General features: G+C 46.4%; 59 protein-coding genes and 2 pseudogenes (1 of these 61 running past the window's edge). 48 read left to right on the top strand and 13 right to left on the bottom strand.

The window, feature by feature from the left end:
* The 9 genes from G358_RS0116570 to G358_RS0116540 form a co-directional block, all read left to right on the top strand.
* Positions 1-109: the final stretch of an undecaprenyl-diphosphate phosphatase gene (locus G358_RS0116570; RefSeq protein ID WP_019638361.1), read on the top strand. It extends 722 nt beyond the left edge of the window; the window shows 109 of its 831 coding nt (coding positions 723-831); the start codon falls outside the window, past its left edge; the stop codon is at positions 107-109.
* An 87-nt stretch (positions 110-196) separates the two neighbouring features.
* Positions 197-1,291, top strand: a complete 1,095-nt coding sequence (locus tag G358_RS0116565) for an HD-GYP domain-containing protein (RefSeq protein ID WP_019638360.1) — start codon at positions 197-199, stop codon at positions 1,289-1,291.
* A 107-nt stretch (positions 1,292-1,398) separates the two neighbouring features.
* The gene (gene yfkAB / locus G358_RS0116560) at positions 1,399-2,535 is read left to right on the top strand and encodes a radical SAM/CxCxxxxC motif protein YfkAB (RefSeq protein ID WP_019638359.1); all 1,137 of its coding nucleotides are present in this window, start codon (positions 1,399-1,401) and stop codon (positions 2,533-2,535) included.
* 18 nt (positions 2,536-2,553) lie between these two features.
* Positions 2,554-3,969 carry a hemolysin family protein gene (locus G358_RS0116555; RefSeq protein ID WP_019638358.1) on the top strand — a complete coding sequence of 472 codons (1,416 nt, stop codon included), beginning with the start codon at positions 2,554-2,556 and terminating at the stop codon, positions 3,967-3,969.
* A gap of 202 nt (positions 3,970-4,171) precedes the next feature.
* Positions 4,172-4,390 carry a spore coat associated protein CotJA gene (locus tag G358_RS32405; RefSeq protein ID WP_084662813.1) on the top strand — a complete coding sequence of 73 codons (219 nt, stop codon included), beginning with the start codon at positions 4,172-4,174 and terminating at the stop codon, positions 4,388-4,390.
* 4 nt (positions 4,391-4,394) lie between these two features.
* On the top strand, positions 4,395-4,664 hold the full coding sequence (locus G358_RS0116550) for a spore coat protein CotJB (protein WP_019638357.1): 270 nt from the start codon (positions 4,395-4,397) through the stop codon (positions 4,662-4,664).
* A gap of 55 nt (positions 4,665-4,719) precedes the next feature.
* Complete coding sequence (locus tag G358_RS0116545; RefSeq protein ID WP_019638356.1) at positions 4,720-5,289, top strand: manganese catalase family protein; 570 nt, start codon at positions 4,720-4,722, stop codon at positions 5,287-5,289.
* Between the two features lie 38 nt (positions 5,290-5,327).
* Positions 5,328-5,525 carry a hypothetical protein gene (locus G358_RS34020; protein ID WP_084662811.1) on the top strand — a complete coding sequence of 66 codons (198 nt, stop codon included), beginning with the start codon at positions 5,328-5,330 and terminating at the stop codon, positions 5,523-5,525.
* Between the two features lie 375 nt (positions 5,526-5,900).
* Positions 5,901-6,521: a hypothetical protein gene (locus G358_RS0116540; RefSeq protein ID WP_019638355.1), complete on the top strand. Its 621-nt coding sequence runs from the start codon at positions 5,901-5,903 to the stop codon at positions 6,519-6,521.
* 205 nt (positions 6,522-6,726) lie between these two features.
* Here G358_RS0116540 and G358_RS0116535 read toward each other — a convergent pair whose 3' ends face one another.
* Positions 6,727-7,323: a hypothetical protein gene (locus tag G358_RS0116535; protein WP_019638354.1), complete on the bottom strand. Its 597-nt coding sequence runs from the start codon at positions 7,321-7,323 to the stop codon at positions 6,727-6,729.
* Positions 7,320-8,111, bottom strand: a complete 792-nt coding sequence (locus tag G358_RS0116530; protein WP_026342311.1) for a HipA family kinase — start codon at positions 8,109-8,111, stop codon at positions 7,320-7,322. The genes G358_RS0116535 and G358_RS0116530 overlap by 4 nt, the downstream gene beginning before the upstream one ends.
* A gap of 177 nt (positions 8,112-8,288) precedes the next feature.
* Here G358_RS0116530 and G358_RS0116525 point away from each other — a divergent pair, with 177 nt between their 5' ends.
* The 6 genes from G358_RS0116525 (at position 8,289) to yfcE (ending at position 12,575) form a co-directional block, all read left to right on the top strand.
* Positions 8,289-8,675, top strand: a complete 387-nt coding sequence (locus tag G358_RS0116525; RefSeq protein WP_019638352.1) for a MerR family transcriptional regulator — start codon at positions 8,289-8,291, stop codon at positions 8,673-8,675.
* A gap of 24 nt (positions 8,676-8,699) precedes the next feature.
* Positions 8,700-9,881 (top strand): MFS transporter, encoded by a 1,182-nt coding sequence (locus tag G358_RS0116520; protein WP_019638351.1) that lies wholly within the window; start codon positions 8,700-8,702, stop codon positions 9,879-9,881.
* Positions 9,882-10,136: 255 nt separating this feature from the next.
* Positions 10,137-10,787 carry a PadR family transcriptional regulator gene (locus G358_RS0116515; RefSeq protein WP_019638350.1) on the top strand — a complete coding sequence of 217 codons (651 nt, stop codon included), beginning with the start codon at positions 10,137-10,139 and terminating at the stop codon, positions 10,785-10,787.
* A gap of 242 nt (positions 10,788-11,029) precedes the next feature.
* Positions 11,030-11,656 carry an ATP-binding cassette domain-containing protein gene (locus G358_RS0116510; protein WP_019638349.1) on the top strand — a complete coding sequence of 209 codons (627 nt, stop codon included), beginning with the start codon at positions 11,030-11,032 and terminating at the stop codon, positions 11,654-11,656.
* A gap of 18 nt (positions 11,657-11,674) precedes the next feature.
* The gene (locus G358_RS0116505) at positions 11,675-12,001 is read left to right on the top strand and encodes an antibiotic biosynthesis monooxygenase (RefSeq protein WP_019638348.1); all 327 of its coding nucleotides are present in this window, start codon (positions 11,675-11,677) and stop codon (positions 11,999-12,001) included.
* A 28-nt stretch (positions 12,002-12,029) separates the two neighbouring features.
* Positions 12,030-12,575 (top strand): phosphodiesterase, encoded by a 546-nt coding sequence (gene yfcE / locus G358_RS0116500; RefSeq protein ID WP_019638347.1) that lies wholly within the window; start codon positions 12,030-12,032, stop codon positions 12,573-12,575.
* Positions 12,576-12,655: 80 nt separating this feature from the next.
* Here the strand turns inward: yfcE and G358_RS0116495 are convergent, their stop codons facing one another.
* Both G358_RS0116495 and G358_RS0116490 read right to left on the bottom strand, forming a co-directional pair.
* Positions 12,656-13,753: a nitric oxide synthase oxygenase gene (locus G358_RS0116495; protein WP_019638346.1), complete on the bottom strand. Its 1,098-nt coding sequence runs from the start codon at positions 13,751-13,753 to the stop codon at positions 12,656-12,658.
* Between the two features lie 182 nt (positions 13,754-13,935).
* The gene (locus G358_RS0116490; protein WP_019638345.1) at positions 13,936-14,766 is read right to left on the bottom strand and encodes a CAP domain-containing protein; all 831 of its coding nucleotides are present in this window, start codon (positions 14,764-14,766) and stop codon (positions 13,936-13,938) included.
* 466 nt (positions 14,767-15,232) lie between these two features.
* Here G358_RS0116490 and G358_RS0116485 point away from each other — a divergent pair, with 466 nt between their 5' ends.
* From G358_RS0116485 to G358_RS0116355, 28 genes and pseudogenes are all read left to right on the top strand, one after another.
* Positions 15,233-16,330, top strand: coding sequence for an amidohydrolase/deacetylase family metallohydrolase (locus tag G358_RS0116485; protein ID WP_026342310.1), 1,098 nt, complete (start codon positions 15,233-15,235; stop codon positions 16,328-16,330).
* Entirely contained in the window at positions 16,296-17,399 is a 1,104-nt protein-coding gene (locus G358_RS0116480) for a DgaE family pyridoxal phosphate-dependent ammonia lyase (RefSeq protein WP_026342309.1), read from the top strand. Before G358_RS0116485 ends, G358_RS0116480 begins: the two co-directional genes overlap by 35 nt.
* A 1-nt stretch (position 17,400) precedes the next feature.
* Positions 17,401-18,156, top strand: a complete 756-nt coding sequence (gene dagF, locus G358_RS0116475; RefSeq protein WP_019638342.1) for a 2-dehydro-3-deoxy-phosphogluconate aldolase — start codon at positions 17,401-17,403, stop codon at positions 18,154-18,156.
* A complete protein-coding gene (locus G358_RS0116470; RefSeq protein ID WP_019638341.1) occupies positions 18,149-19,165 on the top strand; it encodes a sugar kinase in 1,017 nt (338 codons plus the stop codon). The genes dagF and G358_RS0116470 overlap by 8 nt, the downstream gene beginning before the upstream one ends.
* Positions 19,166-19,174: 9 nt before the next feature.
* The gene (locus G358_RS0116465) at positions 19,175-19,891 is read left to right on the top strand and encodes a GntR family transcriptional regulator (protein ID WP_019638340.1); all 717 of its coding nucleotides are present in this window, start codon (positions 19,175-19,177) and stop codon (positions 19,889-19,891) included.
* A 144-nt stretch (positions 19,892-20,035) separates the two neighbouring features.
* Positions 20,036-20,221 (top strand): hypothetical protein, encoded by a 186-nt coding sequence (locus G358_RS0116460; protein WP_019638339.1) that lies wholly within the window; start codon positions 20,036-20,038, stop codon positions 20,219-20,221.
* A gap of 53 nt (positions 20,222-20,274) precedes the next feature.
* The gene (locus G358_RS0116455) at positions 20,275-20,511 is read left to right on the top strand and encodes a hypothetical protein (RefSeq protein ID WP_051107697.1); all 237 of its coding nucleotides are present in this window, start codon (positions 20,275-20,277) and stop codon (positions 20,509-20,511) included.
* Positions 20,512-20,875: 364 nt separating this feature from the next.
* Positions 20,876-22,615 carry a DUF5605 domain-containing protein gene (locus G358_RS0116450; RefSeq protein ID WP_019638337.1) on the top strand — a complete coding sequence of 580 codons (1,740 nt, stop codon included), beginning with the start codon at positions 20,876-20,878 and terminating at the stop codon, positions 22,613-22,615.
* A gap of 293 nt (positions 22,616-22,908) precedes the next feature.
* Positions 22,909-24,651 carry a sensor histidine kinase gene (locus tag G358_RS0116445; RefSeq protein WP_019638336.1) on the top strand — a complete coding sequence of 581 codons (1,743 nt, stop codon included), beginning with the start codon at positions 22,909-22,911 and terminating at the stop codon, positions 24,649-24,651.
* Positions 24,652-24,712: 61 nt separating this feature from the next.
* Entirely contained in the window at positions 24,713-26,293 is a 1,581-nt protein-coding gene (locus tag G358_RS0116440) for a response regulator (RefSeq protein ID WP_019638335.1), read from the top strand.
* A 115-nt stretch (positions 26,294-26,408) separates the two neighbouring features.
* Positions 26,409-27,923, top strand: a complete 1,515-nt coding sequence (locus tag G358_RS0116435) for an ABC transporter substrate-binding protein (protein WP_019638334.1) — start codon at positions 26,409-26,411, stop codon at positions 27,921-27,923.
* A 259-nt stretch (positions 27,924-28,182) separates the two neighbouring features.
* Positions 28,183-29,052 carry an ABC transporter permease gene (locus tag G358_RS0116430; protein ID WP_019638333.1) on the top strand — a complete coding sequence of 290 codons (870 nt, stop codon included), beginning with the start codon at positions 28,183-28,185 and terminating at the stop codon, positions 29,050-29,052.
* Positions 29,053-29,076: 24 nt separating this feature from the next.
* A complete protein-coding gene (locus tag G358_RS0116425) occupies positions 29,077-29,970 on the top strand; it encodes a carbohydrate ABC transporter permease (protein WP_019638332.1) in 894 nt (297 codons plus the stop codon).
* 50 nt (positions 29,971-30,020) lie between these two features.
* Positions 30,021-32,660, top strand: coding sequence for a glycosylhydrolase-like jelly roll fold domain-containing protein (locus tag G358_RS0116420; RefSeq protein ID WP_019638331.1), 2,640 nt, complete (start codon positions 30,021-30,023; stop codon positions 32,658-32,660).
* Between the two features lie 23 nt (positions 32,661-32,683).
* Entirely contained in the window at positions 32,684-34,381 is a 1,698-nt protein-coding gene (locus G358_RS0116415) for a glycoside hydrolase family 3 protein (protein ID WP_019638330.1), read from the top strand.
* Positions 34,382-34,404: 23 nt separating this feature from the next.
* Positions 34,405-35,040 (top strand): beta-phosphoglucomutase, encoded by a 636-nt coding sequence (pgmB, locus tag G358_RS0116410; protein WP_019638329.1) that lies wholly within the window; start codon positions 34,405-34,407, stop codon positions 35,038-35,040.
* A 648-nt stretch (positions 35,041-35,688) separates the two neighbouring features.
* Positions 35,689-35,928: pseudogene (locus G358_RS34580) on the top strand (transposase); the annotation flags it as partial.
* 304 nt (positions 35,929-36,232) lie between these two features.
* A complete protein-coding gene (locus G358_RS0116405) occupies positions 36,233-37,639 on the top strand; it encodes a right-handed parallel beta-helix repeat-containing protein (protein ID WP_019638328.1) in 1,407 nt (468 codons plus the stop codon).
* The gene (locus G358_RS0116400; protein WP_019638327.1) at positions 37,636-38,286 is read left to right on the top strand and encodes a nitrous oxide reductase accessory protein NosL; all 651 of its coding nucleotides are present in this window, start codon (positions 37,636-37,638) and stop codon (positions 38,284-38,286) included. Before G358_RS0116405 ends, G358_RS0116400 begins: the two co-directional genes overlap by 4 nt.
* Before the next feature lie 15 nt (positions 38,287-38,301).
* Positions 38,302-39,123, top strand: a complete 822-nt coding sequence (locus tag G358_RS0116395; RefSeq protein ID WP_019638326.1) for an ABC transporter permease — start codon at positions 38,302-38,304, stop codon at positions 39,121-39,123.
* On the top strand, positions 39,116-39,856 hold the full coding sequence (locus G358_RS0116390; RefSeq protein ID WP_019638325.1) for an ABC transporter ATP-binding protein: 741 nt from the start codon (positions 39,116-39,118) through the stop codon (positions 39,854-39,856). The genes G358_RS0116395 and G358_RS0116390 overlap by 8 nt, the downstream gene beginning before the upstream one ends.
* Positions 39,853-40,398 (top strand): TlpA family protein disulfide reductase, encoded by a 546-nt coding sequence (locus G358_RS0116385; protein ID WP_019638324.1) that lies wholly within the window; start codon positions 39,853-39,855, stop codon positions 40,396-40,398. Before G358_RS0116390 ends, G358_RS0116385 begins: the two co-directional genes overlap by 4 nt.
* A gap of 94 nt (positions 40,399-40,492) precedes the next feature.
* Positions 40,493-41,350: a sensor histidine kinase gene (locus G358_RS30310; protein WP_051107696.1), complete on the top strand. Its 858-nt coding sequence runs from the start codon at positions 40,493-40,495 to the stop codon at positions 41,348-41,350.
* 79 nt (positions 41,351-41,429) lie between these two features.
* Entirely contained in the window at positions 41,430-41,753 is a 324-nt protein-coding gene (locus G358_RS0116375; protein ID WP_026342306.1) for a hypothetical protein, read from the top strand.
* A gap of 315 nt (positions 41,754-42,068) precedes the next feature.
* A complete protein-coding gene (locus G358_RS0116370; protein ID WP_019638321.1) occupies positions 42,069-42,368 on the top strand; it encodes a hypothetical protein in 300 nt (99 codons plus the stop codon).
* 64 nt (positions 42,369-42,432) lie between these two features.
* Positions 42,433-42,894, top strand: coding sequence for a FixH family protein (locus G358_RS0116365; RefSeq protein ID WP_019638320.1), 462 nt, complete (start codon positions 42,433-42,435; stop codon positions 42,892-42,894).
* 27 nt (positions 42,895-42,921) lie between these two features.
* A complete protein-coding gene (locus tag G358_RS0116360) occupies positions 42,922-43,296 on the top strand; it encodes a c-type cytochrome (protein ID WP_019638319.1) in 375 nt (124 codons plus the stop codon).
* A gap of 12 nt (positions 43,297-43,308) precedes the next feature.
* A complete protein-coding gene (locus G358_RS0116355; RefSeq protein WP_019638318.1) occupies positions 43,309-43,905 on the top strand; it encodes an SCO family protein in 597 nt (198 codons plus the stop codon).
* Here the strand turns inward: G358_RS0116355 and G358_RS0116350 are convergent.
* The 4 genes from G358_RS0116350 to G358_RS0116335 form a co-directional block, all read right to left on the bottom strand.
* On the bottom strand, positions 43,894-45,384 hold the full coding sequence (locus G358_RS0116350; RefSeq protein ID WP_019638317.1) for an oligosaccharide flippase family protein: 1,491 nt from the start codon (positions 45,382-45,384) through the stop codon (positions 43,894-43,896). The two genes, G358_RS0116355 and G358_RS0116350, sit on opposite strands and share 12 nt — an antisense overlap.
* A 94-nt stretch (positions 45,385-45,478) precedes the next feature.
* Positions 45,479-46,600, bottom strand: a complete 1,122-nt coding sequence (locus tag G358_RS0116345; protein WP_019638316.1) for an amidase domain-containing protein — start codon at positions 46,598-46,600, stop codon at positions 45,479-45,481.
* A complete protein-coding gene (locus tag G358_RS0116340) occupies positions 46,597-47,160 on the bottom strand; it encodes a class F sortase (protein ID WP_169447442.1) in 564 nt (187 codons plus the stop codon). Before G358_RS0116340 ends, G358_RS0116345 begins: the two co-directional genes overlap by 4 nt.
* Before the next feature lie 120 nt (positions 47,161-47,280).
* On the bottom strand, positions 47,281-47,541 hold the full coding sequence (locus tag G358_RS0116335; protein WP_240480048.1) for a hypothetical protein: 261 nt from the start codon (positions 47,539-47,541) through the stop codon (positions 47,281-47,283).
* A gap of 178 nt (positions 47,542-47,719) precedes the next feature.
* Between G358_RS0116335 and G358_RS0116330 the strand changes: the two genes are divergently transcribed.
* Positions 47,720-48,433, top strand: a complete 714-nt coding sequence (locus tag G358_RS0116330; protein ID WP_019638313.1) for an HAD family hydrolase — start codon at positions 47,720-47,722, stop codon at positions 48,431-48,433.
* Between the two features lie 34 nt (positions 48,434-48,467).
* Here G358_RS0116330 and G358_RS0116325 read toward each other — a convergent pair whose 3' ends face one another.
* From G358_RS0116325 to G358_RS0116305, 5 genes are all read right to left on the bottom strand, one after another.
* Positions 48,468-49,571: a YheC/YheD family endospore coat-associated protein gene (locus G358_RS0116325; RefSeq protein WP_019638312.1), complete on the bottom strand. Its 1,104-nt coding sequence runs from the start codon at positions 49,569-49,571 to the stop codon at positions 48,468-48,470.
* A gap of 59 nt (positions 49,572-49,630) precedes the next feature.
* Entirely contained in the window at positions 49,631-50,746 is a 1,116-nt protein-coding gene (locus G358_RS0116320; RefSeq protein WP_019638311.1) for a YheC/YheD family endospore coat-associated protein, read from the bottom strand.
* Positions 50,746-52,119: a YheC/YheD family endospore coat-associated protein gene (locus G358_RS0116315; protein WP_019638310.1), complete on the bottom strand. Its 1,374-nt coding sequence runs from the start codon at positions 52,117-52,119 to the stop codon at positions 50,746-50,748. The genes G358_RS0116320 and G358_RS0116315 overlap by 1 nt, the downstream gene beginning before the upstream one ends.
* 167 nt (positions 52,120-52,286) lie before the next feature.
* The gene (locus G358_RS0116310; RefSeq protein WP_019638309.1) at positions 52,287-53,402 is read right to left on the bottom strand and encodes a YheC/YheD family endospore coat-associated protein; all 1,116 of its coding nucleotides are present in this window, start codon (positions 53,400-53,402) and stop codon (positions 52,287-52,289) included.
* Positions 53,403-53,419: 17 nt separating this feature from the next.
* Positions 53,420-54,787, bottom strand: a complete 1,368-nt coding sequence (locus G358_RS0116305) for a YheC/YheD family endospore coat-associated protein (protein WP_019638308.1) — start codon at positions 54,785-54,787, stop codon at positions 53,420-53,422.
* Positions 54,788-55,053: 266 nt separating this feature from the next.
* Between G358_RS0116305 and G358_RS0116300 the strand changes: the two genes are divergently transcribed.
* The 4 genes and pseudogenes from G358_RS0116300 to G358_RS32390 form a co-directional block, all read left to right on the top strand.
* Positions 55,054-56,220, top strand: a complete 1,167-nt coding sequence (locus G358_RS0116300) for a DUF445 family protein (RefSeq protein ID WP_019638307.1) — start codon at positions 55,054-55,056, stop codon at positions 56,218-56,220.
* A 26-nt stretch (positions 56,221-56,246) separates the two neighbouring features.
* Entirely contained in the window at positions 56,247-56,588 is a 342-nt protein-coding gene (locus G358_RS0116295; RefSeq protein WP_019638306.1) for a YlbF/YmcA family competence regulator, read from the top strand.
* Between the two features lie 143 nt (positions 56,589-56,731).
* Positions 56,732-57,088 (top strand): hypothetical protein, encoded by a 357-nt coding sequence (locus tag G358_RS0116290; protein WP_019638305.1) that lies wholly within the window; start codon positions 56,732-56,734, stop codon positions 57,086-57,088.
* Positions 57,089-57,265: 177 nt separating this feature from the next.
* A pseudogene (locus G358_RS32390) lies at positions 57,266-57,382 on the top strand (transposase); the annotation flags it as partial.
* Between the last annotated feature and the right edge of the window lie 289 nt (positions 57,383-57,671).

Genomic DNA, 57,671 nt, shown 5'->3' with positions numbered 1-57,671 from the left:
TTTGGTCGTGATCGCCTTTTTAAAATCCATTCAGAAAATTCAATTGAGACATTTTGCTTATTATCGTTTCATTCTTGCTGCTTTATTTTGGATTTTCATCATGCGCTAATCTAAAACATACACCAGCATAGTACATTATAAGGCCGCTTTTCGCATTGACACATCATAACTTACTATAAGAGACGGAAGTGGATTTATGCGGTTAATATCGATTAACTCCTTACAGCCCGGGATGAGATTGGGGAAAAAAATATATAATGAAGATGGCGTTATACTTTTATCGGAGAATGCAGAGCTTACGGAAGTCATTATTCAAAGGCTGCGCAGTCACGGTTTAAACTTCGTTTATGTAGCTGATTCGCGCACGGATGACGTTGTTCTAACCGAAATGATCGAGGATGAGACGCGCCGCAGGGCGCTGAATGAGATCCGCACCCAATTTCGAAAAATGACGGGGCCAGCGGTTAAAGGCCTAGTCTATCCTTATTTGGGAAAGACCTTTTCTGGACTTGTAGAGAGCATTATGGATGATCTAAGCTCACGTGAAGACGCGATGATTATGATGATGAATATTAACAGCATAGATCATTATTTATATCGGCATTCTCTGAATGTATGCATATATACGATATTGTTAGGACAAGTTCACGGATATTCTAAAAATGAGCTGACTCTGCTTGGACTCGGCGCCCTGCTGCACGATATTGGAAAAACGAAGCTGCCGCTTGAACTGTTAACTAAGCCAGACAGGTTAACGGATGCGGAGTATGAACAAGTCAAGAAGCATGCGGAAATCGGCTTTAAAATGTTAAAAGACGAGCCAGGCATTCCTCTCATTTCAGCGCATTGCGCTTATCAGCATCATGAACGGTTAAACGGGAGCGGATATCCTCGCGGAATAAAAGGAGATGAAATTAGTGAATTTGCCCGGTGGATCGCGATCACGGATTCCTACGATGCCATGACGACCCACCGGGTATACCGTCAAGCGATGCTGCCCCATCAGGCGCTTGAGGTGTTGTATACTGGATGCGGCAGCTTGTACGAGAAGTCTAAGCTTGAGGTGTTTCGCGACCGCGTGGCGATCTATCCGCTGGGAGTGACCGTCAAGCTGAGTACGGGGGAGAAAGGCGTCGTTGTCAAAATCGATGGAATTTTTCCACAGCGTCCGGTTGTCCGGATTTTAACCGATCCGCTCGGGGCAGACTTGAAGGCTCCGTATGACTTGGATTTGTCCCGGCATTTATCGATCGTCATTACCGAAGTAGACGGAATGAATGGAATTGGTTAACATGATGAAGTGAACCGGCGAATGTAATAGATTAAAAAAAGGAAAGGTGTGCGGTTGTGTGCACTCTTTTCTTTTTAGGTTAATAAAAGAATTAAGGTGGGCCAATAATGAAGATAATTAGTAATGAAGCTGCTGCTATATTCCCTGTCAGTCCTCAGGATGATCCGTGGGATCCGATTGTATCCCTGCGCGAATTCGGGCAACATATGCTGACGAGCGTTGAAATGACCGTAACGAATTTGTGCAACATGCGCTGTGAGCACTGTGCTGTCGGGGAGAGTCTCGTATTGAAAGAGCCGGAACAAATTCCACTGGAATTAATGCTTCGGCGCCTCGATGAGGTCGAGCATTTGCGTACGATCAGTATTACTGGCGGTGAGCCGACTTTCCGCAAGCAGATGGTGGATGAGAAAATTGTACCTTTGCTTAAGTATGCAAGGAAGCGCGGGATTCGTTCGCAAATCAACTCAAACCTTACCCTCGATTATGAGCGGTATGAGAAACTGCTGCCTTATTTGGACGTTATGCATATTTCGTTCAATTATACGAATGAAGAGGATTTCTATGAAGTAGGCTTCGCGCATAGCGGACATCCTGTAAAAAAAGAGGTTGCCAATAAGCTCTATCATACAATGATTGAAAATTCACGCAAATTGAGCGAAGCGGGCATGTACATTTCAGCAGAGTCCATGATAAATTACCGGACTCATACGAAGCTGCCGGCGATACATCAGCTGATTACAGAAATGGGCTGCCGCCGGCATGAGGTTCACCCGATGTATGCCTCCAATTTTGCCAAAGGGCTGCCTGTGTTGTCACTGGACGATATGCGCCGGGCGATTCACTCACTGCTGGATAAGCGTAATAAAGAGATATGGATGCTGTTCGGCACGCTGCCGTTCTTCGCCTGCAACGGCAGTGAAGCCGACGCTGCTTTGCTGAAGAGGCTGCGCAATGAACCGCTGGTCACGGTACGCAATGACCCAGACGGCCGAAATAGAGTCAACGTGAACATGTTTACAGGCGAAGTGTTTGTAACGGATTTTGCTGATATTCCTTCGTTTGGCAACGTGCATGAGGAGCGGCTGGATGATATTTTTGCCAAATGGCAGAACGATCATCCGCTGAATCAGAAAGTCAATTGCTATTGTGAAGCGGCAAGCTGCTGTGGCCCCAATCTGCTTGTTGCAGATATGTACTATAAGGATATCGATTTTAAATCCCGCAAAGCAATCACACTGTAGAAAAGAGGCGCTGCACCTATGCCCCCCGATGGACATGTGGATTTTGAGATCGGCAAGCTGATATTCAATTTGTTTCTAGTTATTATTTTGGTCCTTTTGAATGGATTTTTTGTTGCTGCGGAGTTTTCGCTGGTCAAGGTGCGCCAGTCCAGACTGACTCAATTAGTTAGTGAAGGCAACAAGCGTGCTGCCTATGCGCTCAAAGTAAATAAAAAACTGGATGCTTATTTATCGGCTACCCAATTAGGAATTACGCTGGCTTCGCTTGGACTGGGCTGGGTCGGTGAACCGGCGATTTCAGAGCTGCTGATTGAACCGTTAATGCATAAAATAGGCGTTACTGATACGACGCTGATCTCTACGGTATCGGTCGCAGTTGGCTTTGCGATCATTACTTTTTTGCATATCGTTATTGGAGAACTCGCTCCGAAATCGCTCGCGATTCAGAAATCGGAATCGACGTCCTTATGGCTGTCCGCCCCTCTCCTGTTCTTCTACAGGCTATTCCTGCCGGTCATCTGGCTATTGAATTCCGCGGCCAATGGCTTGCTGCGGCTTATCGGCATCGAGCCGGCGGGGGAGGGCGAGGCTGCTCATTCAGAGGAGGAGATCCGCATCTTGATGGATCAGAGCGCGAAAAGCGGCGTCATCGATCAAGACGAGATGAAGCTGATGGACAATCTGTTCGATTTCTCCGATTTACTGGCCCGCGAGGTGATGCTGCCGAGAACCGATATGGATTGCTTGTACACGAATCTTACTTGGGAAGAAAATATGAAGATCGTGGAGGAAACGAAGCATTCCCGATATCCGGTTGCCGTAGAGGACAAGGATCAGATCATCGGATTTGTGCATCTGGCTGATCTGTTCCTGCCCGACGGAGGCAACTCTAAAAATATTGCTGCCATTGTGCGGCCGATTTTGAATGTGCCTGAATCTATGGAAGTCAGCCATGTCCTGCGCCTCATGCAGAAGAAGCATTCCCAACTGACCGTCGTGGTGGATGAATATGGCGGAACGGCTGGTTTGCTCACGGCAGAGCGAATTATGGAGGAAATCGTCGGCGATCTTTACGATGAGTTCGACATGGATCGCCCGGAGGTCGAGAAGCTCAGCGACGGTACCTTTTCGGTTGACGGCCGGATGCTCATTGAAGACGTAAATGATTTGACAGGAGTCATGATCGAACATGATAAAGTGGATTCCATTGGGGGATGGCTGTTTAAAGAGCTGGATGGAGCGCCTGCTGTGGGGAGAGTTGTTCGGATCGCGAATTTGCTCTTTGAGGTGGCTGAAGCCGAACCGCTTCGTATCATGCGGGTGAATATCAAGCAGGTCGAAGAGCAAGACCAGACGAAAGATTCAGATACAGATACAGATACTACGGACGCGGAATCGAATGAGCAATCCAAAGAATATGAGCCCGGTATTTAAAAATAAGTAACTCCTATCAAGGCGAGGAAACGCTTTGGCAGGAGTTTTTTTGTTTTTTTGCTGTATTTCTGCGATTGGTAGTTCATATTCTGGGCGAACGTCATATGTTAATGGTGAGGATTGGGAGTGGTGTCTCCCTAGAACGCCGAGCAACTTAATACAGAAGGAGGAACGAACGTTGAGTCATTCGTTGAGTCATCCGATGAGTCACCCCCAAGAGGTAGCCTGGGCCCCCTTTATCGGCCCTTTTGACCCCTGCCCGCCGATATTGTGCAAGACGTACAGTACACCACCGCACCTGTTTATGCACTTTCAACCGTTGAATCTTCCCCAGTTCAGTCCTGAAGATGCGTTAAGGCACGGAACATTGTGGCCCGCACTTTACAGTCCCTATGAGTCCAGATGGGGGAAAGGAAGGTGAGATGATGTCACACAAGGGCAACTTGGATCCACAGTTCTATGAAATGCTTGAAAAGCTGCAAGCACTTGATTTTGTCCTGGTTGAGCTCAATTTATTCCTGGATACGCATCCCGACGACTTAGCTTCTATTCAACAATACAATCAGCTTGTCCAGGAACGCACCCAGCTTGCAAATCATTTTCAGCATCTTTATGGGCCCTTAATGAATTTTGGACATTCCTATTCCAAATTTCCATGGGAATGGTCGAAAGTGCCGTGGCCGTGGCAAGTGTAACGACTGCCTCCAAGCTATGCTAATTGCTGAATGTTAAAGGAGGGAACGCGAAGTAATGTGGGTTTATGAGAAAAAGCTGCAATACCCAGTACGTGTAGGCAAATGTGATATTCGAATGGCCAGATTGCTGCTTGAGCAGTACGGCGGTGCCGATGGAGAACTGGCCGCTGCACTGCGTTATTTGAATCAGAGGTACACGATCCCAGACAAAGTCATCGGGCTGTTGAACGATATTGGCACCGAAGAACTTGCTCACCTGGAAATGATTGCCACCATGGTGTATAAGCTGACCAAGGATGCAACAGTGGAAGAACTGGATGCTGCGGGATTAGCTCCGCATTACGTCGCGCATGACAGTGCACTGTTCTATGAGAACGCTTCAGGCGTGCCCTGGACGGCAGCCTATATTCAGGCAAAGGGCGACCCGATCGCCGATCTGTACGAGGACATTGCGGCAGAGGAGAAGGCACGGGCTACATACCAGTGGCTCATCGACATGACCGATGATGTTGATCTTCAGGACGGCCTTAAGTTCCTGCGGGAAAGGGAAATTATACACTCCCTGCGTTTCCGTGAAGCAGTGGAAATTTTGAAGGATGAGCGGGGCAAGAAAAAGGTATTTTAGCGGCACCCTAATTTGATTTGAGATGAAGGTGGTATCCGATGTCCAAATCCAAACGCGGAAAAGCGTTGTGGAATCTACCGTCCAGGGGGCGCGGGACTTGTCCGGTATGCAAAAGTATGCGGATTAAACTTCTTTATACGAAGACAAACAGCTCCGGACAGCCTCTGAAAGTCTGCAAAAAATGCTTCAATGCATCCCAGGAAAGAATAGATGCCGCCAGTCTGGTCACTAAGTAGAATGGATCGAAAAAAGGCGGAAGAGCGAATGAGCGAAAGAGCATGGCGAATATTCCAATTCCCATGCTTTTTTGTTATTGGCATCAGCTAGTATGCCAGCGGTTGATCAACATGATAGACAACGTGAGAACCAGGAGGGCCTGAAATTCATGAGTGCGTTGGAGAATATCCCTTCGTCACGCCTTCGCGAGACATGGAGAATTTTGAATTCAGAAGTAAATTTATCATTATTTCATATTTAAGCCATGGAATGACACCATTCGACATTTTGTGTCTATTATACTAGTACTAAATTAGTATTCATTTCTTGGACTTTCGATCAAATGAGGAGAGAGACTATAAGATAGTACATAAAAAGTAATAAGGTGAGTGAACATGCTAAAAAAAACTTTTTTGCTACTAGGAACCTTCTTAATAGCTTTTGCTAATTTTTCGACATTTGTTGGATTGTATTTTTGGAATACCAATAGGAAGACTGCTGTAATTTGCTTAATGATAACATTGGTTATTTTTATTTTTTATATCATTCTGTTATTCACTTTGAGAAAAAAATTTTCCAGTACCTTTTTAGTTTTAAATCTATTGCTATACGTCATCGTTTTTGTCAATGGCCCTCAGATGCAACTTTACGCTATTGAAATCAAGTACTACTTTGAAATTCCTTCGAACAAAATGCAAAAGCAATTGAATCAAGAAGTTGCTGCTGCAATTGAAAATACAAATATTCCATATCGAGTAAACGCTGAAAAAAGTAAAAAAATGACGAAGGAAAGAAGGGAAGTAGTTGTAGTTTTGATAAAAACAACAGGAAATGAGTTGCAAAAAACAGAAATTGATAAAATCACTGCTCAAGCTTTTAGTAAGGATGTGACCTTGTCTTTTTATGATTATGGTGAGGAGTGGATCGTTGATTTTTATTTTACTGATCTTAAGGAAATAAAGTTTTGTTACCCATACACCAAATGTGATGAACTTGAAATAAATTACACAAGATAAAGAGAGTCCTATAAGAACAATTTTGGGATAAAAAATAGTAAGCTGTATTCTTTGTATATTTTTACTGCGAAGTTAAACAAGATAGAGGCTGATTGAAGGGCTATCCTAGCCTCTCACTTTCAAAAAGATTTATACGGTTGAATTAAGAGATTTTAGTTCATGTTCGAATGAGCTAAAATCTCTATTTTTATATCCACTAACCATCTTACGGAATGATTTGCGCTTGACTCCATTCGGAATAAAGCTCTGGATGATGGTGACTAACATATGCGAGAAAAGGCTGCAGGCGGCCGATGTTAGACAAACTTTTCAGCATACGCTGAGGATAGGGTTGTATAGTCCGATATGAATTAACATGATCGATGACCTTTAATGTATTTTGAGGAGTTACATAGACATGCCGTAATGCGGTATCGACACGAGTGAACTGTACTCGTCTCATCTCTTTGATTATCAATACTAACTGTTCGGCGATAAAGTCTGGAAAGTCTAATCTATTGGAGAGAAATGCTTTTAACCCAGGTCCGCTGAAGTATTCCATCACGATGTAATTCCTGCCGACCTCATAGACCTGCGGAATAAAGGAAGCGGAAGCAGCCGCAAGAAGAGCCTTGGCTTCGGTTTCAGCATCTGATTCATTCACATAAATTTTGACGCATTGCTGGGCAGAAATTTGAAATACTGCTCCTTGAGCACCTGCACCAATATAAGGAAGTTCTGTTGGGTTATGATGACCGATTTGATACGGGACGCCTGGCATATGAGTACCAGGAAAAACGGTAATCCTCTCAAAGTTATTCATATTGTCCCCCCATAATATTTGTAATGTTTATACCAAACAGGGAAATTATATATTATGGATTGAATCAAGGAATTCATAGCATTTCGCCGATGCTCCATGTAATTTACGAGGGAAACCACATCCCGTTCGGATACCCCCCACTCTACTGGAATATTGCTGGAAGCATTAAATAAGTCATCCCGTGTCAAGGAATGCAGCTTGGATAGCGATTCACGAAAAGGGTGGGAACCATCAATAAAAGGAACGAAGCGTTGATAAAGTGTTCCCCAATAAGCCGTGAAATTGTTCATCTTATTTAGCAGCGTTTTAGCGTTCCAATGGGGACCGTTAAACACATTGGCTTGATCGATCATCCATAACTTCGGTTCAGGCCCTCCTGCAATGATTAAATTTTGCTTATCCTGCGTCCAAATATGCCGATCATTATTATCAAGCCAGTAATCGAATAAAATCATATCAGCGGCCTGACCGATATTCGTGCATCTAGCAAGGTCCAGGTCACTCGGATGGAGTATGCCATGGGGGATGAAGCGGCTGCCAAAATGCGGACCTTCTTGTGAGGAAGGACTGTTATTCACTCCTTTAGGTATGAAAATGACCTTGCCGTCTGGAATAGGGAGATCCATCTTTTTTGCTAATTGGCTGCAAATCAACTCGTTTACTAGAACATTGACTCCCTGAGGATTAGATAACAATTTGATAACATAATGGTTTCCGTCACTGCAAAGTACTAGATGGGGCATGCTCCAACCCGGTAACGGTTGAATATATTGGATAACTTGTAGCACAATATCACCCCTCTCATTTCTTACAATTAATCTATTCCAAAATACGATATAAAGATTGGTCCAAAGAGCTGGGTAGATTCGCTGAATTTTAACGATCTTTTGAGGATCCTTTTTATCTTCGCTTGACTTGGGGTGGGCTCCAGGTGCAATAATATCAGGTATCAGGAGGTGAACCGGATGAAGATTACAGAAGTGAGCGGAAAGTTTGGTGTATCGCCGGATACGCTCCGCTATTACGAGCGCATCGGATTGATTCCCCGCGTAAACCGCAATCCAAGCGGAATCAGGGAGTACACGGAAGAAGACTGCAAATGGGTCGAATTTGTCAAATGCATGCGGGACGTGGGTCTGCCAATTGAAGCATTGACGGAATATGTACGCTTATTCCAGCAGGGCGATGAAACGATTGACGCAAGAAAAAAACTTTTGGCCGAACAGCGCAATCAGCTTCAAACCAGAATGGATGAGATGAAGAAGACGCTGGACCGTCTCGATATAAAAATAACAAGATATGAGGAGACCATATTTGAAAAAGAAAGAATGCTGAGAATACCGGCAGAATAGCTTCTTACTAGGGAGGGATGAAGCGTGGAGCGTCTTTGGACAAAATCGTTTATTTTTATGACGGTAGGAACGCTGCTTCTGTTCACTGGATTTTATTTGCTGCTTCCAACGCTGCCGCTGTTCATCAAAGAACTAGGCGGCGATGAGGCACAGGTTGGTTTGGTGACGGGGGCATTTATGTTGTCTGCCGTCATTTTCCGTCCGATCGTCGGCGTGCTGCTGGACCGGTTCGGCAGGCGTCCTTTTATCGTTTGGGGGCTAATTCTTTTCGCCTTAGCGATGTATATGTACGACTGGATTGGCGGTATTGCCGTTTTAGTATGGATTCGAATCGTGCACGGAATGAGTTGGGCCGTATCTACGACGGCCCTATTTACGGCAGCTACGGATATGATTCCCTCTACCCGCCGAGGGGAAGGCATGGGGTGGTTTGGAACGGCTACGACTTTGGCTATGGCGGTCGGTCCAATTTTCGGAATCTGGGTTATACAACATCTCTCGTACAGTGCTATGTTTCTATCCGCCGCAGGTCTCTCCATCGCAGCGCTGCTCCTTACGTTTGGCGCCAAAATCCCGTTCAAGCCGCAAAAGAGAACCGCAAGGATCGAGCTCTTCGAAAGATCGGTCTTGCCTGTCACGACAGCCGTCTTTTTTCTGACGATTGCTTACGGGGGCATCACGACCTTTGTACCGCTGCTTGCCAGCTCGGTCAATGTTAACTCTGGTACATTCTTTCTGGTATATGCTGCAACACTGTTTTTATTTCGTCCCATCGCGGGAAAACTATCGGACCGTCATGGTGAGGCCTTTGTTATTATCCCGTCTCTCGTCATTACGATACTGGCACTGCTGGTCCTCAGCTTCTCGACCGGACTATTCGGCATGCTTGCCTCCGCTGTTCTGTACGGTATCGGTTTTGGCTCTGCACAGCCGACGCTGCAGGCGGCAACGATTCGTCTGGCCCATCCTGAACGGAGAGGGGTAGCCAATGCGTCATTGTTGACCGCTACCGATCTTGGCATCGGTCTGGGCGCAATCGTGCTGGGCTGGGTCTCCCAGCATACCAGCTACCAGGTATTGTTCATGATCAGTGCCGCTTCGGTTGTGCTTTCCCTGCTGTTGTTCCTTTTCCTCGTAAAACATTTGTTAAAAAATAGAACGCTGCGCCCGCACAACGACGCTGCCCTTCCGTCTGAAACGAGTTAACGCAGCTTCGCAGTACAGTCTAGTCGATCGTACCGTCGTACCATGGTGTCTTTGTACCGCCGTACCGTCGTATCATCTACCAGCCGTACTGCTGCGGCGCTGCATGCGCCGGGACCAGCCAACCGGAGGCTTTGGATTACCAAAGCTTCCGGTTTTTTTATTTACAGAACATGCCATTACTATTTGAGAAACTATTGACCAATACGATATATCGCTATAATATAACGATATATCGTATTGAGGGGTGAACGTAGAATGAGATTTCACAATTACGGTGTTTGGCGGGCGAGTCAGCCCGAGCGTGACCGACATTCGAAAGAAGAGGTTTACCGAGATATATTTGTAAGGCATCGCCACGGAGGCGGAAGAGGGGGCTTTGGCGGGCGTGGAGAAGGCAAGCGTTTTTTTGAGCGGGGGAAGTTTAAATTTGCTCTCCTTGAGTTGCTGGTCGCGGAACCGATGCACGGATATCAACTGATTAAGACGATGGAAGAGAAAACAGGCGGCCTGTATTCACCAAGCCCTGGCTCGGTGTATCCGAATTTGCAGTGGCTTGAAGATATGCGGCTTATAGGCTCGACCGAGAAGGACGGCAAGAAGCTGTACCATATCACGGAGGAGGGAGTGGATTATCTTCGTAAACAAAGAGGAGAAGAGACAGAACGGCAGGGTTATCCGTGGGAGCACCGTGGACGCCACCGTCCCCATGGCGGCGGGCATGGCAAGCATTTATTGCGCGATCTGATGAAGGATTGGTCCGAGGTTGTTCATTTGATGGCTAGAGCGTCAGAGACGGCAAAGGTAAATCCCGGCTCCAGGCAAGCCCAGGAGTTTCAAGAGATCATGTCCACACTGAGGGTCAGTTTGTCGGAAAACTTGGCTTCGATTCCAGACTCAACAAACTAAGGAAGAGCAGCTGGCTCTCAACGCAGAGGACGTGATCGACTTTGAATTCTAACAGCGTATTAAAGCCGTTTTTTAAACAATCATGGCGCATTTATCTCGCAACTTTTACGCTGCATGCGGTTGCCAGTATCGTTTTCGCTTATTTCCCCCAAGGTCATGGGTGACTTTACGGACCGGCTTCAGGCTGGTACGCAGGGGGCGCACGATGTCGGGCGCTACAGACTATTGCTGCTCGCGATCGTGTGGGGCACGCGCTTATCGGCGGTTACGGACAATATCTCATCATGTATATCGGCCGCTGGTTCGATTTTGTCACCCGCCGCAGACTTTTTCTGCATTTCTCCAGGCTGATCAGGGGGATCGATCTGGTCATCGAGCCGGGCATGACGCCGGGTATCGTTCGACGGACGGGCAGCGGCAAGACGACGATCGTCAAGCTGCTGCTGGGTACGTATGACTCGCCTGCGGGGACGATACAGGTTGGCGGAATGGATATCCGTCAGCTGACGCTGGGGAGCCTGCGCAAGCAGATCGCTTACGTTCCGCAGGACGGATTCCTCTTCAGCACGACGATTCGCGAGAATATCGCTTTCCGTCCGCAAATTTTGATTCTGGGCGAAGCGACCGCCAACCTGGATTCCCAGATAGAACTGCTTATCCAGCAGGCGCTGCAAGTCGTATCCGAAGGGAGAACGACGCTGGTCATCGCGCATCGCTTGTCGACCATCGTGCAAGCCGACCGGATTCTCGTCATGCGTCACGGCACGATCGTTGAGGAAGGGACGCATGCGGAACTGCTCTCAGTGCGGAGTTACTATGAAGAGTTGTATCGTCATTCGCAAGGCCAGAAAATTTTTAAAATAGGATAAATAAGAGGAGGAAATCTCATGTTAATTCAAACAAGAACGATTGTCGTGCAAAAAGATAAGGTGGATCTCGTCATTGAACGTTTTACTAAAGATAGTCCGATGGATTCGATGGAGGGGCTTATTGACAAAACCGTCATGGTTAACCGGAAAAAACAGGAACACGAAGAGGTCGTCGTCATGATCCGCTGGAGATCGGTAGAGGATTGGAAAAATTGGGAGAAGAGCGATGTTCATATTCAAGGGCATCGGCAGAATAGAGGCAAACCGGCACCGGACTATATCATTAGTACGACCGTTAATATGTATGAGGTAAAGGCCGTGAAGGAAGGCTTGAAGCAAGAATAGTCCGACTACTGCAAAGGAGAGGTTATTCATGAAACTAATGTTTATTTCCGATATTCACGGCTCCGGATATTGGCTGGAAAAGGCAATGGACAAGGTCCGGGAGGAGAAGGCGGAACAGATCGTCATACTTGGGGATTTTCTTTATCACGGACCTCGCAATCCGTTACCGGAAGGCTATGATCCGCAGGGTGTTGCCCGAATTCTCAATCAGCATAAACATCATATTATTGCTGTGCGCGGCAACTGCGATGCTGAGGTGGACCAAATGCTGCTTGAGTTCCCGATGATGGCGGATTACGCGATGCTATTCCATGAAGGACGGCGTATTTACGTTACACACGGGCATGGCTTCAATATAGAACAGCTGCCTCCTTTAGCGGACAACGATGTTTTTATCCAGGGGCATACCCATATTCCAGTTGCCGATCGCAAGGATGGCATTTATGTACTGAACCCGGGATCCATTTCGCTGCCTAAAGACAACTATCCGAATTCGTACGGGATTTTGGAAAACGGCGAGTTTTGCGTAAAAGATTTTGAAGGCGGAGTGGTTAAGCGGATTTTATTCAAATAATTCGCTGGCCGATTCGCGAGAAAGGCATTCAGACCTCTTGATATACAAGGGATTTGAATGCCTTTCTGCTAAATACATCTTCAGTTCAGCAATTCCGCAAATGGGCTATCCTGATAAAAAAAGTTCGGTTTGACGACCGTATTGTCATATTTTGAATGGAAAATTTCCGTAGTTGCAGGGGAAACTGGAGGGATTAGCCATGTCCAGTCTCCCGTTATAGATCGGTTATGCTTATTCTCCATAGTTTCGTACAATTTGAATTGGTCTGCGGCTGTATGATGATCCACGATGCTGACGCCAGCCAATTTAAAGGAATGAAGCACAGAAACGTTCAATTCAACAAGCGCCTTGTCTTTCCACAACGTGGCATTGGAGCTTTGGTCGAGCTTCATAAGCGATGCGACTTGGGGCAGCAGATTGTATCGTCTCTCGTCAGCCAAATTGCGGGCGCCAATTTCCGTTTCCATATACCAGCCGTTAAAGGGAGCGGCCGTGTACCTTATTCCGCCAATTTCAAGCACCATGTCCGAGACAAATGGAACTCCGTACCATTGGACGCCAAGCTTCTCAAACTCTAGGCTGGGATGGCTAAGCGGAACTTCAAGGACATCCTGCTTTGGAATTTCGAACCATTGTGGAGGACGATCATCGACTTGGATAACCAATGGAAGGATGTCGAATCGCCCTTCATTCCCTTTCCAGCCCAAACGAAGGCAAGCTCTCGTGAAGGCGAGCGAAGCAGGATCGCCGATAACTTGGTTATTTCGTTCGTACCCTGCATAGCGGATTAATTGATGGTTCCAGATCCGAATGTGCGAGCCGTTCCGCTCCTCTTTGAATACGGTAATAGCGGGACGGACTTTACCCTGATTCGTGCCATATTGGATATGCCGGAATATTGCAGCGGCCACTTCCTCTTCCGTTTTGGCTGCTCTGGCATCGAACACTTCAAGCGTTTTCCAGAACAATCGTCCGATGCAGCGGTTGCTGTTGCGCCAAGCTAGTTTCGCACCGAAGCTCAATTCCTCGTAAGTGTGCGTATATGTACCGTATGAATCAATTTCTAGTTGAATATCGGCCAGACGCTGCTCGCATTCCTCATCTGTCCTGCCCAGCTCCTGGCAGCATAATTCAATAAAAGCCTTCGCTTCTTGATATAAATCATTCTTAATTAGCATGAAGATCCTCACTTATACATTATAAAAGTAACCTGATTCTATACTAAAATCGGATTCATCTCTACATAAGCGCCTCGTTGTTCAAAGAAGATTCACAGTGTTGATAACAAGAAAAAACCTTGATGCCTAATGTATCTTTAGTTTGGCATCAAGGTTTAGTTATGATTACAGGTAAATTTCGCTTATTTTCCGATGAATTCTTGAACCCAGTAGCCGTTGTCATAAGCTACGCCGATGTTAGTAAAGTTAGGGCTCATAATATTTTGACGGTGGCCTTCACTGTTCATCCAAGCGTTCATGACTTCGGCAGGCGTGCGTTGGCCTTTGGCGATATTTTCACCGGCATAACTGTAGGAAACTCCAAATTGCTTCATCATATCGAACGGAGAACCATACGTTGGCGACTGGTGATCAAAATATCCGTTTTCGCGCATGTCGGCAGCTTTAGCGGCCGCAACTTTCGTCAAATCGTCTTGCGTCGTCAGCGGTTTTAGGCCTGCTTTGGCGCGTTCCTGGTTGACCAGATCAACGACTTGTGAAGCAAAAGAAGCGGCGTCCGATTGACCGGCGTTAGCATTGTTGTCCTTGCTAGGCGCCGTTGGTGTCGTAGGTTTAGTTGTCGTTCCATTGCCGGTGTTAGCATCAGAACCAGTTGAAGGCTTCTGGCTAGGAGTCGTCGGTTTTGTGCTTGGTGCAGTCGGTTTTTGGCTAGGAGCAGTTGGTGTAGTCGGCTTCTCGCTAGGCACAGTTGGTACAGCAGGTGTGTCCTTCTGTGGCTGCTCTGTTCCTATTGCCGGCAAATTAGGAATAATCCATTTTAGATCATCCAAAGAGCCATTCCAATTCCATTTTGACAAGATTTGTTGAATTTGTTGGAATTGTTGTTGATTGCAATCCACGCTAGGAGTTGAAGCGGCTTCTGCTTTTGCTCCTTGGGGCAGAACTAGTCCTGCTGCGAGTACGGCTGTGGCCATGCTTGTAGTTACCAATGTTTTAAAATGTTTATTTTTCATAACTTTATTCCCTCCGTATCATTCTATTAGTTCTTTGAAAACACGATAGACTGAATCCGACAATGGTTACAATTTTGTAATTTTGCGCAAACTCATTCTAACATGCATCAAAGGAAAAAGGGGAAGGTAAGTTATGGATAGGGGAAGCTGGACTGCTTGTCATTATTTATTGAATATTCTCGTAATTGATTAGGATATTTCTTTAGAGTTTTGGAAGTCGCAAATAAACATTATAACGTTATATTTACAATTCCGTATAAGCATGCTATTTTAAACATTATAATGTTTGTAGTGAAAGCGGGTGATATTATTGAGCGATAAGACATCTTCTAATGGTAAAGCGGGAGCTTCAGGTGATAGAGCGGAAATCTCAATTAGAGCTGAAGTCACAAGTAATAGAGTAGAAACTTCTAACGGTAGAACAGAAGCAACCAGCGATAAAGCAGAAGCTTCTAGTGATAGATTCGTGCTTTGCGAGGTAAGAAGGGTGAGCGGTGAGAAAATCGACATCGTTATCGAGAATGGCATAATCGCCGAAATTACCGATGCTGGAAAAGGAATCGGCCAGCCGCTGGCCAACGTCACAGGCGCCTACGTGTCGAGCGGCTGGATTGATATGCATGTGCACGCTTTTCCCGAGTTTGACCCCTACGGGGATGAAATCGATGAGATCGGTGTAAAGCAGGGAGTGACAACGATAGTCGATGCCGGGAGCTGTGGCGCGGACCGGATTGCCGATCTCATCGCTGACAGCAAGCGGGCTAAGACGAGGGTGTACGCTTTTTTGAACATTTCACGGATCGGGCTGCTAACAATTGACGAGCTGTCCCGGCTGGAGTGGCTCGACAAGGAGCGGGTCAAGCAGTCGATAACGGCATATGAAGATTTCATCGTCGGACTGAAAGCGCGGATCAGCAGGAGCGTGGTCGGTGGCAACGGCTTGGAGCCGCTTCGCATCGCCCGGGAGCTATCCGGGGACACGGGACTGCCGCTTATGGTACATATCGGTTCGGGACCACCGGATATTCGAGAGGTAATTCCTCTTTTGCAGCGAAAAGATATCATTACGCATTATCTCAACGGAAAGAAGAACAATTTATTTGATGAGAAAGGTTATCCGCTGCAAGTGTTAACCGACGCGATAGCGAGGGGCGTTCATTTAGATGTTGGCCATGGAACGGCCAGCTTCTCCTTTAAGGTAGCCGAAGCGGCCAAGCGGCAGGGGGTTGGGCTGAATACGATCAGCACCGACATTTACCGGGGCAATCGGCTGAATGGTCCGGTTTACAGTATGGCCAATGTACTGACCAAGTTTCTCAGTTTGGGTTATACACTAGAAGAGACGATTGATGCGGTAACCCTTCATGCGGCTGACTGGCTGGGCAAACCGGAGCTGGGCAGGATTCAGGTGGGGGATGGCGCCAACTTGACGTTGTTTACATTGGATGACGAACGGGTGGAACTGGTTGATTCCGAAGGGGAGCGGAGAGTGGCGAACCGACTTATTAAAGCTAAAGGAGTGGTTACAGGTGGGGAATACATTGCATGCGAAGTACGGCCTTAAGCGGGTCATTAATGCTAGCGGACGGATGAGCATCCTGGGCGTATCCGCGCCGAGCGATACGGTCATGGAGGCGATGAAGCAGGGCGGGCAAAGCTATGTCGAGATCGCCGACCTGGTCGAAAAAGCAGGGGATCATATAGCGCGGATACTCGGATCGGAAGCAGCGGTAATTGTTAACTCGGCATCCAGCGGGATTGCTCTCTCGGTAGCGGCCATAGTGACCCAGGGCAATCGCCGGCGCAGCGAGCGTCTGCATCAGGAGTTTATCCCCAAGAATGAAATCATCATTCTGAAAGGGCAAAATGTGCAGTATGGAGCTCCTGTAGAAACGATGGTGTACTTAGGCGGCGGCAAGCTGCTGGAGGTGGGCTACGCCAATGAAGGGCGGGCCGAGCATATCGAGGATGCGATCTCCGACAATACCGCAGCTATTCTTTACGTCAAATCACATCATGCTGTGCAGAAAAATATGATTTCGGTGGAAGAAGCCTGGGACGTTGCCCAGCGCAACGGAGTTCCGCTTATCGTGGATGCGGCAGCAGAAGAGGATCTCCAGAAATATGTGAAGTACTCCGATCTGGCGATTTACAGCGGCTCTAAAGCGATTGAGGGCCCAACGTCAGGTATCGTCGCCGGAAAAAGATCTTTCATCGAGTGGGTCAAAGTACAACTGCATGGAATTGGCCGCAGCATGAAGGTAGGCAAGGAGACGTCCTTCGGCTTGCTGCAGGCACTGGATGAATACATGATCAAGGAAGACAAGAGCGAGCAAGAGAAGGCATCGCTACAGGTGCTAATGCCATTAAATGATATCGCCGGGGTTCATGTGACGGTTGTACAGGATGAAGCGGGGCGGGCGATTTACCGTGGCCGTGTTCAGATCAATGCTCAGAAGACAGGCATTACCGCTATAGAAGTAGCGGAACGGCTGCAGAACGGCGAGATTGCCATATACACGCGGGATTACGGTGTACGGCAGGGGTATTTCGATATCGACCCGCGCCCGCTTCTCGGAGATGACATTGCCGTTATTGAAGCTAAAATACGTGAATTAACAGGGGGACGTTAATATGTCACAGATCGCCAAACGTTTTTATAAAGGCAGAGTCGCATTAAATGTGCTGGCCAAGGACGTTGAAAATGCCAAGGAAGTTTTCGAGGCCGCTGAAGGGTACGTACTAGTAGGCGTACTATCCAAGGACTATGCCACGGTGGAAGAAGCCGTTGCTGCTATGAGACAGTATGGGCGGGAAATCGATGAGGCGGTATCGATCGGACTGGGGGCTGGCGATAATCGTCAAGCGGCAGTGGTGGCGGAAATCGCTAAACATTATCCCGGCAACCATATTAATCAGGTATTTCCTGCCGTAGGAGCAACCCGGGCTAATCTCGGGGAGAAGGATAGCTGGATTAATAGTTTGGTATCGCCGACAGGGCGCCCTGGCTATGTGAATATTTCAACAGGCCCAATTAGTACGGCAGGCAGTGAGCAAGCCATCGTGCCGATTCGCGCGGCTATATCCCTCGTCCGCGATATGGGCGGCAATGCCCTGAAATATTTCCCGATGGAGGGACTAAGCCGTGAAGAGGAATTCCGTGCCGTAGCCAGAGGCTGTGCTGCGGAAGGTTTTGCCCTCGAACCGACGGGGGGCATCGATATGGATAATTTCGAGGTTATTCTGCGGATTGCATTTGAATCCGGGGTTCAACAGGTTATCCCTCACGTATATTCATCAATTATTGACAAGGTATCGGGAAAAACGAATGTCCAAGACATGCGTCATTTGCTGTCCATCATGAAAAGGCTGGCTGATCAGTATGCCTAAACGGATAGCCGCCTTTGGCGAGGTCATGATGCGTCTGCAGGTTCCAGGATATGATCTGCTGACGCAGGGCAACACGCTGCACTATACCTTTTCCGGCACCGGTGTGAATGTCGCCTCGGCGTTGGCGCGGTTCGGACATACGGGGAGCCTGATTTCCCGCTTGCCAGCCAATCCGTTAGGTGAGGCGGCCGCAGCTTATTTGCGTAAATTGGGAATCTCGACATCCTGTATTATAAGAGGCGGAAATTATATCGGCATGTACTTTCTTGAGAACGGCTATGGCGCTAGACCGAGCCGGGTGACTTATAGCAATCGCTTGGACAGCAGCTTTAATACAGCACCAGCGGGTGTGTATGACTATGATGATATTGCCCGGAGAATAGATGCGATTCATTATTGCGGCATAACATTGGCAATGAACGATGGCGTCAGGCAGCATATGAAAGCAATGGCCCAGGCGGTGAAGCGGCAGGGAGGCCTCGTTATTTTCGATTGCAACTACCGACCGTCTTTGTGGGGTGAAGGCGGATATGCCAAGGCGAAGCCGCATTATGAGGAAATGCTGCGGCTGGCGGACATCGTGATGATGAATGAGAAGGATGCGATCTACACGCTAGGTATAAGCACGCAGAAGGAGCAGCGCGAAGAGCAGCTTAAGGAGCTGATCCCGGTCGTTGCCGGGCAATATCAAATCCCGGTCATTGCTGGAACCCACCGCCAGGTCCATAACGATAATTCGCATTCCTTGCGCGGCTATCTGTACAAGGATGAGAGCTTTACTTATTCAGACATGCTGACGTTCAGTGTCTATGATAGAATAGGTGCCGGGGATGCCTTTACAAGCGGGATCGTTCATGGCGAACTGGAGGGCTTCCTGCCTGAGAAGACGGTCTCGTTTGCGGCGACGGCAGGCATGCTGGCGCATACAGTGTCGGGCGATACCCCCATGGCAACCGAGGAGGAAATATTGCGGGCCATGACGGAATCCGCGCGCGACGTAGAAAGGTAGTGGAATGAAGTGAGCCTGTCCAGAAAGGATAAACCTTTATATTTGCAAATCAGGGATATTTTAAAGGATCGGATATTGCACGGCGTTTACCCCTTGGGGGAGAACATCCCCTCTGAGCCGCAATTAGAGCAGGAGTTTTCTGTAAGCAAAATTACCGTTCGTGGTGCAATTCAAGAACTCGTCCAGGAAGGCTATCTCGAAAAAGGCAGCGGAAAAGGAACCAAGGTGATCCGCAATAAGGCCGCCTCTAAACTATCGAAATGGAAGCACTTCACGGAAATTTTGGTGGAAGAGGGACATCGGATCAACAAGCAGTGGCTGCGTGCAGAAATGATGCGCAATGAAGCGGGGACGGAACTGCATTTGCTATTTGGCGCTCAATGTCTAAGGCTGGAACGAGTGTACTATCTCAATGACCAGCCTTACATTTACTATACGCATTATTTGGCTATGATTATAGACGAATTGGAGCTTTCTGATTTGAATGCCAGATCCTTATACGATCTGCTTCAGGAGCAAAGCATTTCTCTGGACAGGCTGCGCGACGAGTTCTCGGTAGCTGTTCCGCCGCCGGAGGCGGAGGAGATTTTACAGCTCGGGAGCAAGGGATTGCCCCTGCTAAAGCGATCGCGTTATTCTTACGATGAACACGGCAAGGTAAGGGAATTTAGCGTGGGATATTACAATACGGAGCTGCAAAACTATATCGTGAATTACGATGTGTAATTTAGTTGCATGAATCTAAAAAGGATGCTGTTCCTGCAAGCGGTTTACCGCTTCTGAACCGCGTCCTGTCAAGAAGACAGTACAATACAAAACAATAATTAGACGGCCTTAGTCCTGAAATCCATGGGCGAAGGCCGTTTAGTTTTGGCTGTAGCCAAAATGATTCCATTGGGCTGTTATCAATACAGGAGCTGGGAATTTTGGAATCGGGAGTTGAAATCGCCGCAGAGCCTGCCGGATTGCCATTCAAATGGCGGCAGCTCGCAGAATACGGCTTTGGCTAAGCTGAAGGGGCGGGATGAACAATTAGAGGCAGCTGTCCAATCATGAAAAATGTGTCCGCATATGATGATAGTGGACATTATTTGAAAGGAGAAGAAATCATGGGAAATGCGCTCCATCACAAGGGAGAATTTTGCTGCCCGCCGGGCGAGGCCATTATTGATCCTCCTCAGTATGTGGTAAAAGATTTTTATCATCCCCAGATCGTCCCGGTGATTCACCAGATTCAATTCATTAACAGACATCACTGTGTCCCGATTCCTCACCATCAATATACGTTCGAAACCAAGGACGTTTTCTGTTCCGCGAATTACCGTGCGAAAAAGGGCAAGAGATAGTTTACGTTCCCGGTTAGGAAGCAGCTCTAAGGCAGAGCTGCTTTTTATTTGCTCTTATTTGATTCCCTATATAAAATTATTGATTGGGTCATATCCAAAAGCAGAGTTAAAAGTTAGGGTAAACTGTCCGTCCTCTCAGAGTATACATAAACGATACTAAACAATACGATGATTAATTTAGTTTATTTAAGTAAACATGATTAGATTTAACCATTAAGAAAGCGTTGACATCCTAATAAATCAGTGATAGGGTGACAATGAAGTATGTTTTCAATAGATAACGAACTAAATTATTTAACTTAACAAAATGAAGTGTTTAGTTGGTCTGGTCATATTGAATTTGATTTTTAAGGAGGAATATCACATGGTATTTAATGAATTTTCGAAAATCGGTGAAATATGGGCGAATCCTATAGCACGTGAAATATTGCTGAAGTATGCTCCGGAGCTCTCATCATCACCATTTCTCTCCTTTATCAAAAGGAGTACTGTCCCCCAATTCGCTACATCCAATGGGGCATGGACATGGTCTTCAGAGATGCTGGATACCGTTCTAAAAGAGCTTTCGAGCGTACAGGTTGAACCTGAAATTGATGAAGAAATCATCCCTTCTGCCAATTATGAGCATGAAGACGTTGCGATCGGATCTGCGCCTGTCCAAGCGCCAAAAGAGGCGGAAAAATGGGGGTTATTCGAGCTTGTGCTTCATGGCCCGGATCATGGTAATCCATTTGTTGATGTGCAATTAAGTGCACAGTTTACCTTTGAAGGCCGTGTAATGGAGGCGTTAGGGTTTTATGACGGTGAAGGGATATATCGTATTCGATTCATGCCGGATCAAGAAGGTGTATGGACATATAGGACGAAGAGCACTGCTAGATCCCTTGAGGGGATCGAGGGACAATTTATATGTACCGCCGCTTCAGCAGGTAACCATGGACCTGTACGCGTAAAAAATACTTATCACTTTGCTTACGAAGACGGAACTCCTTATATTCCAGTAGGTACTACATGTTATGTATGGACACATCAGGGTGAGGAGTTAGAGGAGCTGACCTTGAAGACGCTGAAGACGTCCCCTTTCAATAAAATGCGTATGTGCGTGTTTCCGAAATCGTATCAATTCAATACGAATGAGCCTGTTTACTATCCTTATGAGGGTTCTATTGAAGAAGGCTGGGATTTTACGCGGTTTAATCCTGTTTTTTTCCGTCATCTGGAGAAGCGAATTGCCGAATTGGGTCAACTTGGGATCGAAGCGGACCTTATCCTGTTCCATGCTTATGATCGTTGGGGATTTTCAGAAATGAAAAAGTCTGCTGATGATCGTTATTTAAAATATGTCACTGCCCGTTTGTCAGCTTACCGTAATGTTTGGTGGTCCCTTGCTAATGAATATGATTTGATGTGGGCGAAAGAACCGGAGGATTGGGAGCATTATGCAAAAATCGTTACCGAGAATGACCCGGTGCAGCATTTGATCTCGATTCATAATTGCTTTGATTTTTACGATTATAGCCGCCCGTGGATAACCCATTGCAGCATCCAGCGTGTTGATGTGTATAAGACGGCGGAATACACCGACGAATGGCGTAGAAAATGGAACAAGCCGATCGTTATCGACGAATGCGCGTATGAAGGTGATATTGATTTAGGTTGGGGAAATATAACGGGTCAAGAGATGACAAGGCGATTCTGGGAAGGTGCCGTACGTGGCGGGTATACAGGGCATGGAGAAACATATTTGCACCCGGACGATATTTTGTGGTGGTCCAAAGGGGGACAACTGCATGGCAGTAGTCCGGATCGTATCGCTTTCTTGCGGAGAATAATGGAGGAAGGCCCTGCAGAAGGCCTTAATCCGCTCAAATCGGAGTGGGACGTTCCATTAGCAGGCGTCGCTGACGAATATTATTTATTCTACTATGGCTTTAATCAGCCTCGCTTCAGACAATATTCGATGAAACCGGGTATCCGATACAAAGTGGAGGTGATCGATACATGGAATATGACCATTGAAGAGCAGACAGGTACCTACGAAGGCGTGTTCCGTATCGAGCTGCCGGGCAAACAGTATATCGCTGTGAGGATGACGAAAGTATAACATCAATAAAATATTTGTTTCGATAAATAAGATAAGGTTGCCCATCACTATAACATGACTTTCGAGGGCAACCTTATTTTTACATGGCGGACAAAAGCGGCCTGTAAATGGCTTAATTTTCCAGCAGTGCTAAAAGTCTTATGAGACAGTCCTATTTCGTGTTGAACAGATGAGGTCGAGTTTGTACAAGAAATCGGTCGACGAAATGATAGTCACAAGTCTACAATTAGATTACTGTATAATTATGATAAAAATAAGAGCATACATAGTGTGAGTAAAAGGGGAGTATCATCATGCGCCTGCTTAAACAGACTGCCTGGAACTCAATTCGATTTAAACTAGTCATCGGCTTTTTGACAGTCACGATCCCGTTATTCATTCTACTGTTCTATAATAATTATTACGCTATTCATGTTGTTCGTGAACAGGTTGCTATGTCGAATAAAAATATGATGTCTCTGTATATGGGACAAATCGATAATGGGCTGGAAGAAGTGAACAAATATTTTAACACTCTGATTTCATCGAATATGGATCTCCAGATTATGGAGCGCCCGCTAACGCCTGACGACTACATGCTGGCCAAGACGCATTTATCCGATAAACTGACAACCGATGTTCTTATGTATAGAGTAGATTCTTTTTTTATTTATTCCTCCAACAGGGCGGATTTACTCGATATCGTTAGTAACGATCGGATTACATACAATGAAAAAGAAATACTGCGATCCTATATTCATTCGGAATTAAGCGGTGCCGTATTGAATGGACGACCATCCTATTACGGATGGGACGTAAAACAGCTGAACGGCGAATATTATCTGTTTAGAATCCAGCAATTAGGAAGCGTATTTGTCGGTGCATGGGTGAAAGCAGAGACGCTAATGATGCCTCTCACCTACATATCAATGGGAGAGAACGGAGCCTCGTTATTAATAACCGATCAAGGAATCCCGATGATAAGCTCGAGTGAAATTGATACACAGGACGTTGATTTGACTCGAGGGTTTAACGAGTATTATTTAACCGGGACAAAAAAGGAATTTCTTATCGTTGGCGAAAAGTCAAAAAAAGGTGACTTTAGTTTGGCGGTGATGATTCCCGGTGCAACAATTTTGCAAAACCTGCCTTATTTAAATCGGATTGTATATATTTTATCCTTTCTTGGACTACTGCTTATTCCCGGTTTTTTGATGTTTATTCGAAATAACCTGCTTATTCCGTTAAAGCGAATCGTATCTGTCATGAATCGGATCGGTGAAGGAAATGTCAAATTTCGAATTGAATCACACCCGACGTCCGATGAGTTTCAATTAGTGAATAAAACCTTTAACCATATGATGGCTCAAATTGAAGAGCTGAAAATTAATGTGTATGAAGAAAAGCTTAGTAAACAAAAAGCGGAGCTCCAGCATTTACAGCTGCAAATTAATCCTCATTTTTTTCTTAACACTTTAAATATTATTTATAACTTGGCGCTCGTAAACGATTATGAGCTGATCAAGGAAATGACGCTGCGTCTGGTTCGTTATTTTCGGTACATGTTCCGCAGCAATTTAACATTACTTCCCTTGCAGGAGGAATTAGATCACGTCCGCAATTACATTCAAATTCAGCAATTGCGATTCCAGGAATCATTAAGCTATGAGATAAAGATGCCTGAAGCGTTATCTAAAGTATATGTGCCTCCGCTTGTGATCCAGACGTTTGTCGAGAACTCCATTAAACATGCGCCTCAGGTGGATCATCCGTTGTATTTATCCATCGAGATTGAGACGGTGATGCAGCCGTCCTTTTCAGACCCGCATATCCGCATCATCATCCGGGATACGGGCAAGGGATTTCCTGATGACATCCTGTTGGAGCTGCAGGCGGGTAAACGGATTATTGATGAGCAGGGGGAGCATATCGGGATTTGGAATGTGTGGCATAGATTGCGCTTATTGTACGGTGAACGTTCAGTAATGTCATTTTATAATCAAACCGATTCGGGGGCGGTGGTCGAAATTAGGCTTCCGCTGCAGACGGATCAATGATACGGCGTACAGGCTTGATGCAGACAAGGATGACACTTTGCCATAAAAGGAGGTTACTGGAATGTATAACCTGCTAATTGTCGACGATGAGCCCCTGGCGGTCAGAGGTGTAAAGTCAGCAGTAAATTGGGACGAGCTGGGAATATCCGATGTTTTTACAGCATATAACGCCGAACAGGCAAAGAATGTATTTGGATCGCATTTTATTGACATTATGCTTTGTGATATTGAGATGCCGGAAGACAGCGGCCTTGATCTGTTGTCTTGGGTCAGAGAGCATTACCCGAAGACAGAAACGATATTTCTGACCTGTCATGCTGATTTTTCCTTCGCCAGGCAAGCAATTCAACTGGGCAGCTTGGATTATTTGCTTAAGCCGCTGCCGCCGGAAGATTTAGAAAATGTAATGAATAAAGCGATCGGAAAAATTCGCAAAGAAAGAGAGCTGGCACAGTACGGCCGATCTTGGGTGCAGCACCATCCATTGTTTATCGAGCGGTTTTGGCTCGACATTGTAAATCTCGTTATTCCGGCAAATCTATCGGCCATTCAGAAAGCGATGGAGGAAAGAAAGATTTCCTACCCGATAGAAATGAGTGTGCTGCCTGTTTTGATTCATGTTCAGCGTTGGCATAAGTCCTTGACTTTACGTGATGAAAAGATACTTGAGTATGGATTAAAGAAAGCTGCTGCCGAGACATTACAAAATCTCCAGCTCGATGTACAAATGCTGTCTCTGGATCGCAATGAACTTCTGGCAGTTCTTATGATTCCGAATGATTACAGTTTAAATATAAACGAGATAAAAAATAATTTAAGGACGTACGTATCCTCCTGCTATCCATACTTTTATTGTGATCTGGCCTGTTATGTCGGTGACCGGGTTTTGATGGAAAGATTGCCTGAAATGGTGCGCCAACTGTTAACGATGCAGAAAAATAATGTGGCCTATTATAATGAGGTGTTTTTAAGAGGGGAGCAGCCTCGAATATCGACTCCTGCTGCAATGCCGGATATGAAATTATGGTTAGTAATGCTGGTGAAGGGGGCATACGAGCAAGTGATTTTGGAGGTCCAGCAATTTATGAACAAAACGGTACAGCATTCTGAGATCGACGTCTCGTTTATGCATCAATTCCATCATGACTTCATGCAAATTGTATATTTTGTTTTGAGGGAGAAGGGCATTCAAGCCCATAAACTGTTTCAAGACAGCAGATCAATCGAGTTGTCCGCCGGTGCAGGGCGCTCAGTGGTCGATATGCTGAATTGGATTCATCATATTGTCATGAAGACAATGGATTACATTCAAGATGTGGAACAATCGCACTCTGTGGCTGACAAAGTCAGGACATTTATTACCAAGCATTTTGATCAAGATTTGAGCCGAGAACAAATCGCTAATCAATTTTATCTCCATCCTGATTACCTGGATCGTTTGTTAAAGAAGGAAATAGGAGTGTCCATGAAAGAATATATGCTTCAGGAACGCCTGCGAATTTCTCAGGAGCTCCTAAGCAAGACTGATATGCCTGTAACCGAAGTGGCGACCTATGTAGGGATGAACAATTTATCTTATTTTACAAAAGTATTCCGTAAATACATAGGATTGAATCCGAGTGATTTTCGAAAACGGGGCTAAAGAGCGGCTTGGTCGAATTCGTGCTAATGAAAAGTCGAAATGCGAATAGTGAAACACTCTCCAGCATCGTAGAATCAAGTTAGTTTCTAATAACATACTGATATGGGGGAGAAAAATGAAATTGAGATCAAAATGGTTAAGTATCGTTTTGGCGGTTGTTATGATAGCGCTTTCTGCTTGTGGAGGGGGGAAGGGCGACACGGCTGGCTCGCCGAATTCGTCATCAGCTGGAAACGGAGGGGCGAAAGAACCTCCATATGAGCTGAATGTCGCCTTCGCCGCATTCAATGCGATACCAAGTAATTTGAAGGAAGTACAGGATGCGATCAATGAAATTACACTGGAAAAAATCAACGCGACGATCAAGCTTACGCCAATTAATATCGGATCATGGACACAGCAATCCAATCTCATGCTGTCTAGTGATGAAAAGCTGGATGTCATGTATGTATCCGGGAGAAACTACACGAGCTATGTTTCGAAAGGCCAGCTTCAGGAATTGGATGAACTGCTTGAACAGTATGGGCAAGGAATCAAAGAGGTGTTTGACGACAGCTTTATCAATGCGGCTAAAGTCGATGGAAAAATTTACGCAGTCCCTTCAAACCGGGATCTGGCAACTAATTACGGAATAAATTTGCGTAAGGACCTGATCGATAAGTACAGCGTCGATATTGATGCGATTAAAACGCTGGACGACCTTGACGGCTTATTCAAGACGATCAAAGACCATGAACCGAATATGACACCGCTAGTTCCGCAAACTGCTGGTATTTCTTTTGTAGACAGCTATAAGTGGTTTGATCCGCTTGGCGACAGTATCGGCGTATTACCGGATTATGATAACGGCTTACAAGTGGTGAATCTGTTTGAGACTCCTGAATATGCCGATTTTGTGCAAAAATTAAGAAGCTGGTATACGGCAGGTTATATACTGAAGGATGCTGCGACTAATAAAGATACGAATACAGCTTTGTTAAAGGCCAATAAAGGTATGGGTTATTTGGTTAACCAGAAACCCGGCATGGCGCTTCAGGATAGCAGATCGGCGGGAATGGAGCTTGTAACGGTACCGTTAACGCCAGCCTATGCAACGACGGCTTCCGTGACCAGTATTATGTGGGGAATTCCGATAAATGCCAAAAATCCTCAAAAGTCGATGGAATTTTTGAATTTAATTTATACGGATAAGGATATCGTAAATTTGCTGGACTGGGGGATTGAAGGAAAGGACTATGTGATTGAATCCGGCAATGTTATCAAATATCCGGAAGGAATCGACGCGTCGAACGTAGCCTATACGTTAAATCAAGGCTTTATGTTCGGAAATCAGTTCTTGTCCTACGTGTTTGAGGGTGATGATCCGAACATTTGGGAGGAAATGGAGACTTTTAATAATGAAGCCGTTAAATCCAAGGCACTGGGCTTCTCGTTTAATGCGGAACCTGTAAAGACTGAATATGCAGCCGTAACGAATGTGATTAATCAATATAAGATGGCTCTGGAGACGGGGAGCGTAGCTCCAGAGGAAATTTTGTCTGACTTCAATTCTAAATTGAAATCATCCGGTATTGATAAAATTATAGCCGAAAAGCAAAAGCAGCTGGATGAGTGGGCTAGCACTCAATAGTCGAAAATAGGACTCAGCTTGGACTGCCTGGCATGTCATTTACGATGACCTGTCAGGCAGTTTTTTTTTCCTGTTGATATCCGCGGCCGAGGTCGAAATCGTGTTAATAAAAAGTCGAATGGGAGTTAGTGTGCCCGTTGCAAATTTCTTAAGATAAAAGTACATCCAAGTTGAAAAAAGAAAGAAGGGAAGAGAAGTGAATCCTGAACGAAGCGTAAAGAGGAGAACAACATTTAAAAAGTATTTACCGTACTATTTGATGCTCATTCCGGGTATGGTCTATCTGATTATTAACAACTATATGCCGATGTTTGGACTGGTTATCGCTTTTAAAGATATCAATTTCGTTAAAGGAATTTGGGGCAGTGACTGGATTGGACTAAAAAACTTTGAATATTTGTTCAAGACGTCGGATGCTTACATTATTACCCGCAATACGATTGTGTACAATGCTGTATTTATCATACTGAACCTGGTTGTAGCTGTAGGCGTCGCCATTTTACTGAATGAAATAAGAAACAAGCTGTTATCAAGATTTTATCAAAGTGTTATTTTGCTGCCGTATTTGATCTCTACGGTTATTATCAGTTACTTAGTCTTTGCCATGCTTAGTATGGACAACGGCTTCATGAACAACACGGTGCTGCCGATGCTCGGAATGGAGCCGAAATCTTGGTATAACGAGCCGGGCGTATGGCCATATATTTTAACGTTTATCCATACGTGGAAAGGCGCAGGCTACCTGTGCATTGTTTATTTGGCTGCAATCATCGGGATCGATCAGGAGTATTATGAGGCTGCAACCTTGGATGGAGCTTCGAAATGGCAGCAAATTCGAAGGATAACACTTCCGCTAATCGCCCCTGTCATCACGATTATGACTCTCCTGGCTGTTGGCCGGATATTTTACTCGGACTTCGGGTTATTCTATCAAGTGCCGATGGACTCGGGAGCGCTATATGATACGACCAACGTCATCGACACATATGTGTACCGTGGTTTGATGCAGTTAGGCGATATTGGGATGTCTTCCGCTGCCGGCCTATATCAATCGCTAGTCGGGTTTGTCCTGGTGCTCCTGTCTAATTTCATTGTTCGCAAAATTAATAAAGAGAATGCCTTATTTTAACAAATATTGAGGGAGGACAACAAGGTGGTTAATCAAGAGACCCGCGCTTGGCAATGGATCGGACATACGATTTTATGGTTATATTCCGCAGCGTGCATTTTACCGTTTTTGCTGCTCTTTATTTCTTCGATCACGGATGAGACGACAATAGTAACGAATGGCTACTCTTTTTTTCCTGAGAAGTTTGGGTTCAACGCATATACGTACTTGTGGAAAGAATCTGCAGATATTTTTAGAGCCTATGGCATAACGATCTTTGTAACTGTGGTGGGGACGGCAGTCAGCCTGGTCATTACATCGCTGCTGGCCTATCCGATATCGCGTCCAGACCTTCCACTGCGCAATCCGCTGTCGTTTTTTGTATTTTTCACTTTGCTGTTTAATGGAGGACTCGTACCGACATATCTTATTTATACGCAAATTTTTGAAATTAAAAATACGATTCAAGCGCTGATCATACCTAGTCTGCTGATGAATGGGTTCAATGTGCTGCTCATGCGAACATTTTTTATGACAACGATCCCGACTCCGGTTCTTGAATCAGCGAATATGGACGGAGCAGGAGTGTTTAGAACATTTTACAGCATCGTTCTGCCGCTCTCGATGCCGATTATGGCTACGGTCGGATTATTTCAAGGTATCGCGTATTGGAATGATTGGTTTAATGGCTTGATCTACATTACGGAGCCGAAATTGTTTAGCCTGCAAAGCATGCTGAACCGGATTATGACGGATATTCAGTTTTTATCGACGAACAGTGCGCTGTCCTCCCAATCTGCCGAGGCGCTCAACAACCTGCCGTCAGAAACGTTTCGCATGGCGATTGCGGTAATTGGCGTCATTCCGATCTTGCTGGCGTATCCGTTCTTTCAGAAATATTTTGTAAAAGGAATCACAATTGGAGCAGTGAAAGGCTAATAACAAGGTTTCATCCGGTAATTACACTCACAACGATGGAGGGGAGCAACTTGGTTCAGCGTTTAAGGGACGTGCTGGAAGGGACGGAAAGCAACTATATCTTGCCCTTTATGTGGCAGCGTGGTGAGGGAGAAGCGATCATCCGCGAAGAGATGTCTCGCATTTATGAGGCTGGTATCCGCGCAGTTTGTATTGAATCGCGGCCTCATCCTGACTTTCTTGGTCCGCTCTGGTGGGCGGATATGGACGTGGTCATGGATGAAGCCCGCAAGCGGGGGATGCGGGTTTGGGTATTTGACGATGATCATTTTCCTACCGGTCATGCGGGAGGGAAGCTTAAGGATGCACCGCAGGAGCTGCGTAGGATGTATCTAGTTGAACGCCATATCGATGCATTAGGTCCGGGACAGGAAACCTCCTTCTTGCTTGACCCGTGGTTATCAGATGGAGAAATGGTGGAAGGTGTCATTGCCGCCAAGCGGGATGCGGGGAATTATAGGTTGACCGGAGAGCTGATTGATGTGTCCGCTATGGTCCAGGACAATGTGTTGTATTGGGCTGTTCCAGAAGGGTTTTGGCGGATTTTTATTCTGATCAGAACAAGCGTAGGACCGGATCGGAAATATGATGACTATGTCAATCCGCTTGTGGCCGATTCGGTGCGTGTATTGATTGATGCAATATATGAGGCGTACTACGAACGATACCGTGATGACTTTGGCGGGACCTTTGCGGGATTTTTCTCAGATGAGCCTGGCTTTTACAACGATCCTATGACGTATGATTTTCAATCTGCGCTTGGCAAACAAGGAGTTCCGCTTCCTTGGAGTCCAGCTCTGCTGTCAAACTTGGAATCCGCATTCGGATCAGGTTACGGGAAGTACCTTCCCTTACTGTGGTATGAAGCAGATGAAGATACTACCAGTGCTGTTCGCTATACCTACATGGATGTGGTGAGCAGGCTGTATGGGCGTCACTTTTCCGAGCAGCTCGGTGATTGGTGCCGGGACAGGAAGGTGGAATACATCGGCCATATTATTGAAGACAATAACGTTCATGCCCGCTTGGGCTGCGGTGCCGGGCATTTCTTCCGGGCGATGGCCGGACAGGACATGTCGGGGGTAGACGTCGTGCTCTGGCAGCTTGTTCCAGGCTTTGATGAGGCGCCATTCACATGGATTGCTGGAGAAACAGACAGCGAGTTTTTTCATTATGGCTTAGCGAAGCTCGCCTCTTCGCTAGGACATATTGATCCTAAGAAAAAGGGCCGTACCGTTGCCGAGGTGTTTGGTGCCTATGGTTGGGCCGAAGGGCTGAAGCTGATGAAGTGGTTAACGGACCATATGCTTGTACGGGGCGTCAACTATTTCATTCCGCATGCGTTTTCCCAAAAGGAATTCCCTGATCCGGACTGTCCTCCTCATTTCTATGCGCGAGGGCAAAATCCGCAGTATCGCTATTATAAAATATTAAATCATTATACGAATCGGATGAGTCACTTGTTGTCCGGGGGACGGCATCGGGCTACGGCAGCCGTGCTGTATCATGCCGAAGCCGAATGGTCGGGGGCAAGTATGTATTTTCATAGGCCGGTGAAAGAGCTGGCACGCAACCAAATTGATTGCGACGTCCTGCCGATCGATGCGCTTCTGGAATTAGCCCAAGTCCGGGGCGAAAAGTTGATGGTGGGCATAGAGGACTACAGATGTATAATTATTCCGTTTGCTGAAGCTTTGCCGAAGCAGCTTTTGCACCGTTTGCACAATATAGCCGAGCAAGGAGTGCCGCTTTTATTTGTAGATGCGCTGCCGAAGCGGTCGAGTGAGGGAGCTGAAGTATCGGAGCTGCTGCAAAATTTGTCGGTCCATCCTCATGCAGCAGTTGTGCCGTTGAGCGAGCTGTCCGCCTATGTACAGCAAAAGGGCTGGAACGAAATTGTTGTCAGCAGAGAAGAGCCGTTTTTGCGTTATTACCACTATGAGCAGCCAGGTTTTGAACTGTTTATGTTTTTCAATGAACACCCGTCAAATAACGTCCATGCGCAGGTGCAGCTTCCACTGGCCGAAGATGTAGGGATATGGAAATATGATGCGCTTTATAACAAAGTCTTAGGGGTTAAAGAAGAAAGCTCCGCCGGTAAATTAACCGTTCCTCTACGGCTTTCTCCCTACGAATCCGCCGTATTTGTATCAGGAAACGGGCTTGAATCAATTTCTGAATTATTTTTACAGAGGGAAACGGGTGAGTTGAAGGCTGTCTCGCATAAGGAACTTGAAATTAAAGGTCCTTGGAAGGTAGGAATCGCGACTTCAGAGCAATACCCTGTATTCGCCACATGGCAGGAGATAAATATGCTGGGCAATATGAGCAGTCCGGATCGTCTCCCTCAATTTTCTGGTACATTCCGGTATGAAACGCAATTTGCTTGGATCGCTGATGAAAATAGCAGCTGCAAGCTTGATTTAGGAAGTGTGTACGAAACGGTCGAGGTTTGGGTGAATGAGCAATCGGTAGGGGCCATAATATGCCCGCCATATTTGCTGGATATTACCGGCCATGTCCAGAGCGGAAGCAACCGGCTGGTTATTGAAGTAACGAATACGCTGGTCAAGCAGAAGCCGGACCCGCTTTCCCGCTTTATCCAACAGGAGCCAAGCGGATTGTTAGGCCCTGTTAAAATAATTTATTAATTTACGGAAGGATGGGAATTGTCATGGTAGATTTGCGGGCCAACCCGTTTTTTCTGCAGGATGAGGACGTTGAATGGGTAGAGTCTACATTATCTTCAATGAATCTGCGGCAGAAAATCGGTCAGCTATTTTGTCCAGTAGGGCAAACTAAAGATACGGGAATATTAAATGAAATGCTGGAACGAATACAGCCGGGAGGCATCATGTATCGTCCGGATGAAGGCGCTGCGAACCAGGAGGTTCATCGCTATTTGCAGCAGAACTCTAATATTCCGCTCTTAATCGCAGCTAATTTGGAAGCAGGCGGAAATGGAATTGCTTCGGATGGCACCTTCTTTGGTCGTCCTATGCAAATTGCTGCCGCTGATTCCGTAGATCATGCCTATCGCCTTGGCGTAGTATGCGGCAGAGAGGGGGCTGCGGTCGGATGCAATTGGTCGTTTGCGCCTGTCGTGGATATTGATGTCAATTTCCGCAATCCGATTACGAATACGCGCACATACGGCTCTGATCCGGAGCGGGTGTTGGCGATGAGCCGAGCTTATATGCAGGGAATTCAAGAAAGCGATATGGCTGTATCCATTAAGCACTTTCCAGGTGACGGTGTTGATGAGCGCGATCAGCATTTGCATATTTCAATTAATTCCATGACGGTAGAGGAATGGGACAACACCTTTGGTAAAGTGTATCAAGGAATGATCGCCAACGGAGCCAAAACGGTGATGATCGGGCATATTATGCTTCCCGAATATTCACGCGCGCTCCTTCCTGGTATTGATGATAGGGAGTTAAAGCCGGCCACATTGGCTCCTGAGCTGCTGCAGACGCTTCTGAGGGAGAAGCTTGGCTTTAATGGAATGATCGTGACGGACGCGACGAATATGGGTGGCTTCACGATGGCAGAGAAACGGGAGCTTGCCGTGCCCATGGCGATAGCTGCAGGCTGTGATATGTTTTTGTTTAACAAAAATATAGATGAGGATTATCAGTTTATGCTATCAGGAGTAGAGCGCGGTCTTCTTAAATTGGAACGGGTTGACGAAGCCGTAACCCGCATCCTGGCGCTCAAAGCTTCGCTCGGACTGCATCGGAAACAAGCCGCAGGAACTTTGGTGCCTTCGCCAGAAGCTTTGTCGGTACTACGCTGTGAAGAGCATGAACAATGGGCGCGTGAATGTGCGGACGAATCTGTCACCCTCGTGAAGGATACGCAAGGACTGCTGCCGATCAATCCTCAAGAACATCAACGCATTTTGTTATTTCTATTGACTGGGGACGTAAGTAATTACGGAAGTCAACAGTCCCATGCTTTATTTATAGAGCGTTTGCAGCAGGAAGGCTTTGAGGTGGAAATATTTGATGCTGCCACCGCTGCAGAGGAACGAAGTGCACCGATTCAAAGCTATTTGGACAAGTTTGATTTTGTGCTGTACTATGCCTGCATTGAAACAGCCAGCAATCAAACCGTGGTGCGGATCAACTGGGCTCCACCGATGGGGCTGGATATGCCGTTTCTGGTTCAGGAGCTGCCAACGGCTTTTGTATCCATGGGGAACCCTTATCATTTGCAAGATGTGCCACAAATGAAGACGTATATTAATGCCTATTCAAGCAGTCGATACGTGGTAGATGCCGTGGTAGACAAGCTGTTGGGACGCTCCTCATTTAAAGGGATAAATCCGGTGGACCCGTATTGCGGCTATTGGGAAGCGAAGCTGTAAATGGAGACGGGAGAGAAGGTGCGATGAACATTAAGGCGGTAATTTTTGATCTGGATGGCGTCATTGTATCGACAGATCGTTATCATTATAAAGCTTGGAAACAAATTGCCGATCAGGAAGGGATTGAGTTTAACTCATCCATTAATCATAGACTGCGTGGCGTCAGCCGGAGGGAGAGTTTAGAAATTATACTGGAGCGGGCGAGCAGAGATTATTTGGAGGAAGAGAAGCAGCAGTTGGCTGAGCAAAAAAATGAAGTTTATAAAGGATTGCTTGCATCCTTGACCGCGGATGATCTGCTGCCGGAAGTCCGTGGAACGCTGCTTACCTTAAGGGAACGGAAGGTAAAGATAGCAATCGGCTCTTCCAGTAAAAACGCGCCGCTGATTCTGGACAAAATTGGTTTATCCAGCCAATTTGATGCGATATCAGACGGTAACAATATCAGTCAGAGCAAGCCGCATCCCGAGGTGTTTCTGAAAGCTGCTGAAATGCTCGGTGTCGCTCCGGAGGATTGTCTCGTTGTAGAGGATGCGGAGGCGGGAGTAGAGGCCGCTTTGCGTGCCGGAATGAAAGCCGCTGCCATCGGTGATGCTCGAAATAGTGATAAAGCACACTATAAGCTGTTGAGCATAAGAGAGCTGCTGCGGATAAGGTAAGCTAACTTAACCTAACCTTTAAAGGCTAATAGGAATAGAAGATGGGGGTGTCCAGAAAGTGATCATAGATCGCTGGGGGCACCCCCCCTTCTTTTAAAAAAAGCTATCCGTTTCTTAGGAATCAATTATCTTCCTTGCCTGTACCCCATCCTTTAGCTCCTCTTACATAAACTGTTGTATAATACCCTGTCGTACAGGTTGTACACTAAGTTGACGTACACAAAGCTGCCGCACACAAAGACTGACGTACACAAAGACTGCCGCGCACAAACCTGTCGTACACAAAGCTTTGCACACTAAATGGATTTCGTGTATCTAATGATCCTCTAAACGCATGCTTCAGGGAATTAGATGGATTTCACGCACCTAAAATCGAAGAATCCATTCCATAATGGCAATTTTCCTATTCTAACGACATGAAATCCATTTAAATTTACATTTCCTTTATGACAGCAGAATCTAACTACTATAAATCCATTAGATAAGTGTCGAACTATTAAAAGGGTGCAGGGTAAGTAAGAAGTAAGAAGTAAGAAGTAAGAAGTAAGAAGTAAGAAGCCCATACTTGGTAAAATGGAATTGTCCAGCAATCATTTAGAGGGCTTCTTTTGAACATTGAAATATACTATGGATTAATTGTTTCTGCCAATGGATTTTGGAAGAAGAAATCCCAAATAATCATGTTGTGCGTGTAATCAACGATGCTGTTAAACGCATCAGCGACGCGGTCTTTGACGCCGCTTAACCTGGTGGCACGAAACAGCTACCACCCGCAGATGCTCACGAAAATCATCCTCTCTGCCCACACTCAGCGCATTTACTCCTCCCGTCAAATTGCCAAAGCGGTTCGAGAGAACATTCATTATGTGGCTGGCAAGCCGCTCCAAAGAATAAGGTGCTGTAAAATCGGTTGGAACGCCCTGAGTACTCGTCGCGGAAACATGTCTTTGTATTTTAAATGCACTGAGATTATTAAAGATTTAAAATATTGTCATAAAAATGACATAAAATGACGTGTTTTCATAGGGAAAGAGACTCTTTCGGGCTATATGAGTGAAAAATGTTATAGCTTATTATATTATTTAAATAATTTGTTTTGGCGTGGATAAGGATAAGGGATATGTAAGGAGGTTGTTAATAGACTGTTGCAGGTCAAGCTCAACATAATTACAAGAAAGTCAGGAGTAATTTTATGAGAAGCGAACGAAGAGTAATATTTCAGGTTCTTGCTTGGGTACTGCTGCTGAATCTAGCTTTGTTGTGTATTGCTCCTTCCGTTTTGGCGAAATCTCTGGCGAAGGATGCCGGCTTGCCTTCCCCGCTTCCCTCCCTGCAGCAATTGGTCGACCGGGCGCAACCGGGTGATACGATCGTGTTGACTGAAGAGAAATACGCAGGGCCTGTAATTGTTAATAAAAAGCTGAAAATTGATGGCAGAGGGACAGCCATTTTGTCTAACGATACAGCGGAAGCGGCCATCCGGATTCAGGCGGCGGGAGTCACCCTGCGAGGGATAAACATTTTACAGCATCCTGCCGGCGGTGAATCGGCGGCCATCGCAGTTCATGCGAATGAAGCTATTCTGGAGGATGTGAAAATAAGAACAGCGGGGTTTGGCATTTTGCTGCGGGATGCTGATCATGCTGCGATTCGGGACAACGTGATCTCCTGGCTGCCGGCAGAAGATACAGCGGATACGAAGCTGGGACAGAAGGGGAACGGGATCGATCTCTACAATTCTCATCATTATCGGATCGAACAAAATACGATTGCCGGAATGCGGGATGGAATTTACTTAGAGAACAGCCATCGAGGGAATGTGAATAATAACCGTCTATACAGCTCCCGTTATGGCATTCACTGCATGTATGTTGAAAAGACGCAAATTCATAATAATCAGGGTGAGTTTAACATGACAGGCGCCATGATTATGGGGGTAAGGGATATACATGTTTATGACAACGTCTTTACAAAGCAAAGCAGTAATGTAAATTCTCAAGGTATTTTGTTATTCGATGTGCAAAATTCGGTCATTGAGAGAAATCTTGTCGAAGGCAACAGGGTTGGCATATATATTGAACTGTCTAAAGACAATCAATTAATAGAGAACGCTATAATTAGAAATTTCATCGGCATTCAATTTAAACAAGCGGAAGACAACAAAGTTCAGGCCAATGATTTTGTCGCTAATGTGATCGAAGCGGAAGCGACGAACAGCGGGGAAAACGAAATCCATGGCAACTATTGGGACTCTGCGCAAGGCTTGGATTTGAATAATGATGGGATCAGCGAAATCCCATATGCGATAAATCCTTTTTACCAACAGTTAATAGCGAAAACTCCGGCATTTCAATTGTTTTTCCAATCGCCGGGCATGACGTTTCTAAGTGATATGTACGCAGATGACCGGGAGCACTGGACGACGGACAGCGGACCGCGGATGAAAATCAATCCATTATCGGCAATGCCAGCCTTATCATCTGGGGATGCCGGGGAGGTTAAAGTCCTGTCTGATCAAACGTTTATACTGATCATCGCTTCGCTGCTGCTAGGCACAGCGATAATAACTATAATATATTCGGGGGTATCCAAATCATGAAAAATTGGTCATTAGCGATTATACTTATCCTTACTCTGTCCTTGGCGGCAGGCTGCGGCAAGACTAAACATGAGGCACAGGCGATTAATGAAGACGTGGATGTATGTGTCGTATGTAATATGCAGGTGAAAGACGATGCCTTTGCAACCCAGATCGTAACGAAAGACGGAAAGAGCTTGAAATTTGATGATCTGGGCTGCATGAACACCTGGAAGCAGGAGAACGGCGTCGACAATATCGGCATGGACTACGTGCGTGATTACAACGATAAAGAATGGATTGAGTTTGACGAAGCAACGTATGTATATGACGCTTCGATCCGTACGCCGATGGCCTATGGGATTGTCAGCTTTAAAGATAAAGCGTCTGCTGAAGCTTTTGCGAAAGAGCAAGGCGTGGGACAAATTCTTAGCGCTGCTGAGCTTGCGAACCACAGCTGGCAGCAAAACCAGGATATGATGGATCATCATGATCATGGTGAGCACGGGGCGCATGAAGAGCACGGAGCACATGAAGAGCATGGGGATACGCATGGTGAGGAAGCCGAGCATGGCGGCGAGCACCACGGGGATGCTCATGACGCTGCTCATGATGCCGCTCATGACGAAGCCCAACACGACGCTGATAATGATAAAGGCCAACAATAAGATATGGTGATATAGATGACTGATATGCTTCAAGTAGCAAAAAGAGAAATTAAAATCGGGCTTCGCAATCCTTGGGCCTATTCCTTTCTAATTTTGTTTTCTGTATTTAGCATTAGTTTGCTGCTCGTTAATTCACAAAATGCCGTCAGCGGATATTCCGCGATTACCGGCTCCATGCTAAGCCTTATTTTATATTTGCTCCCGCTCATGACTTTATTTCTTGGCTCCTTCTCCCTGACAGGGGAGAAGGAGGAGGGAAGCTGGCAGCTGTTATCGACATATCCGCTGGGCACGCTGTCTTTTTTAATTGGCAAATATGTGGGATTATCCGTCGTATTATTAACGATTGTTTCCTTTGGCTACGGCTTGATGGGCTTAATTTCCGTCCTGATCGGCAAAGTGTTTGATGTGAGTACCTACTTGCTTTTTTTTGCATTTTCCTGCGGCTTGGTGCTGCTCTTTTTAGCGATAGCTCTATTTGTCGGCTCTCTATCCAAAAATCGCTGGCAGGCGTTAACATTCTCGGTTATGATCTGGTTTTTTACCGTAATTGGCTGGACGACGATATTGATTTCTGTGCTGGGGCTGCTGCCTTATTTATGGATTAAGCCACTGTTGGTCGTGTTAACTTTCCTCAATCCGGCTGAACTGGTGCGCCTGTTTGTCGTCATTAAGCTCGGCGGGGGTTCTGTGCTGGGGCCGGAATATTACGAGTGGGTCAACTGGATTCAGCAGCCTGGCGGCAGCTTGATATTTTTCGCCGTATGCTTGGCCTGGATTGGTTGTTCTATTGCAGGTGTACATTGGATCTGGGAAAGGGGACGATCTCGTGGCTGAACCATTTGTACTAGTAGTCAACGCAGCTAAAATAATTAAAGAGCAGACGCTGGTGGAAAATATCAATTTGAATGTTGAAGCAGGAAGCATTGTTGGATTATGTGGAGGCAACGGCGCAGGCAAAAGTACGGTTCTGCGCATGATTGCCGGAATTATGCAGCCAACGACCGGTGAAATTACAGTAGGCGGTGTGCAGTGGAATAAAAGTCGCAAGCAGTTCTCGCAGCTCATCGGTTACATGCCGGATGACTTCCATTTTTCCCATGGCCTGACAGCGGGGGAGGCTTTGTCTTTTTGGGCTGCATTGCGCCGGGTTCCCAAAAGCCGGGTCGATGAAGTGCTGGAAATTGTAGGCTTGGAGGATAAGCGAAACAAGCAGGTGCACACCTTCTCCAAAGGGATGCGGCAGCGTATCTTATTCGCACAAGCTATTCTCGGCAAACCGCCATTGTTAATTATGGACGAGCCGACGAATGGGCTCGATCCTTATTGGATGAATGAGTTCGTCCGCCTGCTGCAAAACATTAAGCAGGACGGCCATACTGTGCTATTCTCTACTCACCAGTTGGACATTGCGGAAGAGGTAGCCGATTATGTTGTTTTTTTAAACAACGGCCGCAATTATGGGGAAGGCACGGTGGAATATTTTCGCCAGCAGCATGGAGCTTTTCCGCTTCACGCCGCTTTTCAGCAAAGTGTGGGGCTGCATATTGCAGCAGGTGAACAGCAATGAGTAAAGGAGTGCGGATAAACACAGTCGTTACCTTGTTGTTAGGTTTGCTGGCCCTTGGCGCTATCGTCTGGATTATTGTTTCATCCAGACAGGGGGATACGCAGCAAGAAAAGGCAAGACTCGCTATAGGCGAGATGGCCCCGGATTTTGAAGTGACGAATACCCATGGGGATAAGGTAGTATTATCTGATTACAAAGGCAAAGTGGTTGTACTCAATTTCTGGGCTTCGTGGTGCGAACCCTGTGTAAAGGAGATGCCGCTGATCAACGAGGTATATCAATCAAATCGCTCGGATGTGGCTACTTTATTTGTCAATGCGGGAGAGTCCAAGGGGACGGTAAATGAATTTTTGACGGAGAATCATTTCGATTTTCCAGTCATCATTGATGTTACAGGCAAAGTGTCGCAATTGTATGGAATTGTGGGCTTGCCGGTTACTTATATTATCGACAAAGACGGCAAGCTCCATCAATCCGCTGTGGGGGAAATTACGAGCGGCGAGCAGCTTCAAACGTATGTTCAAGCGGCTGCAGGTGATTAAAGCGAATGCTTTGATCACCTGCTTCATTGCGTTTAAAGAAAGGGATCATTACTATGGCTTTAAATCGGCTGTAAAGCGAGGGAGGGTAACTTTAGTGACTTATAAACAAATCAAATGGATGATTCTATTCATACCGACGATCACTGTAGGAATATGGGAGTACGTGCGTCACCAATTTTTGCTTCCCTACATTTCGATGGATTTGGGCAACTGGCTAACTCCGGTTCTTGTATATGTTGTAAGCGTAACCCTATTGAAGAGACTGTTTCTTATGCTGGAAAGGATTCAGCAGGAGCTTCAAACTGAGCGGACCGCTAAAGCGGCGCTTGAGGCAAGGGAGCACTTGGCCAAAGAGCTGCATGATGGCATCGCTCAGTCTGTATTTCTAATGTCAGTTAAAGTAGATCGTCTGGAATTCACAGCGGATCAGGAAAAATATGAGAAGGATATTTTCCAAATTCGCAAAACGGTGCATGAGGTGAACAGATACGTCCGTCAGGCAATTGCCAATTTAAGATACGCTGCCACTACAGAGGTGGATGTTCTGCAAAGGGAAACCTTGAAGGAGAAGGTCAAGCAGGTTGCCGAAGAAGTTCTTGTTCCGATTGAGGTGCAGTGGAATATTCCCGATGAACTGCTTAATCCGAAAGAGAAGGTCGAGCTTCTGACGTCGATCCGGGAAGCGGTCGTAAACATTCAGAAGCATGCCCAGGCTGCCCAGGGATCGATCAACGGGGAAGCGGCCAAGGATCAGCGAGGCTGGAAAGTGACGATCAAGGATGATGGAATTGGGTTTCGGGGAGATCCTTATCAATTGGAAGATAGCTATGGGCTGCTCATCATGCGTGAAAGAGCAAATGAAATGAACTGGAATTTGCGGATTGCTACAGAGGACAATTATACAGTCGTAGAATTTCAATCCCCAAGGAATTCAGGCGGAATAGTTCGTTGATATAAATACTAATTTGGAACGAAACCCATATTCATCCAGACGGGGAGCGCCTGACGATTATGTAAAGATGTCCGAGCTTATGAAGCAGGCGGATCCGGAAGCGTATAACAAGTTTATCGCCGAAATTGCCGCAGGGAACGATGGGCTGACCGAACTGATTCAATTCGCCAAGAAGGCGCAGAAACATCCGGAGTGGAAGAAGCAATATGTGGAGAACAACGCCGAGGTTGTGAAGTATTTACAAAATTTGAAGCTGGATAACCGTTTTGAGCAGGCGGATTATTCGTCCCGGGAATCTTTTCAGCAAAGTTTGCTTAGCAAGCTGGGAGAGACCGTGGCGGCCGACAGCATGAATTATTACATTCGCAACTTGCAATATTTTATGGGATTGCTTGCTGATTAATAGTAAGTAAAAAGGGAACTGCCTGAGTTGATTTAATTATCATTTGGAAAGGAATGATAATTGATAACTTAGGCATTTTTTATTTCTAAATCATAACTGGGGCAACCGCAATGATCATTTTTCTTTATTTTTCAAAATCAAGTCATTACAATGATAATTGTTACAACGTCCGCAGGTGATCACTGGCAAATTAGCAAATTTCACAAAACGTTAACATTTTAAAAGTTTAATTAGCCCCAAGTAGTCATTTTTGCCTCATAATTATGAGATATACTGCCGGTAAGGGAGGGAATAGCTATAAAAAAGACAAGCATAGTGTTGACAGTGGGCGCACTGATCTTAATCAGCCTGTTATTTATCCGGATAAACATCAAGCCTTCTGGGCAGACGCGAATGATTTTGGATCATACTCTGCATGTGTATGTCTCTCCGCCTTGCTTTAACGACGCTAAGGTAACGAATAATATAGCAGAGTCTACGCTCGCTAAGGCGAGAGAGCTTCAATATGAAGCGGACGCCAAGTGTACGACGGATTCGCTCTTGAGCCAGAAGACGAGTATAATGAACGCTTTGCTAAGCAGTCTTGGTATGGTTAAAGGGCCGTGGGACTGGTAATGAATTATAGACGAATGACGATGACAGGAATAACGATTATTTAGAGAGATGGGGGCAAGATCATATGAAAAGATGGATAACAGCCGTGTCTGTACTTCTGATTGCTATTGTGTCAGGATGTTCCTCTAGTAGCGGTACCACAGGGTTAGCTGATGAAATTCCGGAAATTATAGAAGTACAAATTATGAGTGAGCCTGAAGAGCTGAAACCCGGAGAGCCGGCTCTGATCCAAGCGAAGGTGACCCAAGGCACCGAAGAAGTGGCGGATGCCAAATCTGTAATATTCGAAGTATGGTATAGCGGGGAAGAGCATCATGAAATGCTGGAAGGAAAGCATACCGGCAACGGAATTTACAGTATTGACAGAAACTTCGACAAAGCTGGCGTATACAATGTCATCGCCCATGTAACGGCCCGTGACATGCACAATATGCCGCGGAAACAGTTCATTGTTGGTCAAGTGTCGGATGAGGAAATTGAACAAGCGAAAGATTCGATCTATGACAAGAGCTCGCATATGGAATAAATGAGAGGCAAAGGGGAGTAGGCAAACATGAGAACAGGAACAGGAACAGGAACAAGATCACTGCAATTGCTCCTGCTGGTATTTGCTTTATTCGCTTTAACTGCTTGTGGACAATCGGGTTCTGCCAAGGATACCGGACCCCCATCTTCAGGGCAAGCCAAGAGTCCAAATGAAAGCAAGGCCACACTCATATATAAACAAAATTGTGCGAGCTGTCATGCGGCGGATCTTAGCGGACGGGTAGGTCCTAACCTTCAGAATATCGGCGCGATGCTTACCGAGGCGGAAATCAAGGAGGCGGTCAGCGCGGGCAGGGAAGGCATGCCTGCTTTTGGAAAAAGGCTAAAAGCAGAGGAGATCGATGCTTTGGCGGTATGGCTCGGTTCTCAAACAGGTGATTAAAGGGGCAAGCGAATGAAAAAAATGCGGCGTATGATCGATATTGGCATTATTGCTGTATTAGTGGTTGCAGCGATCGTGCTGTTAACAGCTTCTCTTGGCAGCCGTAAACCGAATGACCTCAGTATCCCGGTGGAATCATTCGAATTTATCAATCAGGAAAGCCAGCCCTTTGGATTGGCTGATCTAGAAGACAAAGTGTGGGTCGCCCACTTTATGTTTACGAACTGCTCCACCGTATGTCCGACTTTAACAGCGAACATGGCCAAGCTGCAAAGAGAGCTGCAGGCAGCTGGATTGCAGGCCGAACTGGTGTCCTTCACGGTCGATCCTGAGAAGGACACCCCCGAAGCTTTAAAGAAGTATATCGGCAAATTTACGGATGACTTCGATAACTGGCATGCTTTAACGGGCTATTCATTTGAAGAGATGCAAGCCTTCGGGCAGCAAAGCTTCAAGAGCGCAATTCAGAAGGACGCGATTGGAGATCAAGTGATTCATGGAATTTCGTTCTATTTGGTCGATCGCTCGGGAACGATCGTCACAAGATACGATGGCCAGGAGCCGCCGTATAGTAAAATAATTAAGGACATTAAAGCGCTATCCCGCTAATATTTTCCCCTTGAAACGTACATACATGAAAGCTCCTGCTGCGCAGAAGAACAAAATCGTCTCCAGCAGGAAGCCGACCAAGCTTATAGGCCCATCATTCCACCAACTGGACAATGAATGAATAAGATACATCGCTCCGATCAAAACTAACGTATCGAGGATCAGGTAGGGGACGAATTTCAGCGCGCTGACGAATTTGATTTTTAGAGCATAATAGTTCCATAGAGAAGACAGGATCTCCATAACAAGGATGCCAAGTGCCGCCCCGATATAACCGAATCCCGGGATCGCGATGAGCACATATTGAATGATGATGGAACAGATAATGCCAATCAGTAATCCGAAAAAGGTAATTTTTTTAATGTCCTGTGACCAGAGGATGCTGGTGGACAGTTCCCGAAAGCCGACGATGACGGGCAGAATAGCTAAATACTGAATAGGCTTTGCTGCCTCGGACGTGTTGAAAATAAATAGGGAAAGCTCAGAGGCGTACACATACATGTATATAGCAGATGATAGTCCCCACAACCAGGCAGCTTCCAATGAAAGAGAGAACAGCTTGTGGAATTGGGGCCATAGCTTCCGCTGCCAATAGTTAGCCATCCGAATCGTTACTGTATGGCTAAGGGCTTGAGTAACAAGTGTAGGCGTATAGACGATAATTGCTGCCATCCCCGTAATTACGCCGTACATTGCAGTCGCTTGTGAAGTGTCATAGCCGGCTGCCTTCAGTCTGCCCGGAATAAGGATAGCATCGATGAAATCAGAAGCCGGGATCAGCAGGCGAGTCAGTGAAATGATGAAGGAAGCTTTGAATAGCCAGCCGAAGGGCAGTTTGTGTGCAGGGAGCGGAGTGATGGGATGTTTTCGTTGATCTGCAGACACATATATCGTCAGTAAAGTGAAGGAAATAAGCGCGCCGATGAAAGTAGCGAGGACCCCGCCGCCTACCGCTATATCAATGCCTTGGGATAATAGATAACCGGCAATAAGCAGCATAGCAAAAATCCGGCTCCCCTGCTCTATTACCTCGGAAACTGCAATAATATTAAAGCGTTCAAGCCCCTGTAAGTAGCCTCGTAACAAGCCGAGTAACGGAGCAGCAAAGATGGCGGGCGCCAGGCTCCGCAAAGCGTATTGCAAGCCCGGATTTCCTAAAACGATGGAAAGGGCGGAAGCATTCCAGAATACAACCAGACTTAATATGCCCCCAAGCATCATAGCGATCAGGGACAACGATTTAAAAAAATGCCAACCAAGCCAAGGCTTTTTTGCCGTAATAATAGCCAAGGCGGTTGGCAGCCCTCCAAAGATCATAAGCAGCAGGCCGTAAAAGGAATACGCCATTTGATACAGACCGATTCCCTCGGCACCTACCAATCTGGTTAAGATGACTCGTCCGATCAGTCCGATCAGCTTCACAACAGCCATCGCACCGGCTCGAATCGCAGATTGCTTTACCAGGCGGGATGATTTCATATTGCCTCCAGCATAAAGGTCATTGTCTTTCAATTCTTTATTGTATGACGCAAATTTGCCGTTATGCTGACAAGCTAATAAATCATGCCATGGACTAATCTTTAATGTGAATCAATAAGTATTTGGTATATTTATCCCATCCTAGATCGAAAGGTACGCGGTAACGGTCAGCAGAATGTGAATTGACAAGCGGATAGCCGTAATCGTCAAAGCCGACGACAACTGAGAAGTGGTCTACATCGCTGCCGCTGATGATATACCCTATCAAATCTCCTGGCTGAATATGTGCGATGGCTCCGTCCGGATATTTGGATGAGGGGTCGACAATTTGGTTAAAGTCCCCTTTGGCCAGCAGCTTTCCGTATCCGGAATACAGGAGGAAATTGTGGAAGGAATCCGTTCGAATCCAGGCTTCGCTTCCTCCTTTTTTATAGAAATAACGCCAAGCACCGGTCATCGGCAAACCGCCGCCTTCTTGTTCATCGCCAATGACCTGGGAGGTAAAGTTTGTGCAATCTCCTCCCTGCCCGGAATAGTTCGCATATTTTCGGTTATAGCGATGATCATTGCCTGCTCCCCAAGCTGTGCCTGCGTATTTATTCGCGTATTGTACTGCACGTGCCCGCCGGTATCTTTTGCCGTCCACAACTTTTTGCTGATAGGAAACAGACGGTGAAATCCCATCCGGGGTAACTGCTATTTTATTGGGGTTTTCCTCAAGCGGATCCAAATACCACTCTTTGTTGACCTTCCATTCGTTGTTTATTTTTTTTAAGGTTAAAAAATGGGTAGTTCCAATGCCGAACCATTGAACAGGTACTATTTTATTCATATAGGTATAGCTGACTTTCAGTGAATGAACTAAAGATACCTTGGCTGTATCCTTTGAAACGTTCAGGCGCACGATACGAATTTTGCTCTCTGCCTTTACCAGCTTGATTGCCCGTTTCGACGCCCATTCATTCAAATAATTCGTGCGATTCCGTTCATTTCGGAGAGCATATTTGCTTATGTTTGTGCTGCTCGCATATAGGCTCTCCAGGCGATCAGTGTCCCGATTGACGAGAATTTGGGCTCTCTGCTGAAAAAGCTCCTCGAGAAAGGTTCTAACCTCTTGCTCGTGCTTTTCATCATCAGCAGCAATAGTTTCGTTAAAAGAAAGCAAAGTCAGGCAAATGGCCAATGTGGCACTCACAATTTTATGGGTTAAGTTCATAATTCACCATCCAGCTTGGCAAATACAATCAGTCTTTGCTCATGCTCCTTTTTTTTCCTACTGTATTTTCCAGTACAGGTTACTAAATTGAGCATTGGAACGTCTGTTTCTCCAAACACTTTGTCTACAGGTGCCTCCGCCGTGCGATAAGCTTCCACGGATTGCACAATATAGGTCAACTGACGCCGTTTCTGATTGCGAACGACAATTTGGTCGCCAGTCTTTAATTTTTTTAAATTAAAAAAAACAGCCGGGCCAGTATAGCTGTCCACATGACCGTCCATAACCATATTGCCCCGTTCTCCCGCGATAACCCCGGGGTGTAATAACCCTACGAGATTTGTATGTTTGGGAACGTCCATTTGCCCATTCGGCAGTACCCCGACCGGTTCCACCTTAGCCTTTACCTTTACAGCGGGAATTATGAGCTCTGTAGGCATAAACGGCTCGGGCGGTTCACGTTTGATTTCCTGGGGAATATCATCAGGATCAATATTGATCTGTAGTGGCGGTGATGGAGCAGATCCGGATTGTTGATTTGGTATTGTATTCTCTTTCACTGGTTTAGATGACGTACATCCCGCACTCATAGCAGCAAAAACGAAAAGCAGGAGAATGTATGGCCATTTTTTTATCATAATAAGAGAGAAAGAGGGGAATGCCCTCTTTCATCCTCCTTCTTATTCTGTTTGCTCGCTTGCGCCGCCAAATCCAGTTTTCGGCATTTGAGTCGCTTTTGTTTTGATGCCTTTTGCTTTTATGCTTTTCGTGTGAATGCCTTTGTGGTGAGGGGCTTTCTTATGATGCATTTTGTGCGTGGATTTGGTGTGAACTTTATGCTCATGCTTTGCATGAGGTTTTGCCGGAGCAGCCCCTACTGCGGAAGCAGCGGAAAACAACAAACAGGCCGATAAGATAGCAACGGATATTTTTTTCATCATGTACCTCCTTGAATTTTGTATTTCCCCATTGATAGGGTATCCGTTACCCATTTTTCTAAGCTGGGAAATTATACATAATTTGATTTCGAGTTAACATTCCATAGACCATATCGGGGTTTACAATGGCTGCTGTATGGCATATCATGGGGCTATTACAAGGATAGGAAGGAATACGGACATGGACACGACCACTCGATTGATTAAACCTGATGCGATGATTTTTGATATGGACGGTACATTGTTTAAAACGGAGACGCTTCTCATTCCGGTGTATCATCGTTTGTTCGACCAGCTGCGGAAGGAAAATTTGTATGCGGGGGAGACTCCCCCTGAAGAACGGATACTGAGCGGGTTAGGTATGCTGTTGGACGATATTTGGAAAAGAGTGCTGCCGGACCATGATGTAACCGTTCACCGGCGGGCCGACGAACTGCTGCTGGAATTCGAGCTTATCGGTTTAAAGGAGTATGCGACAGAGCTGTATCCGCGTGTGGCGGAGACGCTTGAACAATTGAAGAAGCGCGGAGTGCGCCTCTTTGTAGCCAGTAACGGTCTGGAGCATTATGTAAAAGAGGTAGCGAATACACACGGCATATTCCCGCTGTTTGAAGGCATATATAGCGCCGGAGAGTATCAAACAGCTTCAAAGGTAGATTTGGTGAGGCTGCTGCTGGATAATCATGACGTCACCAGCGCTTGGATGATTGGGGATCGTTCTTCTGATGTGGAAGCGGGGAAAGAGAACGGCCAGACGGTCATCGGCTGTGCCTATGCGGGATTTGGCCAGGGGCAGGAGCTGAGCGGGTCGGATGCGCTCATATCTTCCTTTGATGAATTGATTTCACTTTACGATCAAGCAGCCGAAGTGCCTAAAGTGAACAACCCCGGATAACAAAATAAAAGCGACAGCGCCGGCCGCCCTTCCACTAGGAAGAAGCGGCCTTTTGCTTGTGTATCCAGAGTGCATATTCGAGCGGTCTTACGATGGCGGTACGGTAAGCATCAGAGTCGCCGGATTGGATAAACACCTCCCGGGCCGGCTTGGGGTTTACCTCGAGCACATACACTTTTCCGCTTCGGTCAATGGCCAGATCGAGAGCCAGCTCGCACAGCGCCCCGAAATTCGCTTCCAGTGTTGCGGCAATATCGAGGCTAAGCCGCTCAGCTGTGCTGCGGATTTCAGCCCGTTTCTCTTCATTATGTCCGGCTTGCTTCAGCAGTGTGCTCATCGGCACGGCATGACCGCCCCCATGCAAATTGGAAGTTACGCTGCGCGGGGCACCGACTCTTCCTGCGCATCCGGTAACCGCCCATTGTCCTGCACCGTTCTTCTGAACGAGCATGCGATAATCATGTACCCGTCCGTTAGGAAGTTTGATTTCAATGCCTTGCTGTACAAGATAGCGTTTTTTTGTTTTCCACTGCGTTAAATAAGGGGTTAATCTCGCTCTGTGGACCGTTTGCGGCGGAATGATTTTTCTGTTTAGTCTTCTGCCTTGGATTAAATATTTTTCGGGACCTACCCGGTCGACGCGCAAAATGCCTCTTCCCCCTGTGCCCTGTATCGGTTTAATATACACGCTGGGATGATATCTCAATAGTTTGCTCACATCACCCATATGCTGAAATAAGGCAGTTTCCGGCAAATGGGATTTAAATTTTGACTTACGGGAGAGAAGCTGATGTATCGTCCATTTATCGCGCAGCGGGCGGTTCAAAAATTGAAGGCTTCCATAACGCGCGCGGAACCGGATTAACTGCTCAAAACGCTTGCTCTTCTGAATCCTGCACCTGTCGAAGATGAGATGGGGAAAGCTTCGCCATTTCCGCGACCACTTATTAGTTTTTGGATTATAGTGAAGCCCGTGAATCATTTTCTTCGCTTCAACAACGTCCATCGGTGTAAAAACGAAAACATCTAACCCTATTTTTTGGCCTTCTGTTATCATCTTTTGATAAATATGACGCTCCTCGAGCTGCTTCTTGTTATTCATATACAACGTCAAGATGCCAAGAACAGGTTGTGACAATACATTCACCTTCTTTGTACGAAGTTAGCTTTTAACCTAATTTCATGTAATATCAGGTACTAGTTCTTGGGATGTTGAAACAAATACTGACTGTATTGAAAAATACGATCAAGTGACTTTTTACGAATTTGAGGTTCGTCGAATTTCATCGGTTTAGAGTTGGCTTCAAAAAACCACATATCTCCGTTCGTATCGATGCCAAGATCCATCGACATTTCCCCTAGCAGATGCCCGGAGCCCTTCTCAATTTGCTTGGCGATCAGCACGGCGTTGGATTTCAAACGGTTCATAATGATCGTTGTCATTTCGCTGCCAAATACAGGGTTCAGCAGCTTCTCAGGCGACTCAATACTGCCTCCCTGCGGCACATGAGTAGTAATTCGTTTCAGTCCGGCGAGACGTGCACCTACTCCGGTGACCATCCACACGCCTTTTCCTGTTTTTTGTACTAAAACACGCAGATCGAAAATACGATCCTTGTATGAAACCAGCTGGATTCCTTCCTGCATGATATAAGGAGCATTCGCCGTCTCGCTCTTTATCCGTCTCCAAAGTGCATTAAGCCTGTCAGTGCGGTAGACGATATTTCTGTATTTTCGTCCCTGGATCGTTAGGCGGAAGGGTTTATCCTGCTCGGGCTCGTATTGAAGCAGCATTATTCCTTTGCCCGCTTTGCCGCTTTCAGGCTTTAGATAGAGCCGTTCATAGATCTGCAGCATGGCGTAAAGATTTTGAGGCCCGCTCATTCTTTTGGTGGCCGGGACGAGCGCTTTGGTAGAACGGTTTTTCCGTAACCATTCGAACAGCTTGCGTTTATTAAAGAAGAAGGGGTTATAAATTTGGATGGAATTGTGGCGGATACATTCCTCGATTTTCTTCCGGACACTCGGCTTGCGTTCGTCCTCCCGGAGCGGCACCCGGTTGTAGACAACATCGGGAAGAGGGAACCAATGCCTGTACCAGGTCTTCTCTTCGGCGAGGTATTGATAACCCCTTACTCGTTTGGCAGTTAGCTTTAAATCTTTGGCGGTGACGACATAGACGGGGAAATCCAGGTCTGTTCCCGTATTCACAATATCTTTCAAGTTAGCTTTGTTTCCGCGGAAAAGGCGTTTGGCGTCACCTACGGTCAGTACAGCAACGACAGGTTTTCTATCGGCTAGGAGATGGCTCATCAGCCTTCCCTCCTCCGGAATCTACTGAGATACAAGCAGTGCTCCAGGATATGCTCAACGGATGCCTTGCCCTCCGCTCGGAGATTAGGGTGTTGGAATATCGACCGCCCCGGTTTTGCGTTGGCCTCGAACATCCATATTTTCTCATCCTTATCTATCCCGATGTCGAAGCCGATTTCTCCAATTAAATGCTGGTGATGATACTCTATTGCTTCAGCTAAAGTAATGGCGACACTTTTTGCGCGCCGCAGCACATCATCCCCCCTTGCGCCAAAAGCCCGGCCGAGCGCCTGTTCTGGGGTGAGCAGAGAGCCGCCGTTTTTCAGATGCGTCGTTACGCTGCCTTTACCTGCCTTTTTCGCGCCGATGCCGACGACAACCCAATTGTTTCTGCCGTTTTTATGCATATGAAAACGGAAATCAATCGGACACCCATCGATCTCGATAAGGCGGATGCCCTGCTGGGCAACATAATTACGGAGCGAGCGGCCATGCCTGGCCTGGAGTGTCCGTATAAGACTGCCAAAGGAATTAAAGCGCAGCAGCGCATTTTTTCCTTTATTGCGATAACGGGCATAATAACCGCTTTTCGCTATGTGCGATATCCGGTAGATTCCGTTTCCGAGACTCCCGCTGTTCGGTTTGTAGTAAATAAGTGAGTGACGGTCCAGCAAATCTTTAATTTCCTCAGGGGTTGGACTCATAATCGATTCTGGCACGAAACGGCTCACTCCGGTATCCTTCTCCAGCAGCCTGTAAATGTCGGATTTATTAAAGAAACTCCAGTTGAAGAAGGGGATTTTCCGGCGTGAAAAGCGCTCCCGCAGCTGGTTAATGGAGGAGGTCGTCTCCGCTCTGCGACTCGGTAACCGATTATAGACAACATCGGGAAGAGGTACTTTTTTACGATGGAAACGTCCTGCTTCGTTTAAAAAATATCCATTTACTTTTTCCTGCTCCCAATTAACATCCCGGGGGGTGAATGCAAATATATAGGATTGCTTGCTGCCTTGCTTGAGAAGCTGTTTGATAAATCCCGTTCTGGAGCCAAAAGGATTGTTGGCCGATGAGGTGGGGCCGTCGGACAGCACACCTATCAAGGGGCCGATATGAACTTCCCCGTCCTGGATGTTGCGAAGATATACGGGTCCTGACTTTGGAATTTTAATACCTTTGTGAATGCCCGCAGTAAGATAAAGGTGGTTGCCTGGTTTGTAAATTGGTTTGACTAAAGCGGGTATACGATCTTGACCCAGCCTTAGATGAACCGATTTTTTTCCGGATAGATTCAGGTTCTTCATCAGTGATCCCGACACGTAGACGACCCTTTTGGGCTGCTGCGTGAAATGAACGTTGCAGAAAGTCAAGCTCATGAATTTTTCCTCCTAAAAGTTTTGCGAAGCAAAACTGCTTCGAAAGGCCAGGCTAAAAGTTTTGCGAAGCAAACCCGCTTCGAAAGTCTAGGCTAAAAGTTTTGTGAAGCAAACCGCTTCGAAAATCCAGGCTAAAAAGGATGCAAAGCAAGCTTTCTTAGGTAGGTTCAGGTTTTATGAAGCAGCAAGTATCGGGCGTACTGTATAGGGTTCTCTACGGATTTTCGGGCTCCTTGCATGTCGCCTATACGGAATAGTGACGATCTACCCGGCTTGGAGTTTACTTCCAATATCCACACTTGGCCCGATTGGTCTACCCCAAAATCGATTCCGAGCTCGGCTAACCGGCCAAAGTAGGATTCAAGCTGTTCTGGAATGGCCTGCGACAGGTTGCGAATAATTTTCGCTGCCCTTTGTCCGGTGTGTTCTCCAAGCTCCTTCGTCAAAAAAGGAAGGGCTCTGTGCGCCGTTCCGCCGCCATGCAGATTGGAGGTAAGCGAATGTTTGCGGCCAGCCCGTACAGCCATGCCTGTCATGCTCCAGACGCCATTTTCATTTTTTTGCATCAGTACCCTGACATCGAAGGGTTCGCCCTTTGAATTGTTAAGCAGCAGGTAGGGCTGCAGCAGAAAGGTTTTCGATCCGATAAATTTATGAATCCACTCTAGGCCATCCTGCCGCGAGTAAAATCGCTTGCGGAATAATTGATTGCCGCCGTCCCTGCCAATGAGCAAAAGCCCCTCTCCTAGCCCGGAGTTCACAACTTTGACATACATCGTTCTTTTGCCATGCGTGCCGTTTTGCGGCTTGAGGAATGCTTCTCCCTGATGGAATTTCAGCCATTGGTCCAACTGTCCGGTTGTTTCATACCGGACGGTATGCGGAAGATAAGCGGAGAAAAGGCTATTTTTTTTGAGCGCCTGATAGACGGACCACTTGCCAGCGAGCCCGCGCGTGAGATATACAAAGGGCTGTAATCCGGTCAGCAAATCCATGCAGCGCTGTTTCCGCCGCTGCTGCTTCTTATCGAAAGAAAAGCAGCGGTCATAAATAATATCCGGAGCAGGAAACAACTTCCGTATCCATTTTCCGTTCTCATACGTATATCCAGGGACACCTCTGCGGCTAGGCGTCACCCATGATGGACAGAATACGTATACCGTCAACTTCTGCCGATTCCCTATGTGACACAAGTGGCGGCAAAACGCTGATTCCGAAAAAGGAAGGGGGCCAGTGCTTTCGCCTGCCATAATTCCAACTATTCCATGTGAAGATGAGTTCATTCTAAGTTCCCTCCTGATTAGAAGCCGGACAGAAAGCGAGAATATCCTATCACTTGCTTGACAGAAGGACGTATTTTACTTCCGCCAAGCGGTGTATTATCGTTCTTTGAAGGCTTGGAGTTGACTTCGAGCAGCCAGATACGGCCGTGCTGATCTACAGCGAGGTCAATGCCGAGTTCACCAAAATGAGCGGGAATTTGTGCATCGATGCCCTTCGCGATTTCAAGCGCCGCCTTTTTTAATCGAAAGCTCATTTTTGATTTGATTTTAACTGGCAGTGTGCTGCGCGAAATCGTGTCTTTTAATGTTCGAAGAGAACCGCCCCGTGCCAAGTTTGATACGAAATGCTGATTTCCGGCGATACGGGCAACGATGGATGTGACGCTCCACTTTCCGAACTGATTTTTTTGTACTAACGCGCGAAAATCTACAGGCCGGCGATCCATGACCATCAGTTGAAGTCCTTGCTGGATTTGATAGCGTGTCGTTTTCATTTTGCCGGATAGGGCGGAGAATAATTTGGCAAGGCTTGTATAGTTCTGTTTTTGTGTGCCGCCGACTTGGGCGGTCAATGTCTGATAAGCGCCTCCCTCCAGTCGGGAAATACGAATAATCCCCTTTCCAAGGCTGCCTTTGATCGGCTTCAGGAAGACGATGGGATGTCTTGAACACATCGATTTCAGCATCGCATAATTGCGAAATAAATGAGACTCAGGAAGATACCCTGACAGTGAAGCGTCACGTCCCAGCGCGTCAAACACTTCAGTTTTATCGAGGAATTTTTCGTTGAAAAAATGACTGCCATAGAGGGATTTTACTTCTTTCATGAAATGCTGTACGCTAGGTTTATTCTCCAATTTGCGTGATGTCAGGCGGTTGTAGAACACATTTGCGGCAGGAAGCTCGGTTTGTTTCCAGCCGTCACCATAAACCCATCCCGTTACCTTCGCTGAACTGCTTCCGATATGGGATGGAGTAAAAAAATAAACAAAAATTCCTTTTCGTTGACAAGCATTGGCGAGCTCTTGGCAAAATAAGGTGATCGGGCCGAAAGGTCTGTCCGGAGTATCCGGATAGTCTTGGCTGATCAGTACACCGATAATTGGCCCGAACTGAATGGTGGATGATTGGGGACGATAAATCATTCGCAGTGCTGTTCGAGTCAGTAGCCCCATACTTTTGGCAAGCCCTTGGCTGATCCGGATTCCGTTTAACTTAGATAAGGAAATGACCTTGATCTGTTGCTGGAACGAACCGAAGGAAAGCTGCAGCGGATGATCTGTAGGAATTTTCAATTGTTTGATGAGCATCTCTCCGAGAACGAGACAGTCATCCTCCAGTGAACCCGGATTCATGATTTGTATTGTTATTTTTTTGGAGTGCATGAAGCGGATCTCCTTCCAAGCTTAGGCTCGATGTCTTGGATGCGTCATCGCATATACATGTAATGCATCATATGAGGACATAGAAACCTTGGTGATTAACCCATCTTTGAAATCATCGCATGCACTGCATGGGTAAGCAGCCTGATTCCTGTGTCTGGCATATGGGTGGACGTTTGGAGGCAGATGTTCAGAGTAGAATAAAATGTGATAGCTGCCCATATTATGGGAGGATTGTTTTCAAGAGCTGCATAGGGAGGATTTTAGGATTGGCAGATTGGTTATACATTGTGGTCAGTGTTGCGGTTGCTGCATTCGTTGGCGGAGTTACAAATCATTTCGCGATCAAAATGCTGTTCCATCCAAGGACTCCGGTTATGATCGGTAAACGGCGTCTTCCGTTTACACCGGGTCTTATACCGAAGCGCAGAGACGATATTGCGGAATCTTTAGGAAACGTCGTGTCCGAATACTTAGTCACTGCCGAGGGCTTGCAAGAAATGGTGCTCAGGCCTAAATTTCGCAGTCAGGCTAAGGAGAAACTTACGGGGCTGCTTCATCGTTGGGGAAGCAGCAACAAGACGCTAAAGGAAGCGGTCTTGGCCATTTGGACGGAGGAAGAGTGGGGATCGTTAAAGGGCAAGCTTGCAGGGGCGCTGACGAATTTATCGCAGCATAGCTTCCAGTTCGTGTGGCAGAAGCGCGAATGGGGCAAGGTCCCCCTGAAAAATATCGTGCCAGGTTGGTCCGAGGACAATCGGCAGATATGGAGCCGGGCGGCGGCGGATGCTGTCTTGACAGCAGTGGAAGAGGAACTGCTCTCATCCCAAGGTCAACGTTTGCTGGCAAAAATGGCCGCAGGCCTGATGGACAACGCCGGCGGCTTTATCGGTACGATGGCGGCTCTGTTTATGGATGAGGATAAGCTGGTCCAAAAGATGACCCCCGCTCTTGTGCAAGCCCTGCAGGGGGAGGAGGCTCGGAGCAAAGTCGCTCTAGCGATCAAAGACCGGCTCGAGCTCTATGGCGATAAGCCTGTAGAAGAGCTATTACATGCGTTGATTGGAACTGATCCTGAATACTGGCTTGGCGATAAACTGCAGCAACTTCCGCTGGAGGAATGGATGGCCAAGGCCGAGGAAATCCCCATCGCTTCATTGCTTGCGCCGTGGCGCAGCCAGGCCGAAGCTGCTGTTCCAGCTCTGGTAGACAGATTTCTGAGCCTTGCCGTCAGGATCATTCCGCCGGTAATGCAGGCGATACAGCTGCCGCAGCTAGTAAAGGAGCAGGTTCAGAAATTTCCGGTAGAACGGCTTGAAGAAGTTATTCTGAGCGTATCCGGCAAGGAGTTCCGGGCAATTACATGGCTTGGGGTGCTGCTAGGTGGTATGATTGGATTAATTCAATCGACGATGCTGATATGGATAGGCAAATAATAGGTTTATTAAAGGAGAACTCAACTATGAACATTTATGACAAAGCGCATGATCTGGCCAAAGCCCTTCGAGAAAGTCAAGAGGTATCCGATATTACGGCGGCCATGAAGCTGGTGGATGCGGATCCCGAAAGCAAGCGCATGCTGGATGATTTCCGCCAACAGCAAAATGACGTTCAGCAGCGCATGATGAACGGCGATATGCCGTCACCTGAAGAGATGGAAAAGATGGAAAAGCTATTCGAAGTATTGAGCCTGAATTTGAACATCCGCCGGCTCTTCGACGCGGAGCGCCGTCTTAGTGTCATCATTCAGGATGTAAACAAAATCATCACAGACAGCTTGCAGCATCTGTACGGATCAGAATAAGCTTAGTCAGAGTCTCGTAAATTATTAGTTTGATCCGATTATTTATTCCCGATTTTTAGGTGAATCCTCATATTATTTAAACTCCTTCATAGACTAGAAATATAGATTCGTTTATAGATTCGTGATGAAGGAGATGCAGTAGCATGAAAAACAGTAACATGAAAAAAAGTAACATGAAAACAATGAAGGCACTTGGTCTTATCAAAAAAGAAAAGAAGAGAAACAAATGGAAGCATGCGGCTTATTTCATTCTTGCATTAAGCATGCTTGTATATGCTCTGCCATTTATTTCGGTTCACCCGGGTGCAGGATGGCTATCGTTATTCGGCATCGTATGGGCCGCTTTCGCTTTTTTGGTTGTCGGTGCGCATTTGCACTTTCTGCTTGGCGTCAGCGAAGAAAAGCAGCGGGGACTCGAAGCCGTACGCCGGGCGAAGCTCCGCGAATGGCAGGCCAAGTGGCAGCGGGAGGAATGGCCGGCTGACGGTAAGCAGAGCTGATTTATCTATTTTTATAGAGTTGAATTCATGAGGAACCTCGTCAACGACGGGGTCTTTTTTTGGCTTTAGCCAGTCGAGTGCGTGAAACGCGCGAAACAAAAAACGACCCGCTATGCGGGTGAAGGGATCGAGGGTTTGTCCAACAAGACCATTCCAATACAAACAAAAGACTTAATAGAAATCTTTAGACGCTTATGTAAGTACAAGGGCGTAGAAATTCTGGAAGGTCATATGATGCCGGATCATGTACAGATGCTGGAAGCGATTCCGCCAAAGATATCTGTGTCATCCTATGGGATATTACCCGAAAATTACAGTGAAAGCCCAGGCCTGAAAATAACGCCTATATTGTCCTTCACCCTGCAGAATATTTACAGATTTCTGCATCCTATACTAAGTATTTACGAATGGCCAGGCAGTCACGCTGGAAAACCACGTTTACTTCGGTTTTGGAGAATGTTATTCCTTACAAAGATTGGATTTAGCTATCAGTGACTGTTGTTTGATTCTAGCTATGATGAACGTAAACAAAAGACAGCCCTCCATATTGCTACATCTCGTAGGTTAAAATGGATAGTGTAAC

It is taken from the genome of Paenibacillus fonticola DSM 21315 (genome assembly GCF_000381905.1).
Classification (GTDB): domain Bacteria; phylum Bacillota; class Bacilli; order Paenibacillales; family Paenibacillaceae; genus Fontibacillus; species Fontibacillus fonticola.
Note: the sequence above shows the minus strand (reverse complement) of the source record. Positions and strands in the feature narration are given on the sequence as shown.

Coding starts and splice junctions, on each gene's coding strand:
- G358_RS0116565 (WP_019638360.1), top strand. CDS start 197: ATGCGGTTAATATCGATTAACTCCTTACAGCCCGGGATGAGATTGGGG.
- yfkAB (WP_019638359.1), top strand. CDS start 1,399: ATGAAGATAATTAGTAATGAAGCTGCTGCTATATTCCCTGTCAGTCCT.
- G358_RS0116555 (WP_019638358.1), top strand. CDS start 2,554: ATGCCCCCCGATGGACATGTGGATTTTGAGATCGGCAAGCTGATATTC.
- G358_RS32405 (WP_084662813.1), top strand. CDS start 4,172: ATGAGTCACCCCCAAGAGGTAGCCTGGGCCCCCTTTATCGGCCCTTTT.
- G358_RS0116550 (WP_019638357.1), top strand. CDS start 4,395: ATGTCACACAAGGGCAACTTGGATCCACAGTTCTATGAAATGCTTGAA.
- G358_RS0116545 (WP_019638356.1), top strand. CDS start 4,720: ATGTGGGTTTATGAGAAAAAGCTGCAATACCCAGTACGTGTAGGCAAA.
- G358_RS34020 (WP_084662811.1), top strand. CDS start 5,328: ATGTCCAAATCCAAACGCGGAAAAGCGTTGTGGAATCTACCGTCCAGG.
- G358_RS0116540 (WP_019638355.1), top strand. CDS start 5,901: ATGCTAAAAAAAACTTTTTTGCTACTAGGAACCTTCTTAATAGCTTTT.
- G358_RS0116535 (WP_019638354.1), bottom strand. CDS start 7,323: ATGAATAACTTTGAGAGGATTACCGTTTTTCCTGGTACTCATATGCCA.
- G358_RS0116525 (WP_019638352.1), top strand. CDS start 8,289: ATGAAGATTACAGAAGTGAGCGGAAAGTTTGGTGTATCGCCGGATACG.
- G358_RS0116515 (WP_019638350.1), top strand. CDS start 10,137: ATGAGATTTCACAATTACGGTGTTTGGCGGGCGAGTCAGCCCGAGCGT.
- G358_RS0116505 (WP_019638348.1), top strand. CDS start 11,675: ATGTTAATTCAAACAAGAACGATTGTCGTGCAAAAAGATAAGGTGGAT.
- yfcE (WP_019638347.1), top strand. CDS start 12,030: ATGAAACTAATGTTTATTTCCGATATTCACGGCTCCGGATATTGGCTG.
- G358_RS0116495 (WP_019638346.1), bottom strand. CDS start 13,753: ATGCTAATTAAGAATGATTTATATCAAGAAGCGAAGGCTTTTATTGAA.
- G358_RS0116490 (WP_019638345.1), bottom strand. CDS start 14,766: ATGAAAAATAAACATTTTAAAACATTGGTAACTACAAGCATGGCCACA.
- dagF (WP_019638342.1), top strand. CDS start 17,401: ATGTCACAGATCGCCAAACGTTTTTATAAAGGCAGAGTCGCATTAAAT.
- G358_RS0116470 (WP_019638341.1), top strand. CDS start 18,149: ATGCCTAAACGGATAGCCGCCTTTGGCGAGGTCATGATGCGTCTGCAG.
- G358_RS0116455 (WP_051107697.1), top strand. CDS start 20,275: ATGGGAAATGCGCTCCATCACAAGGGAGAATTTTGCTGCCCGCCGGGC.
- G358_RS0116450 (WP_019638337.1), top strand. CDS start 20,876: ATGGTATTTAATGAATTTTCGAAAATCGGTGAAATATGGGCGAATCCT.
- G358_RS0116445 (WP_019638336.1), top strand. CDS start 22,909: ATGCGCCTGCTTAAACAGACTGCCTGGAACTCAATTCGATTTAAACTA.
- G358_RS0116440 (WP_019638335.1), top strand. CDS start 24,713: ATGTATAACCTGCTAATTGTCGACGATGAGCCCCTGGCGGTCAGAGGT.
- G358_RS0116435 (WP_019638334.1), top strand. CDS start 26,409: ATGAAATTGAGATCAAAATGGTTAAGTATCGTTTTGGCGGTTGTTATG.
- G358_RS0116430 (WP_019638333.1), top strand. CDS start 28,183: ATGCTCATTCCGGGTATGGTCTATCTGATTATTAACAACTATATGCCG.
- G358_RS0116415 (WP_019638330.1), top strand. CDS start 32,684: ATGGTAGATTTGCGGGCCAACCCGTTTTTTCTGCAGGATGAGGACGTT.
- pgmB (WP_019638329.1), top strand. CDS start 34,405: ATGAACATTAAGGCGGTAATTTTTGATCTGGATGGCGTCATTGTATCG.
- G358_RS0116405 (WP_019638328.1), top strand. CDS start 36,233: ATGAGAAGCGAACGAAGAGTAATATTTCAGGTTCTTGCTTGGGTACTG.
- G358_RS0116400 (WP_019638327.1), top strand. CDS start 37,636: ATGAAAAATTGGTCATTAGCGATTATACTTATCCTTACTCTGTCCTTG.
- G358_RS0116395 (WP_019638326.1), top strand. CDS start 38,302: ATGACTGATATGCTTCAAGTAGCAAAAAGAGAAATTAAAATCGGGCTT.
- G358_RS0116385 (WP_019638324.1), top strand. CDS start 39,853: ATGAGTAAAGGAGTGCGGATAAACACAGTCGTTACCTTGTTGTTAGGT.
- G358_RS0116375 (WP_026342306.1), top strand. CDS start 41,430: ATGAAGCAGGCGGATCCGGAAGCGTATAACAAGTTTATCGCCGAAATT.
- G358_RS0116365 (WP_019638320.1), top strand. CDS start 42,433: ATGAAAAGATGGATAACAGCCGTGTCTGTACTTCTGATTGCTATTGTG.
- G358_RS0116360 (WP_019638319.1), top strand. CDS start 42,922: ATGAGAACAGGAACAGGAACAGGAACAAGATCACTGCAATTGCTCCTG.
- G358_RS0116355 (WP_019638318.1), top strand. CDS start 43,309: ATGAAAAAAATGCGGCGTATGATCGATATTGGCATTATTGCTGTATTA.
- G358_RS0116350 (WP_019638317.1), bottom strand. CDS start 45,384: ATGAAATCATCCCGCCTGGTAAAGCAATCTGCGATTCGAGCCGGTGCG.
- G358_RS0116345 (WP_019638316.1), bottom strand. CDS start 46,600: ATGAACTTAACCCATAAAATTGTGAGTGCCACATTGGCCATTTGCCTG.
- G358_RS0116335 (WP_240480048.1), bottom strand. CDS start 47,541: ATGATGAAAAAAATATCCGTTGCTATCTTATCGGCCTGTTTGTTGTTT.
- G358_RS0116330 (WP_019638313.1), top strand. CDS start 47,720: ATGGACACGACCACTCGATTGATTAAACCTGATGCGATGATTTTTGAT.
- G358_RS0116320 (WP_019638311.1), bottom strand. CDS start 50,746: ATGAGCCATCTCCTAGCCGATAGAAAACCTGTCGTTGCTGTACTGACC.
- G358_RS0116315 (WP_019638310.1), bottom strand. CDS start 52,119: ATGAGCTTGACTTTCTGCAACGTTCATTTCACGCAGCAGCCCAAAAGG.
- G358_RS0116310 (WP_019638309.1), bottom strand. CDS start 53,402: ATGAACTCATCTTCACATGGAATAGTTGGAATTATGGCAGGCGAAAGC.
- G358_RS0116305 (WP_019638308.1), bottom strand. CDS start 54,787: ATGCACTCCAAAAAAATAACAATACAAATCATGAATCCGGGTTCACTG.
- G358_RS0116295 (WP_019638306.1), top strand. CDS start 56,247: ATGAACATTTATGACAAAGCGCATGATCTGGCCAAAGCCCTTCGAGAA.
- G358_RS0116290 (WP_019638305.1), top strand. CDS start 56,732: ATGAAAAACAGTAACATGAAAAAAAGTAACATGAAAACAATGAAGGCA.